Here is a 57,671-nt window from a genome sequence, read left to right as displayed (position 1 = left end):
TGGGCAAGGATTGTCTCTGTAATAACCTCATCGCCTTTAATGTTCCCATTAAAAATGGCATTTTTAATCTCGTCGTAAACAATTTCTTTTGTTGTCTTGGATTTTACAGGGTTCATATTTAGATTACTCAATGTAGTCTCACTCCTATGTATAATGTATACATTACACATAACACAGAATACACAAAAATTTTTAAATTGTCAAACTATTATTTCATTACCTTTTAATTGAGCTTTAGCTAGATCTTCGAATATCTTTTGCGTTAAATCAATTTCCAGTTCTTCATTTATCACATAAAAGCCCGGCTTCCCGTAAAACTGCTCTTGAATTTTGAACCCTCTTCATCTGAAAAATAGCAGCCTCACGGCTTTTCCGGTTGTATCCTGTTTCCTTCCGTGTTCCACTACCTTCAAAGAATAATATAAGTTTAGACTGGCCCTTTTACAGTATCGGTTCCGACAATTGTTTCTCACTTTGATACTCCACTTTCCCAGCAGCCTCCAAAAACCGAGCCATTTTTCTCGTATAAAATTTTTAGCAAAATTCATCTACCAATGCTTTGCACAAATTCAATCAAACGTTTGATTGAATACTAAAAAGACTAGCCCCAGATTCGGAGCTAGTCTTCATACGATGGTTTATGCAGTTTATTTGTTAATTTTTATATTTGTTTGCTAAATTCAGCGGTTTATTTGCTAGTTTCACAAATTTGTGAGTTCAATTGGGCCGAACTGGCGGCGGCACCATTAAGTATCCAAAAATGTCTTCCCTTTCAGCTGATCCAATGTAACAACAAAGTCGTGCAGCAGCTTGTAGGAGTTCTCCATGTCGTCAAGATCAACTACTTCGATAGGTGTATGTGTGTAGCGGGATGGGATGGAGATAACGCCGTTGTGACGCCTTTATTTGTCATGTGGATAGCGCCGGCATCTGTCCCAATCCCCATGAAGACTTCTTGCTGATACGGGATATTTCCTTCTACAGCCACTTTTTCCAGATGCTGAGTAACAAGCGGATGGGCAATCAAGGATTTATCGGCAATTTTGATGCAAGGTCCATTTCCAAGGGTTCTTGTGCCTGTCATAAGGACATCAAAGGTGTCACTGGTTGGCGTTGTATCAAGCGCCAAAGCAAATTCAGGCACCACGGCATTGGATACAACAGATGCTCCTCTCAAGCCAACTTCTTCTTGAACGGTAAACGCACCATAGATGTCACCATGCTGTGCCCCGCTGACACCGATGTTCTGAAGCAAACGGATCAAGAGAGCACACCCAGCCCGGTCGTCCAAAGCCTTTCCGATGACGCGGTTATTTCCGAGTTTTTCGAGTGGTACCTGGTACCCTAATGTTTCTCCGCCAGCACCTCAATACAAGTCAAAATTCCTTTTTTGAGGTCTTCGTGGGACCAGCTTGGAATTTTGCCGTGCTGGATGGCGAGTTCGTGGGAGGCTGGGATATGGATAAATCCAGACGGCGTAATTTTATTATGTGTTTTTGCATAATGCAGGCCCTGGTACATGACATGGTTACATAGGTAGGTTCCTGCTGTGTTAGATACTTCTGCAGGCAGGCCTGCTTCTTTTAAGCGATTGACCATGGCTCGTACAGGCAGCGTAGACATGTAGCCGTCTGCTCCGTCTTCCTGGATCATTTCATCAACCGGAACATTGCCGCTGTTGTCAGAATCTCCATCATTCGTGTTAATCGCGATCCGTTCAGGCGTGATTTTATAGCGGCCGCCCGCAAGTCCCAAAGAAATAACCGCGTCCGGCTGGATCTTTTCAATCTGTTCTAAGAGCAGCTTCCCCGACTTTCTGAAATCGACCGGTAAAATTTCGCCATGAATCTTATATTCTCCGACTTCTTGTCCATTTAGTTCGTCCACAATTCGCTTTGTCGGGTTGATCGTAAAATCAAGAAATGGTTCAAAACCAGTTAGCAATAGAGTTTTCATTATTAAAACCTCTTTCATGAAAGATTAATAGGCCGCACCCTTTCATACGATAGCCCATTTCGTTTTACTTCTATGCCTGCCTTTTGAAGAACCTCCAAAATGGCTAAATTAAAAACAATATGTGCTTCTATGCAGCTTTCGAGCACCTCATCATATACCACTTCATCTGCAGCTTCTGAAATCACTTCCGCTGCAATCCAGTCTGGATATCTCGAAATGCCGATTGTTGAATAAGATGGTGCTACATCCGCCTGCCGGTAAAAATGGATGCCTGGCGCTTCCTCAATTGGAAAAACTGCGGGTAGCCACTGGTTGCCATACTTCCTAAACCGCTCCTGCCAGTATTTATTTTCTTTTTCTATGCCGGTGCCGCTGATATATTGGCTAATCCGTTCAACAACAGCCTCCAGATTTCCCACATGCAAATCACGATAGTTTCCGCTCGATAATCTCCCAATCCCGTAGATTTTGGCACTTGGAAGAAAATATGAAACAGGAAAGCGCGGCGGACTATTATAGCCTGCAAATGGCTGGACCCACTCATGCGCTGGGATGCCGTGGTCATCAACAATTACGTCCGGTGCCCAGCGGCGCAGAATTTCCGGATAAATGTTCGCCTCGCCAAATACCGTTTTTTGGAAACGAACAAGTGAGTACTCCAGCCCAACGGCATTATACCTGGCAGCATGATGTTTCCATTCCGGATGCTCTTCAATAAGCTTGGTAACAAGCTCATATCCATCCGGATTTGCCAGAGGCAGGATCACGAGATTTACATCTTTCAGCCAATCTCCAAACTTGTTATCGGCACGTTCCAATAACTGAAGGACAGCAGGCGTACTCGATACCTCATTGGAATGATGCCCCGCTTCTATAAAAATCGTTTTCTTGAACAATGACATTTTCAAAGGAGAATAAAACTCCTCCCCAGCATCCATAAAACATTCAATAATAGGAATAGCATGCCCCCGGTAGGAGTGGTCCGGGTATAAAATGCGATAGGAATCCTGCTCGGACAGCCAGTGCTGTACATCCGGATGGATATGCCCTTCAGGTTTTTCAAAGGCTTCTACTGACAGGGTGACTTCTTCCTTCCCATTGGTCATGACAGCTTCGGCCAGAGCACCCTTTTCATCAAATCGGATGGAGGTTGTCACCCAATCTTCAAGCGGCTTGTCTACCCAGCTATACACCCGAATATAGGCTTCAGGTTTTTCCCCTTCTCTGACATGCATAAAAGGATGGACACCCCCGGGTGCATTGAATGACTTTCCTTCGAGCTCTTCACCCATATGGGCGAAATAATCCAGTGTATTGAAATAAAGATCCTCATGCAAGGCTTCAAGTGAAGAAATTCGCTCTTCATCAACCGGAAGCTTCCGTTCTTCCTCACTCATCCACACATCGATTTCAATCCGGTCAAACAGCGGCCGTGTGTGGCCCTGGCCTTCTCTATAATCGGCAACTTCTCTGCGAAGCCTTGGCAGCACTTCCTCTGTATAAAAGCGGTAAAAACGTTCCCTGTCAGTTTGGATGATCTGTTCTCTGACAGCACCCTCGCCCGTACGAACGCGAACTGCACTCGAAACAGGATATACATAATGCTTTCCATCCACATATGGCAGCTCAGAAACAGGAACATCCAATGAGCTTACAAAATGCCTCATGCCCCGTTCATCCACACGAAAAACAACATATGTATGTTCCGATTTATCCTCTAACTGATAATTAACGAGTTCCGCCTTCAGACCGAACTCTTCCTCTATAAGCCTGTCTGCAGGGTACATCTCCTGGATCCAGCGAATCGGAAGCTCAAGCCCATTTTCGCTGGATTCCTTCTTCACTTTTATCTCCAGCCCTTGAACAGCTTCGCCAGAGTCCCCCAATTCAGGCAGAACCTCTTCAACAAGCCAATGCAGCGCTGTTTTAAAAGCAGACCGAACTTTTAACGACTTAACTTCAGGAAACAGATCCTTCCACTTTTTCTTTAGCTCCCGGCGGACTTCACCCGGCTCTGATAAAAAAATCTCAATATCAGCACCTGAAAGGTCCTCTGAATCTTTTAAAATTCTATAAGCCATTTCTGTTTCCTGTACATCCTCCCATTCCGCTTCAAACAGCAGCGGAGCCTCCGTCTTTTGCTTTAAACTATATCCCTGTTCCCAGTAGCCAAATGCACCGCCCTCGCTCCAATGCTTCTCCCTTGCAAGATGGTGGGCAGCCGAGCCTACTAATTCCTTTGGTCCTTTTAGCTGCAGCACATTCGGTTCTGTCAGCTCTAAACTGGCACTGGAATCTTCTAAAACCTCCAGCCGAAGCCCTCCCGATGAACGCTCACCTGTTACAGGAAAAACAATGTCAGTAGAATACATCGCACTTCTTGCAGCAAAGTCACATAATCCTTTTAAAAGCTCGGCTGTTTTAACCGTTTCTTCAATACTCACATTCAAATGCAACAGTTTGGATGGGGACGCTTCATTATTTTTACCAACACCAGAAAAGCTCCACAAATCACTCAAACTATTAATTTCAGGATGTGCCTCTTCACCCCTGCCCTCAATCGTCTTGATAAAAACTTGTCCCGCAGCCAGCTTGCCATCTTTAAATTCAATCGTGTCACTTGTCCCAGCGGACTCCTCAGGATCCATCGCAGCTATAAGTTTCAGCAAATCGGATAATTCCGCTTCGCTCTTATAACGAACAATAAGCTCCCAATTTTCAAGTCTTATCTCCGTTTTCACATCCGAATAGATAAAACTCATTTTCACAGCACTGTTACCATGTTCAAAAAAACGAAGGGATAAAGAGGTAGTCTCATATCCCAGCCGGGCACAGAAATCAATTAATCCCTCCGGAGCGAGATGATCCGGCAGGTCTATAAATACAGCGGTTCCATCAATGACTCCATCGTCATTGTTATCACGAAGCAAACCTTCCTTCGTCCATATTGCGAGAATATTATCCACCCTTATTCACCTACAGTTTCATATTAGGGTCAAAACGGTCACGTAGCCAATCTCCAAGCAGGTTAAATCCCAATACAGTCAGCATAATCGCAACACCAGGGAAAGTGGCTGTCCACCATGCCGATGTTACGTAGTTGCGGCTATCTGCCAGCATTCCTCCCCATGATGGAATCGTCGGATCGACACCCAATCCAAGGAAGGTCAGAGAAGCTTCCAACAGAATAAACTCAGCAATATACATCGTTCCAAGTACAAGAATGGAGGACATAACATTCGGTAAAATGTGCTTTCTGATAATTGTAAAATTAGTGCCGCCAATCGCTTTCGCAGCCTGAACATATTCCTGCTCTTTTAGAGAAATAACCTCTCCTCTAATCAGACGCGCAAACCCAACCCAGTAGGTCAGACCCAGAATAATAATGATTTTCCAAATACCCGTTCCAAGTACACTCATAATAACAATCGCAAAAAGCATAAAAGGAAAGGCTAATTGAATATCGGCTATACGCATAATAAAATCATCCAGCCATTTACCAAAATAGCCTGAAATGAGGCCAAGCACTGTTCCGATAACCATGGAGATGATAACGCCGAAAAACCCTACCATTAGTGAGATCTTCGCACCATGGATAATTCTGCTCAATAAATCCCGGCCTACCTGGTCAGCCCCGAGGAAGAAAACAGATTCTCCCGTTTCATCCGCCCAGGAAGGTGGCGCAAGGCGTGAAGTCAGATTGGCTTTGGAAGGATCAAACGGGGCAATCCATTGTGCAAATAGTGCCGCTGAAACACTTAAAACGACAAGGACGATCCCGATCACACCGGCTGGATTCTTTTTGATGAAGTTCCAGATTTTTTTCATAAAAGGCTTTTTGGCCGTAACTGGCTGCTGTTGCGGTGTTTTTTCCAGTTCTAAAGTTGTCATGCTCTTCCGCTCCCCCCAATTTTAATTCTTGGATCAATAAGGGTGTAGCTTAAATCAATGATTAAGTTCACTACGACCATGATGACGGCAAGGAAAATAACGCCGCCCTGAATCACTGGATAATCACGCTGATTGATGGCGTCTATAATTAAACGTCCAATTCCCGGCCACGAAAAGATTTGTTCCACAATAACGGTACCGCCCAGCAGCGATCCAAACTGAAGGCCAAGAAAAGTAACCGTTGGCAATAAAGCATTCCGGAAAGCATGCTTAATAATTACTGCCCAATCACTGATCCCTTTCGATTTTGCGGTTGATACATATTGCTGGTTCATCACTTCAAGCATGGAAGAACGAACAAGCCTTGCCAATATACCTGATAAAATCATGCCAAGCGTAATGGATGGCAAAATAAGATGCTCGAAGCTTTCAAAGCCTGATGAAGGCAGCCATTTTAAATTAACGGCAAAAATCAAAATCAGCATGATGCCAAGCCAAAAGTTAGGGAATGAAATACCGATTAATGAAAAAATACGTCCGAAGAAATCGACGCCTGTCCCTCTTTTCACGGCCGATAAAATTCCAACTGGAAAGGCGATTAGCATCGCTACAGTAATGCCGCCAAACGCAAGTGCCAATGTGGCGCCAAGCCGTTCCATAATCAAGTCCATGACCGGCATGCCGCTTCTAAACGACTCTCCCAAGTCAAACGTAACGAGACCTTTTAGAAAAATTCCATATTGAACATAAATTGGTTTATCCAGTCCGAGATTGCGCCTCACTTCTTCAATTGCTTCTTTTGTCGGCTCACCCGCTGAAAACATGACTGAAACCGGATCGCCAGTCAGGCGAATGGAAAAGAAGATAATCAAAGAAATAGCAAATACAACTAAGATGGTATGGAGCAATCTGCGAATAATATAAGCTGCCATTTTTGTTCCCCCTAAGAAAAGCGCAAGCGCCTTCGGAACAAGCAAAAACCGCTTGTTCCTGCGATGTTCATCCAAGGAAGCTTTCCTTGGTGCCCACCGACAAGCACAAGACGAGCCTCCCGTTCTTTGCCTTTTTGGGAGGATTCGCTTGTGACCTCGAGCGGGTAGGCTGCTTGCGCTAGACAGTTTTCAACGTTCAAAATCTTAAAATTTCTTATTTTATAAATAAACGCAAAAGCCCTGATCCCGGTATTGGATGATTTGCATTCCGCGGACCAGGCACAGCCAGATGCACTCCGGCTCGTAAAATTCTTAAAAGAAAGAGATAGCATGAAGACCATACTATCTCTTTTTAAAGGTCATTTACTTAACTGTTACTTCTTCCAAACGCATACGGTCCTCATGAGGCGGCTGGAAGTTTTGAACACGCTTGTTCACTGCATATAAATCAACCGCAGAATAAAGGTTCAATTCTGGAGCTTGATCGTAAAGAACTTCTGTAAGCTCCTTGAAGATTTTTTCGCGTTCTTCCTGATCAACAGTCGCACGCTGTGCAGCAAGAAGCTCTTCTACTTTTTCATCCTTAAAGGAAGGATTCCATTGCTCGCCTTCGTGATACATTAAGTAAGCTGTATTATCAAAGTCAAGCGTCCATCCGCCCCAGCCCTGGCGATACATATGTCCTGCATTGCCGTTCGGGATTAGGTCAGAAATAAGAGTCGTGTTATCAACACTGTTGATGTTTACTTTTAAGCCAACTTCTTCAAGATAGAAAGAAACAATCTGTGCAATCTCTTTGAAATTTCCGTCGTTACCCGGAATAAATAGGTCAAGCTCTGTTCCTTCGCTCACACCTGCTTCTTTTAATAGTTCCTTCGCTTTTTCAGGATCATATGGGTATGGTTCTAAATCAGGGTTGTTTCCGAAAGAAAGCTCACTTTGGAATGTGCTGATTGGCTTGCCATAGCCGCCAAGGATTTCGTTTATGATTGCTTCTTTATCAACTGCATAGTTAATCGCTTGTCTTACTTCTTTCTGATCAAGCGGCATCTTCGCCGTATCAAAACGCAAAGAGAATGCTGTTGGTGTACCAACTTCCTGCAGTTCAAGGAAGCCTGATTCCTTCACTGTATCTGCCTGGGCAACCTCAACGCGTTTCATAACATCGATTTTTCCTGTTTGAAGCTCAGCAAGTCTTGTTGAAGCTTCAGGGATCACTTTGAAAACAACCTTATCCAGCTTTGGAAGTCCTTCTTTCCAGTATTCAGGGTTCTTTTCCAATACGACTTCCTGGTCACGCTTATAGCCTGTCATTTTGAAAGGGCCAGTACCAACAGGGTTATTATTGAAATGCTCGTCCCCTTTTTCAGCAATATACTTTGGAGGTACAATAACAGCTCCATAACCGGCAAGCTTTGTTAAAAGAACCGGATCCTGTGATTTTAACTTCATGTTAACAGTAAACTCATCAACAACCTCTACACTGTCAATGGATGTATAGTTGGAGTATTGAGGTCCTTTTTGTCCTTCTTCACCCAACAGACGGTCAAATGTGAATTTAACAGCCTCGGCGTTGAATGGCTCTCCATTATGGAAAGTAACTCCCTGGCGAAGCTTGAATTGCAATGTTTTATCATCAAGATATTCCCAGCTTTCAGCCAAACCAGGCTGAATCTCCAAATCTAGATTACGGTCTACCAGTCCTTCAAATACAGAAGTACCGATCGTACTCCAATCCAATAGGAAGGTATCAATCGGATCCCAGTTTTGCGGATCCCCTGAAACGCCAATGACAAGCTCATTATCGCGGCCTTCCACCGGATTTTTTTCGCTGTTCTTGCTTTCACTTGAACTTGATTTCTCTCCTCCGCCTGAACATGCAGACAAAATGAGTGTAAAGGTCATAAATACGGCAAACAATGATAGTAATCTCTTCTTCATTCTCTTTCCCCCTGTAATAATTTAGTTTATTTTTCCCCCATATGGATATGGAAGGTTATAACCAATCTCCTTGGAAATGCCGGCTGCCGCTTCCCAAAGAGGGCCTAAGAAATGATGGACCTTATCTCTTGGAAATGACATTGAAAATCCAGCAATGCTTAATGAGTATGAAACGGTTCCGTACCGATCAAAAATCGGAACGGCTATAGAAACGGTGCCTTCCTCCAGTTCGGAATCACTGTAAGCAAAACCCGTCTCTCTCGTTTCTTTTACCAAATGAAGAACTTCTTCTTTTGATTTAGGTGTTTGGCTTGCATATGGGATAATGGGTTTTTCCAGCACATCTGAAATTTGTTCGTCCGGCAAAAAGGATAGAAGTGTGCGCGTGCAGGCTCCAGCATATAGCGGCGCTTGCCTGCCAACTCGTGTATAAAGCCGGACAGGGCGAGTGCTTTCAATTTTCTCCAAATATATCCCTGCATTTTGTTCCCGAATGACTAGCTGGACTGCTTCATTGAACATCCCCTGAAGATTCTTCATATAAGGAAGAGCAATCCTGCGAATCTCAAATCGTGCGGCAACCCGCTCCCCCATCTCCAGAAATTTAATGCCTAACCCATACCTTTCACCATCAACAACCATGCCATCCTGATGAATGGTCACTCGCTGCAAATACCCGAATTCAGTAAAGGACCTTAAAAGGCGAAAAGCGGTTGCCTTAGGGATTCCTAAGGTCTTTGAGATTTCATCCAGTCTCCAGTAAGGCTTTTCTTCTGTAAAAATTTCTAAGAGATGGAGACCTTTTTCGATTGTTTTGCTCATACTGGTTCTCCTGCTGCAACAGATTTTTTCCCAGCTTCGGTATATAAATGGCAGGACACTGCATGCTGGTCTTCCACCGCCTGAAGGGTTGGCTGATCCGTTGTACAGACATCCATGCAGGAAGCACATCGCGGATGGAATGTACATCCGCTTGGAGGATTCGAAGGGCTTGGTACATCTCCTTTTAAAATAATCCTCTTTTTCTTTTTAAGCGGATGAGGGCTTGGCAGAGCTGAAAGCAGAGCTTCAGCATATGGATGCATAGGCTTATCATATAATCGATTTTTCTCTGCAATTTCGACCATCTTGCCAAGATACATGACGCCAATGCGATCGCAGAAATGTTTGACAACGCTCAAATCGTGGGAAATAAAGATATATGTAAGTCCCAGCTCTTTCTGTAAATCCCTCATTAAATTAAGGACTTGTGACTGAATCGATACATCCAGCGCTGATACCGGTTCATCCGCAATGATCAATTTAGGCTTAGAAATTAAGGCTCTTGCGATTCCAATACGCTGGCGCTGCCCTCCGGAAAACTCGTGCGGAAAGCGTGTAAGCTGTGCGGGTGTTAATCCAACCTGGTCCGCGACTTCCAATAGCCTTCTTTCTCTTTCCTTGCGATCGGCCACCCCGAAATTAATAAGGGGCTCTTCAATAATGTCCCGAACTCTCATTCTCGGATTCAATGAAGCAAAAGGATCCTGGAAAACAATTTGAATATCCTTTCGCAATGTTCTCATTTCACTGTTATTAAGCTCGGCAAGGTTTCGGCCTTGAAAATAGATGTTTCCTTCAGTCGGTTCAAGCAGACGTAAGATTGTTCTGCCTGTTGTACTCTTTCCGCAGCCTGACTCTCCAACAATCCCGAAAGTTTCACCTTCCATAACTTCAAAGGAAACTCCGTCAACTGCTTTTACATGCTGGAGCGTTTTGTTTCCAAAAATGCCCCCTTTAACCGGAAAGTGCTTTTTCAGGTTTTCTACTTTTAATAAAACGTTTTGTTCTTCTGTCATGTTGCAACCACCTCCGACTTTTTCTCCTCAAAAAGCCAGCATTTAACCTGTGAACCCGACTCTGTTTCAAAAAGCGGCGGGGTTTCGTTACAGCGTTCGTGCGCTAAAGTACAACGCGGTGCAAATCGGCAGCCGGCTGGCATATTGCCCGGTGCCGGTACGACTCCCGGTATGGAAGATAAATATTCCTTTTGTTCATCCACATCTGGTAAAGAAGCAATTAACCCTCTTGTATAAGGATGCTTTGGATTGTCAAACAGCTCTACAACCAAAGATTCTTCAACAATTTCTCCTGCATACATCACGATTACGCGGTCACACATTTCTGCTACAACACCCAGATCATGTGTAATCAGGACGATCGACATATCCAGCTGATTCTGGATATCTTTCATCAGCTCCAGAATCTGTGCTTGGATCGTTACATCCAGAGCAGTTGTTGGTTCATCCGCAATCAGCACTTCAGGATTGCAGGAAAGAGCAATGGCGATCATAACTCTTTGGCGCATACCGCCTGAAAGCTGATAAGGATACTCATCCAGAACATGTTCCGGCCTTGGAATCCCGACAAGCTTCAGCATTTCCAACGCACGGGCCCTGGCAGCTTTCTTGGAGACCTTCTCATGGCTTAAAACCATCTCCATAATCTGTTCCCCAATGGTATACACAGGATTTAAAGAACTCATCGGTTCCTGAAAAATCATCGATATTTTTTTACCCCGGATTTTTCGCCAATCCTTCTTGGAAAAATCCTTAAAGTGAAGGTCCCCTAACCGGACATCACCATCATGCCTCTCCACTCCAGGTGGCAAAAGGCCCATCAAGGAAAGTGAAGTCATACTTTTCCCGCAGCCCGATTCCCCTACAATTCCGAGAGTCTCTCCTTTATGAAGATAAAAACTAATTCCGTTAACAATGGCTATTTTCTCGCCATCATCCTTGATCCCAACCTTTAACTTATCAACCTCTAAAACTCTTTGAACCATTATGACACTCCTAACGGTTTCATTTTGTGAAATGCAATTTCATTTTTTGTATAATTTAAATCATATTTAATAATCCGAATATTTTCAATAGTATTTGGCGAAAAAGTTAGATAATTTCGTAAAAAAATTAAGAAATAAGAACTAAAAAGGAAATAACTTCTTGTTATTTCTAATAAGCGGGAACGGTACCAGGTACCTATACCAGTTAGGACAACTGGTATAGGTACCTGGTACTTGTCTCTGAGGTTTTGGTACTAAAATGTTAGAATTTAAAAAATTTGTTATTATATAATTATTCCTAAGAACATTCGGCTTTGCTTTTATGTTCGTAAAGGATATGCACTACAATCACCGGGAGATATCATGGCTAAAATTAAATATCTTGAAATATACAATGATTTAAAAAACAAAATAGACAGCAAGGTATACACGTTCCAGCAGCTGCTTCCTTCTGAAAATACTCTAGTAAAACATTATGATTGCTCCAGAAATACCGTTCGGCGGGCAATTGCCAATCTGGTTTCAGACGGGTATGTCCAAACCATTCATGGGCAGGGCGTCCGTGTGATTTATCAGGAGTTAAAGCAAAAAGAGTATCTGTTTGGAGGCATTGAGACATTTAAAGAGTCTTCGATCCGAAACAAAAATAAATACCGGACAGAAGTCGTCTTTTTTACTGAATTAACAGTGGACGAAGAAATAGAACAGCTAACTTCATTCCCCATAAGTACCGAAATCTATTATCTGCAGAGAGTGCGTTATCTGGATGAAAAGCCTTTGATTATTGACTACAATTATTTTCGAAAAGATATTGTAAAAGATTTAACGAAGGAAATTGCCGAAGATTCCATCTACGAATACATGGAGAATGAGTTAAAGGAAAACATTATTACCACAAAAAGAATGATGACGGTTGAAAAAATAAATGAGCTGGATCAAACCTATCTGAACCTGCAGGACTACAATTGTGTAGCGATTGTAACCAATTTTACCTTTAACGCGGATGGCGTGATGTTTGAATTCACCCAATCCAGGCATACGCCTGACTCCTTCGTGTTTTTCGAGCAGGCACAGAGGATAAAATAAAAAGATCCCCGGCACATGATGGGTGCCGGGGACTTTTTTATGCAGTTGCTTGCTGTATTTTAGCAGCCAGATAAATGAATGTGCTTGCCGTCCAAGTAAAGGATGGATCTCTTAACCCCTCACCTGTAAGGGCATTGAAGTTTTCTGCAAAGCCATTCTGATGAACAAGCTCGCAATATTTTTCACTAACGGACAGCGCTGCCTCTGTTTCGCCGCATCTTTCCAGAGCATCGATGAGAATAAGCGTAGTCGGTGCCCAGATGGCGCCGCGCCAATAGGCATCATCCTGGTAAAGGCTGCTGTCAACCGCTTCTGAGGCAATGCCCCATTCTGTTGTATATTTGTCGCTCTTAATGGTTTCAACCATTTTCTTTCTGGCAGATGCCGGCAGTTTATCTGCGATCAGAAGAGACATAAGCGGCAGGTAACTCTCGCTTTCGATCACTTCACCTGTAGACATGACACGCGCAGCAGGTAAATCATCCACAAGGAAGTAAGAACAAAACAGGTCTGTCAGCCGTTTTGATTCCTGTTCCCAATAGCTCTTCTCTTCTGATTTCCCCAGCTTTTCAGCGGCCATTGCCAGCATATCCATATCCTTGATTAGAAAAGCAGTCAGGTCTGGAGAATCAATAATATTGGCATTTCTGAACACTGTACTATTATCCTGGCCCGAATCATTGCCGTGATGATATTCCGGAATACCATCTTCATTAGAATCCTTATAAGTCAGATAAAACTGGACCTGTTTCTCAATTTGACGGTAAATGGCCTCAAGCTGCTCCGTTGAGAAATCCATTTTTTCCATCATTTTTGTATAAGCCCAGCCGTGAACAGGCGGTTTGGCAAAGTTCCAGCGCATGGTGGAGTCACTGAGAGAACCAGGTATTTGCCCAAGCTCATCCTGATAATCAAACAGGACAGCCATTTGATCCCAGGCCAATTGATTATCCACTCCAGCTAATGCGATCGCATTGAAGCAATGATCCCAGCTCCACGTTCCAAGGAAATAGTTATTGGAAACAAACATCGTATCGCGCTTCAAGTAGCCTTCCGGTTTAACAAAAGAAGACCAATTAATGTAGGCAGCATTGATTTGTGTATCCTTATATTTTTCTGCTGCCTCTGGCAATTTGCTGCAATAGTCATCAAACGCTTTCCTGCTTTTTTCAAGTGATTGCTCAAAGCTGTATTCATGTTCAGCAGGCTTCCCGCCATGTGTAGGAAGGTCCTCGATCACACATAAAAATCCGCTTCCATCGATAGATGAGATATCAATGGCGGACTGATTTTCCGCTTCATTCGTGCTCCCTTTGCTATCCATGTAAACATCCTGATTTAAAGCAACTGAACCGTTAGGGCAGAAAATCATGAATTTGGTTAAGTTTTTATAGCTGTTTACAATGCAGTATTCGCTGCCTTTTTTACCCAATAAATAATTATATTCAAAATTGTAGACAGGCTGTGTGTCCAGACGCAGTCCAGTATTTTCCCCTGTCCCTTTAATCATAATTTCCGCATCACTGTCAAAGCAGATAGAGATTTCCCCGCCTGAGAAACGCAATGAAATCTGATTATAGTCTGCTATGTATTCGTAATCAATGGGTGCTCCGCTGACAGTTGGAATCAGCTTTAACACATTCATATGGCTTCTTGACTTACCTCTTAATGAGTTTAAATAAAGGCCTGTTTTCAATGCCTCCTCATGCTCCTGAAAGGCAAGAGCCATATAAGAGCCATAATAGCTTAACGGTGTTTTGGTTATATCCATGATAGCCGGACACTCCTTAAAATTTTTTCAAAATTCATTTGTATATACAAGTAAAGTATATTATACTGAACTTGTTTAAACAAGTTGGCCTTAAATGAAAGCCATTACATAGCGAGGTGTTTACCATATGTCAAAATTAAATGAAAACGTTTCCTCCATTATCGAAAACGTCGGAGGGGCAGAAAACGTTGTAACCGCAACACACTGTGTCACCCGACTTCGATTAGTGCTCGATAACGAAGAGCTAGTCGATGTGAAGAAATTGGAAGAAAATGAACTTGTAAAGGGAACCTTCTCAGCAAGCGGCCAGTTTCAGGTTATTATCGGACCTGGACTGGTTGAAAAAGTATACGCCGAGTTTGTGAAACAAACAGGCACAGAAGAAGTATCTTCAGAGGAATTAAGAGAAATTACGTCTAAAAAGAAAAACGTCATTCAAAGAGGCGTTCGAGTTCTGGCGGACATTTTTATCCCGATCCTGCCGGCCATCGTTGCAGCCGGTTTACTAATGGGATTAAACAATGTCCTGGCCAATCCTGGCATTTTTTATGAAGGAAAATCCGTACTCGATGTCCATGCAGAATGGTCCGGCTTTGCAGGAATTATTAATCTGATCTCCAATACCGCCTTTACTTTCCTGCCCGCACTCATTGCTTTCTCTGCAGCAAAGAAATTCGGCGGAAACCCTGTACTGGGAATTGTACTTGGCCTTATCATGGTTCATCCTGAACTGATGAATGCATATGCATTTGCATCTGACCCGGGCTCAGTAGAAAAATGGAATCTGTTTGGATTTGAAATTGCAAAAGTAGGCTACCAGGGGCAAGTTATCCCGGTTCTGTTTGCAGCGTATCTGCTTGCAACACTTGAGAAGAGTTTAAGACGAATCATTCCGGAAAGCCTGCAGCTATTAGCTGTTGCGCCGATTGCCCTGATCATTACGGGGATTGCGACATTTACAGTCATTGGACCTGTTACCATGACGGGAGCCAACTGGATTACAGATGGTATTTTATACTTATTCGATGTTTCACCAGTATTGGCAGGCGCTGTCTATGGATTAATTTCACCGCCGCTTGTTATTACCGGAATGCATCACTTATTCCTGGGTGTAAACCTGCAAATGGCAGGCTCACTAGGCTATGTAACGCTATGGCCGATCGGCGAAACCGTTACTTTAGCACAAGGTATCGCAGCCTTAACCATGTTCTTCTTAATAAAAAATAATAAAAAGCTAAAAAGCGTATCCCTTTCTGCAACCGTTTCCGCTTGGCTGGGCATCACAGAGCCAGCCATCTATGGAGTTAACCTGAGATTCAGATACCCATTTATCGCGGTCATGATTGGAAGCGCCATTGGAAGCGCATACCTTGCCTTTATGGATGTAAAAGCCACCTCTGTAGGTGTCGGCGGAATGCTGTCATTCCTATCTGTATTCCCGGAACACTGGGGTTCTTATTTTACTGGAATGGCCATTACCGCCGTTATCACAGTTGGATTAACATTGCTGTTTAGTAAAGGAAAGATGTTTAAATCGAAGGAAGTTGAAACAGAAGTGAAGGAAGCAGCTTAAGAGTTTGAGAGAGCCCGGGAGACTGGGCTTTTTTTATGGGATTGGCGGTGGAGGACCAAAATTTGATTCAATGGGACTAATTGGACCGGTTCCCCACCATATATTTGTATATTTTTAATGAACTGTTTGATAAAACACTAAAAAACTAACCTGCAATTCCGGGCTAGCCTTTCTTAAAAATAATTTATTCGCTAAATTCTTCTGTTTATTTGTAAGTTTGAGCGATTTGTTCGCTAATTTACTAAATTGTTCGCGAGTTCCTGCTGTTTATTTGTAAATTTCAAATATTTATTCGTAAAGTTCACAATTTGGCCTGGAATACGCCCGGCAACGAATTAAGAACATCTTCCCATTAAACCAGCTTATGTAGCAAGAACTCATGCTGGTTGCACTATTCAATCAAACGTTTGATTGAACTCTATCTAGTAAAAAAACTAGCTCAGCAAAACCGAGCTAGTCTTTCATTCTTCTATTTATTAAAATCAACCTTCTCTTCTAACTCCCCAAATTTAACGGATGTCTCACGCGGCTTTGTTTCGGCAATCACTTTCCCATTCCTTACTGAATACCTAACAGCCGCCTGCTTCCGAATCGCTTCATATTCGTTTTCAGCATCCAGTACGATTAAGTTGGCTGTTTTTCCTACTTCAATTCCGTAATTTTCTTCGATATTCAACGTCTTGGCACTGTTGTTAGTAATCAAGTCAAATGAATTTACGATTTGCTCATAGCCCATTAACTGTGTCACGTGGATTCCCATATGCAGGACCTGCAGCATATTCCCTGTGCCCAGCGGATACCACGGGTCGAAGATATCATCATGGCCAAAGCTGACGTTTAGCCCAGCTTCGAGCAGTTCTTTTACCCGTGTAATCCCTCTGCGCTTCGGGTACGTATCAAAGCGTCCCTGCAGGTGGATGTTCACGAGCGGGTTAGCCACAAAGTTAATGTTTGAAAGCTTTAACAGTCTGAATAATTTGTAGGTATACGCGTTATTATAAGAGCCCATTGCCGTTGTATGGCTGGCAGTTACCCGGCTGCCCAATCCGCGCTCATAGGCTTCCGCTGCAACTACCTCCACAAAGCGAGATTGCTCATCATCAATTTCATCACAATGGATATCGACAAGGCGGTCATATTTTTCAGCCAGGTCGAAAGCTGTTTTCATGGAAGAGACACCGTACTCTCTTGTGAACTCAAAGTGCGGGATGCCGCCAACAACATCCGCGCCCATTTTTAATGCTTCCTCCATCAGTTCGGCACCGCTCGGATAGGAGTTGATTCCCTCCTGCGGAAAGGCCACAAGCTGCAGATCCACATAGGAGGACATTTCTTCTTTTACTTCCAAAAGGGCCTTTAATGCGGTTAAACTCGGATCCGTTACATCCACATGTGTACGGACATGCTGGATTCCCTGTGCAATTTGCCACTTTAAAGCGGTTATCGCTCTCGTTTTTACATCTTCATGCGTCAGTGTTTCTTTTCTCTGTGCCCATCTTTGGATGCCTTCGAATAAAGTCCCGCTCTGATTCCACTCCGGCTCCCCAGCCGTCAGGGTTGTATCCAGATGAATATGCGGCTCGATAAAAGGCGCTGAGACAAGGGATCCTTCTGCATCAAGTGTTTCCTGTCCCGCTGCCTCCACTTCCCCTTGTGAAATGTCATGGATTTTTCCATCCTGTATCGCTATATTCCATAGGCCATCTTTTCCTCTAAGCTTCGCATTTTTAATAATCACTTCTTAACTCACCTTCTCTGACTGTACTCTTAGCTTGTAATTGAGCAACCACTTTTGAAACCAGGACAAACGTTACAGCTGAACCTAATAGCGCGTTAACCGGCGGAATCCCCGGCACGAGATTCGCAATGGCTACACCAGCTACCCATGCAAGAATGGCTACCCAATTGACTGCCTTAAACTTCATGTCTGCAAACTTCTTATATTTTCCGCGATTTACGATGAAATAATCTGCTAAAATGATTGCCCCGATTGACGGTAATGTGGACCCTAAGATTGTCAGGAAGCCAACGAAGTTGTTATACAGCCACATTGCTGCAAGTGTTCCGACGATTCCGTTGAAGATGACAACCTTGCTCTTTGAGATTTTCAAAATGCTGGCAAAACCTAATCCAGATGCGTATAGCGCGTTATCGTTCGTTGTCCAGATGTTTAAGCCAAGAACCAGAATCGCTGGAAGAATCAATTTTTGGATGAACATCACTTCTGAAATATCAGATTGTCCTGTTGCGATCGCACCGATTGCTCCGAAGATGAACATGACTGAGTTTCCGATAAAGAAGGCAATGACTGTTGAAACCACTGCTGTACGTTTCGTATTAGAAAAGCGTGCAAAATCCGGTGTTAATGTACCTGCGCTGATAAAAGAACCGACACAGATTGTTAATGCTGCTGCCAGCCCAATTGCTTCAGCCGGCTGATATTGCATTAAGCCTTCCAACCCGCCTGCTGTTTCTGTTGCTTTAAAGACTGAGAAGCTTCCCAGGATCGTGATTAACGGTACCGCGATAAAGCTTAGGATTGCCAGTGCCTTCATTCCGAAGAAGGCTGTTGCTGTCATTAACAGTCCTGCGACTAAAATCAGCATATTCGCATCAAGTCCTGTTACTTTTTGAACCGGTAGAGCAAACATCGCTACCCCTACTCCAAACCAGCCAACCTGTGTGGCAGCCAGCAAGAAGGAAGAAAGATACGACCCTTTTTCACCAAAAGCGTAACGCGTTAAGAGGTGTGTTGATAAACCTGTCTTTGCAGCAATATAAGCAAGTGCTCCTGTATAAGCCCCCAAGATTAAGTTGCCTGCCAGGACGATTCCGATAAATTGCATAAACGTTAACCCTGTTCCAAGTGTTCCGCCTGACCACATGCTTGCCGAGAAGAAAGTCAGACCGAGCATCACCACAAGCATTTTCCAAAAACCGCTGCGATGCCCCTGTGGTACCGCCTCTAACGAAAAATCCAAATCTACTTTTTTCATACCAATTCCTCCAATCAATTTTTGAAACTGGTACCGAAGGATTTCTTCGATATTAATAGACGGTGGAAAAGAAAAAGGCTTCTCGCCGTTTTCCGACAAGAAGCCTTTTTCCTCATGAAGAACCCCTGGGCAGGATACACCTAGCCCATTGGTTATCATAAATTCCGCTGTCCTTGTCAGCCTCACGGGACTGAATTAAAGGTACCAGTATTTAATTGTTTACTATTATTTCAGAAAAAGAGGAGAGTGTCAATTGTAAATGATTGGATCGAGATCAGAAATAAAGGTGCCGACCCTATCAGCACCCCATGTCTTACTTTTCTACAAATTGATACATATACTCCATCGCTTCAGGCAAGGATTCTCTCCATACTTTCCATTCATGGTCGCCATCCACCACTCTGAATTCAACCAGATCCGGCTGGTGTTCTCTTAGGTTCTGGTAAAATACTGCAGCATGGTAGGCGATGTCGAAAGTATCATGATCCCCTGAGTTAATGTATAAAGGAACCTTAATGCCTTTTTGCTTATAGTCATCAATATATTGTGTGTAGTTCAATTCAGTCCACTTTTCAGGATCATATTGGCCATCCTTTTGATAAGTAGCATGCCTTCTGCCTGAAGAATGGCTCGGCGGCTGCGGCACATAAACAGCAGGGCTTAACGCTGCACCTGCAGCAAACATTTCTGGATATTTTAAAATAAAGTTAACGGTTCCATACCCTCCAGCAGACAAACCTGCTACTAAGCGTCCTTCTTTTTCCTCAATCGTTCTCCAGGTTTCATCAATATGGGGGATCAAGTCATTCATGAATGCTGTTTCAGCTGCTTCATTATAACCATTAACCCACCAGCTTTTGCTGGCTGGCATAACAATAATGGATGGAGGGATAACCCCCTGTGCGATCATCTTATCAGCAGTTTCTTTTACATTGCCGCTATCAACCCAATTATGTTCATTCCCGCCAGAACCATGCAAAAGGTAAAGAACAGGATATTCCTCGCCGGAAGTTTTATAATCGGTCGGCAAGTAAATGTTGTAATTATAGTCGCGGCCCAGCGTTTCTGAACTAAAGCTTTGGTGAATGATTTGGCTGTTGCTCGACTTTGGCGGTGTGATATTATCCGCGAGAGAAAGACTGGGGATCAACATGGCCAACAATAAAACAAATATAAACATTGTTTTTCTTCTAAACATGTATAGGCCTCCTAAAACGATTTTTCGCTCCGCATATTTCACTGCAATACTAGTAATAATTGATATTTTTTTAAAAAATCTATCCTGCTCTTATTCCATTCGGGATAAAATTCTCTATTCCATAGGAATTTCCAGCTTGAACAGGTGTTTCCTTTTGATTAGTTCGGGTATATCGGTCACAATCTCAGGTTTATCGGTCAGATTTTCATTTTTTCGGTCACTTTTTCAATATATCGGTCAGTTTTCGATTTTATCGGTCAGATTTCCAATATATCGGTCACTTCGCGTCGCATCAATTTTTCAGCATTCGCACGGTGAATATACGATTCGAACTGCGATTTTATCAACAAAGCCTTTATTAGTAAAAAGCGAATCGAAGCCCATCTAAAAGACTCCCTTTATTCCGCCGTCCCGCCATTATTTTTCTGGACAACCTTCAGGCCTGATTGCATATCGGAAGCGAGAATGTAGTTGCGGTCAATAAATACTCCCCAAATATCTGCATTTTTAGGAACATAAGATCCGATTTCCACCGGTTTTGAAGGATCAGTAATATCCACCATTCGAACACCATCTGAGTAATGGGATAGATAAAGGGTATTGCCTACCACTTTCGGGTCATGAACGGTATAGCGCCCGGCTGCCCTTTCACCTGCTTTTATTTGTGTCGCTGAATTAAAGGATCGGTAGTCCCCAATCAGCACAGGATTGCTCTTGTCCTTAATATCATACATGCGGACATAGCCCCATCCTCTTTCAAACCCTGGGTCACTAGGATCTGGATTGAATACCTCTCTATTCTCTATTAACACTGTGCCGCCCTTGGCAAGTGCAACAGAATGCGCAGCCCCCTGAACATTCCGCTCAAAGCTTGTCCTGCCGATAAGCTCGGCATTTTCAGGCGAGGAAATATCAAAAATCAATGTTCCCATATCCCAAAATGAAACATAGGCATAGTTCCCGGTCACATCTGTCATCACACTGTGTGCGAACGCCCTTCTATTCACACCATCACGGTCTTTAAAGTATGCTCCGCTATAAGTGGATTCAAGTTCAGAAGGATCCCATTCAAATACCGGAGTCGGTTTCGCTGGATCAGTGACATCCAGAATCACAAAATCCTGCACTTCGCCCTGCGAATAGTAATTAGCATTCGAGTTAGCCGTCAGCAGCAGGGTTCTGTTTCCTTGAGTTGTCAAATAAAGCTCATGGGTTCCCGTTACGGATTCCGGCAGCTCCCAGAAGCCCAGCTTCTTTGGAGATAACGGGTCGGAAACATCATATAAAACGGTTCCTCCCCCAACCGTATTCCGGCTCCATTGCTGAACGGACACCGCTGCAAGATCCCCTTTAAAATAAGGTGTACTTACTGATTTGACTACGACCTTTTCCTGCCAGGTTCCAGGTCGATCATCCGCAAATGCAGAGACTTCAACCGGGCTGGACGGATCCTTCATATCAAAAACCCTAACCCCTGTTGAGTTTTGTGCTTTTGTCGCCACATAGGCAAATCCTTTATGAGCGTATACATCGGCTGTCCGGTTATTCACCCCGTCTAGCCCGGCCCATGGAACAGCTGCTACTTCCTTCAGATTCTCAACATTTTTACCGCCTTCAATGACTGTAATGGGATTCACTTGCCCATACCCTTCAACATCCTGCCACTTGCCATCCCCTTCATCAGACAGCTCATCGTGCGCAGACACAAGTGGTGCCCCTGCTAAAAAAAATGCAAGGCTTCCTGCAAGCAATGATTTTTTCTTCATACATTCCCTCCTGACTAATCTGACTATTTAAAATAGATTGAATATTGGATACAATGTGGATTATTCTACCTTTTACACAATACTACCTTTATAAAACGGGAAAATAAGTAAGAAGAATCAGTTGAATTATCGGGGTATAGTCCTTTAGAAGGATGGAATCAGGAACCTTAACGAGGGGGAAATCGACATGTTCTTCTCAAATTTCCCAGGAAAAGATTTTGTTCTACAAAGTTAAACAGCAAATGAGTAAGCGAGAGGTTCTTTCCTAAATCAAAAAAACAGAGTCAGTCGCCCGAAGACAATAACTCTGCTTTTATGCTTATAGCCAAATCACCGATGGCAACTTCTTTAAGATCTGTGAAACAAGAAAATGCGGGTGGTACCTGGTACCTTAATTTATTTTCTCCCCCAATGCTATTTCGGGACGCATCTTTCCATACCCTGTTGCGTGTTCGAATGCACGGCCGATTTTTAGAACTTCGAAGTCTGCCCGATGCGGTCCGACGATTTGGAGGCCAAGCGGGGTTCCGCCTGAAGTAAAGCCGCTTGGAATCGAGAGGGATGGATTGCCAACAGCAGAAATATAGTAGCAGGAGCGCATCCAATCAATGTAGTTCTCCATTTTCACTCCGCTGATCTGCACAGGGTATTCAAGGTTTACATCAAAGGCGGCAACCTGGGTTACCGGGAGAATGAGTGCGTCATATTGGGTAAAGAACGCACGCATGCGATTGTAAAGAAGCGTGCGGAGCCTCTCAGCACGGCCGATATCCGGACCACTCAGGTTTCTGCCCTTTTCGATATTCCAAATGACACTCGGCTTTATTAACTCACGGAATCGGTTAAAGATTTCGGAATAGGAAAGTTCGAACTCCCATGCACGGAGCACCTGGAACACTTCCTCCGCTTCATGCAAATCCGGGCACGCTTCTTCCACCTGACACCCCAAGTCCTGGAAGACCTTCACCTGTTCCTCAAGGTTGCTTCTTACCTCCGGCTCAACCGGAAGGATGCCTCCAAAGTCAGTGGAATATGCGATCCGGAGCCCCTTTAAATCAGGCTGAACCGGCTCAAGAAACTTTTCACCGGGTTCCTCAATCGAAAGCGGTGACCGATTGTCAGGACCGGAAATCACGGACATCATGAAAAAGGCATCATCCACACTCCGTGCAATTGGACCCTGAACCCCAAGAGGAGAATAGAGGGCCGCTTTCGGAAGCGGGATGCGGCCGGGAGACGTTCTCAGCCCAACCACGTTATTAAAGCAGGCAGGATAGCGCAAGGAACCTCCCATATCGCTTCCATCCGCAAAGGGGATCATGCCGCATGTCACGGCTGCAGCTGCTCCCCCGCTGCTTCCGCCCGCTGTTTTGCCTAGGTCGTAAGGATTTCGTGTAGCGCCAAAAACCTCATTAAAGGTATGGGCCCCTGCCGCAAATTCCGGAACGTTTGTTTTACCAATGACAATGGCTCCAGCACTGCGCAGTCTTTCGACGATCAGGTCATCCTCACTCGGATAATGGTCGCGAAGCGCCAGCGAACCGCTTGTGGCAGGAAAGCCGATGGCATTATGAGTATCCTTTATGGCAATCGGAAGACCATGAAAAGGCCCAACCGGTTTGCCAGCTTCCAGCGCCTCATCCGCTTTTGCAGCTTCCTTTAAAGCCACTTCCTCATTAAGGGAAACAATCGCATTTACCTGCGAGTTCACCCGTTTAATTTGTTTGATGTGTGCTTCCATTACCTCACGAACGGATAATTCACGTTCATGGATAGCCTTGGCAAGATTTTGGGCAGAAGAAAAGCAAATGTCTTTATCCATTTCACAACAGCTCCCCAGCAATTTTATTTTCCCACTAAAAAATCCCCCTCCAATCTTTCTCTAAGCTGAAGGGGAATTAGTTTGCGAGTATTTTTCCAGTAGTCTCTTTTATTCAGACACACTGCCTTTCGACTTTTCAAGAAAAAGAACAACGGCAATGGTAATGGCTACACACAACACAATCTTTATTAAGCTAAAAATAGGCGCGAACAATACAGCCATACCAATTACAAAGGCAACTAAACCATACAAAGGCTTTTTAAGGGCAAACTGGCCCAGCACGCCTCCGTAAATGGCAGGAAGAATAAATTGAAGCGCATTTTGCACAGATTGCGGGATAATGGTTAGGATGTAAGAACCGCTAAGTACCACAGCGATAACCACAACAATATTCGTCAAAGAGGCTACAGCAATTCCGAGCGTGCCTGCAATCTCTGCTTTTTTCGTACCCGGGTCAGCTCCTACTGACTCTTGAGCCGCAGCTGAACAAGGCATGCACATATTGGCGATGTTCCCGGTCAGAAACGCAATATAGGTTCCGGACTTCCCCAGGACCGGGTAATAGGTGATTGGCTCAAGGAACCACATAATCCCAATAAAAGCCGCATACCCGATGAGTCCGCCAATAATGGCTCCCCAGCCTGGATGATAGCCTAATATAAATGAAAAATAGATGGGCGGCACAAACGACATAACGATCAGCATCCATAGGGTTGATTGCCCCCAAAAATCGGCTTTGCTATGGAATCCCTGCATGCCCATAGCGGATTGTTTCACCTCGATATTTACTTCCGTCACTCCAGCTTTAGTCGGTACAGTCATGATACATCCCCTTTCTTATATGAGTGTAGTCAAATAGCTAACGGTCAGAGCAATCACGAGAGAGATTCCAAGTGCCCATTCCTGAAGCCACCGGATTTCCCGTTTTCTTGCAAATGATAGAATGAACATCATCGATAATCCTGCAACAATCGCTGCAACGGATTCACTATACCCTTTCACCATTTGCTGGCTGGCAAGATAAGCAAATGCACCCAGCATCGCGGCTGTCGAAACAATCGTCATCATTTTGGCATTTTTACTGACAATTTTCTTTTCCACTTTCCCAAGCGACTTTGTAGCCAGAGCGGTGAAAATCAGCCAGCCTGTCCCGCCAAGACACATGGTCCAAACGACGGTTGTAAATGCCTTTAAGCCAAAATCAGGGGAATTTAAGTCAACCCCGTAGGCATTGGCACCGATCCCTGCTGCGGTCAATTCGGTTGCAGCAGAGCCGATGATCCCGATCCTCATCAAGGTAAACGGACCTCCGAGAACGGCAATAAGAGAAATAATAACGATCGCAATGCCGAATGAGGGCCCTAAACTGCTGATGAATCCTGTTCTCAAAGCTCTTTTGGTTTCATCCTTCGTCATTCCGATATTCGGTGCCGTTTGGGTAGCAATTCTGATAAAAACAACTGCTTGAAAGATGACAATCGCCACAACAATGCTGGCGAAAATCCATACCGGTGCACTATTGGCAAACCTTAAAACCTCATCCATACTTATAAACCTCCTATTGTTTTGGCTATGTTAAAGCTTTTTGTTGACTTAGCACCCTGTTGATTGGAGCAGAAGGTACGAGATCCTCGAAAATGCATTCGCATTTCCTTCGTGCGGTGTTAATACAAGGAAGCTTATTCAAAGTCCTGCGGGAGAAGCGTGTCAACGGGAGACCCCGCAGGTGCGAACGCACCGAGGAGGCTCCCGGACCGCCGCGGGTTCGCTGAGTGCCTGCAGCGGAAATCAACAGGCAAATTTAACAGAGCCATTGTTTTAATTGGACTGAACTTCAGCAGCCATATTTTCCACAGCCGTTTCACTAGAAAGATAATTGAATACAGCTGAAATAAATACCTTGCCAATATCAATCATTGAACGTTCATCTACATCAAAACGGGGATGGTGATGCGGAAATTCCTCTATCTTTTCTGAATTTCCCCCTACAAAGAAGAACGTGCCCGGAACCTCCTGCAGGTAATAAGCAAAATCCTCCATCCCCATTTGTGCGGGCATTTGAATGACATTCTCTTTACCGAAAAGTTCTATGGCCAGCTTTTCAATTCGCTTCGTTTCACCCGGATGATTTTTCACAGCGGGATAACCTCTCACATATTCATACTGGGCTGTTGCTCCAACTGCTTTACAGGTAGAATGGGCAATTTCCCCTATCAAGCTTTCAATCATGCTGCGGACATCTTCATCAAAGGTCCGGACCGTACCAGTGATTCTGGCCTTGTCAGGGATGACGTTAAATCCTGTACCGCTGTTAAAAGCTGCTACAGACACGACCGCTGTTTTTACAGGATCCACTTTTCTTGCCACTACCTGCTGCAGATTTGAAATCAGCTGGCTTCCAGCCGTAATTGGATCTATAGTCAAATGTGGCGTGGCAGCATGTCCACCCTTGCCAAAAATATGAATCTCAAATGTATCGCCTGCTGCCATGGCATCCCCTTCCCGAACACCAACAGTGCCCGCAGGATTCGTTGACCAGACATGGGCGCCATAGATGACATCTGCACCATCAAGACAACCGTCCTCAATCATGGACTTTGCCCCTCCTGGGATTACTTCTTCTGCAAATTGATGAATAAAAAGGACATTTCCTTCTATTTCATCTCTGACCTCGGATAATGTTTTCGCTACTCCAAGAAGGGCGGCTGTATGGATGTCATGTCCGCAGGCATGCATAACCCCCGATATGCGGGATTTATACTCTGCTTCATTTTCCTCCTGGATTGGCAAGGCATCAAAGTCGGCACGCAAAGCAACGGTTTTACCAGGCTTGCCGCCTTTCAATAAACCGGTTACCCCTCGGCCGCCGACATTTCTCCTTACCTCGAGCCCCAAGCCCTCCAGGTAGGCTGCTACTTTTTCTGGTGTATTTACTTCATGGTGGGAAAGCTCCGGATACATGTGGAGATCCCTCCTAAAGCTGACCATTTCCGGATAGATTTCTTGTAATCTTTCAAAAAGCTTTTCGATCATATCAATCTCTCTCCTCTACTCTTACAAAATATTGTTAATAGTCCGTAAATTATAAATGGTAAAAAGATAGAAAAGCAGCTTAACCTAAATCTCCTGCTTTTCCGGTTTTTTACACGCCAGGTTCCGTACGACGTTCAATAATAAATCACAGCCTGCTTTAATTTCTTTTTCACTGGTATATTCTTCGGGACAATGGCTTTTCCCGCCCTTGCTTGGAATGAACAGCATGCCGATATCAGTCAGCCCGCTGAGCATGGCTGTGTCGTGCACGGCGCCGCTGTTTAATTTTAGATAATCAAATTGATGCTCTTTTGCTGTTTCCTCAATTTGGTTAATGATGCGGGATGATAGCTTAACGGTATCGGATTCCCCAACAAGCTCAATCGTACTCTTTAGCGAGTGCTCCTCAGACACCTCTTTCACTCTTTCAGCCAGTGCATTGGAAACCATTTGGACTCCCTCGGCTTCAACATCTCTGATATCCACATAGAATTCAACTTTTTGAGGAATGACGTTTGGTATATTTGGCTTGCACTCTATTTTCCCTACTGTCGCGACTGTCGTAGGCAGGGCTGCCTCCCTGGCTGTTTTTCGAATATGGAAAATGACTTCAGCTGCCCCCGCCATCGGGTCCGACCTTAAATGCATCGGAGTAGTCCCTGCATGATTCGAATCTCCATCAATCGTAATCTTGTAGGTTCTCATTCCTGCAATAGCCTGGACGATTCCAATAGATTTTTGCTGGCTTTCAAGCACCTGCCCCTGTTCAATATGCAGCTCGATCATTGCGTCGACTTCCCCTTTTTGGAGAATGTCTCTTTCAGCATTTTCAATGGCCAGCCCAAAATCCTTTGCTTTCTGGTAAACAGATATCCCCTCAGGGTTCTTGATACTCTCTAATTCTTCCAGATCATACTTTCCTGCACAAACCTTGCTGCCAAGCATGGTAATGCCAAAATTGGAGCCCTCTTCCTCTGCAAAGCTGACTAATTCAATCGGCTGGCTTAATTCAACTTCTTCTTCCTTTAAAACTCTTATAATTTCCAGCGCAGCCAGAACGCCTGTTAATCCGTCAAATTTTCCGCCGTTTTTAACAGTATCATGATGGGAACCGATCATAATGGATGGTTTATTTAGTTCTTTTCCGTATGTAGCCCTGATGTTGCCGATTGCATCTACCTTTACATCCAGCCCGATTTCATCCATTCGGGCAAATAAGTATTCTCTCGCTTTTCGATCCTCCTGACTGTACGAAAATCTCGTGCAGCCATTGCCTGGAGTGCTTGTAAAGCCAATGATGTTTTCCAAGTCATTCATCATTCTGCTGATGTTAATTTCCAACTTTTTATCCCCCTTCCTATTTAAATGACGATACTCCCTAGAATAAGCAGGCTTTCAATGGTATAATTTTTAGAAAATTAAAAATGGTTATTTATTTGTATTTTGCAAGAAGCGTGCCAAACCGATTACATAGGTTTTAACTGTATTTATAGGTCTTTCTTTTTGTTTTGATGAAAAAAATCATCAAATACCGATGAAAATTGTCATCATAAAAATAAGTAGGTGGTTTTAATGGAAAATAATCAGCTGGAATTGTATAAAGATGCCTTTGAAGACCTGAATTCCATCTTGGATACAAGCTTTGGAGCCATTACGATTGCAGATGGCGAAGGAGTATTTACAAGACTCAGTAAATCTTGTGAGAAGATGTTTGGCGCGCCGGAGACAGAGATTATTGGCAAAAGCGCTTTTTTGCTGGAGAAACAGGGATTTTTCAGTACGTCAGTCACCTGTGAAGTGATCAGACGGAACAAAAGGGTAACCATTATACAAAAAACAGCTGCCAATAAAACGGTGTTAGTAACTGGCACTCCGATTTTTAATAAAGAGAAGAAGATCGAAAAGATCATCAACATTTCAAAGGATATTACGGAAACGAAAAAGCTTGCATCCGACCTTAAAAGGCTGCAGACAGAACATGAGTGGCTGAAGCAGGAATTACTGAAACGGACCCGGCTTGAACGGGGCAAGGTAGCCTCTGAAAGTCCGGAAATGAAAAGTATCATTGATCTCATCCATCATATTGCCAATATGGACGCCATTGTCTTATTACTGGGTGAAACTGGTGTCGGAAAAGGATTTATGGCCAATATGATCCATTCGATCAGCGACCGCAAAGACATGCCTTTCATCTCCATTAATTGCGGGGCCATTCCCGAAAGCCTGCTTGAATCAGAGCTTTTTGGATATGAGAAAGGAGCCTTTACCGGTGCGTCAAAGGAAGGGAAAAAAGGGCTTTTCGAAACAGCAGGCAATGGCACCGTATTCCTGGATGAGATTGGGGACATGCCTTTAAGCCTCCAGGTAAAACTTTTGCATGTCCTCGATGACCGAAAAGTAAGGAGAATCGGGGGATCATCATCTTTTAAAGTGAAGTGCAGGATCATTGCAGCAACGAATAAGGAGTTAAAAGAGCTCGTGAAAAACGGGGAATTCCGCGAGGATCTTTTTTACCGGTTAAATGTTGTGCCCATTACCATTCCTGCCCTAAGGGAACGCAAGGAGGACCTGCTTTTCCTGGCCAACATGTTTCTTGATAAACTAAATACAAAATACAAAATGAAAAAAATATTTTCAGAAGAAGCCATTAAAGCTCTATTTGACTACCAATACCCGGGTAATATCAGAGAACTGGAAAACATGATTGAAAGGCTCGTCATCAATACAATGGGCGACACCATTGAAGCCGAAAAAATCTATGAAATCACTGAACCTTTCCAGTCAAACAGCGATCATCAGGAAATCATCCCTCTCAAAGAAGCAGTTGAGCAATTAGAAAGAAAATTGCTATTATCCGCATTCCAAAAATATAAAACCACCAGAAGAGTAGCCAAAGCATTAAAAATTGACCAATCCACCGTTGTGAAAAAGGCAAAGAAACTTAAACTGGAAGTGCACGACCGTTAGAGTACCAGGTTCCGTTCGTGGACAAAACTCTTATTTGTCTGTCTGGAACGGACAAAGGCCGGTTCATGGTTGAACCGGCCTTTCGAAATAAATTTCACCATTTATAATCATCTTAGCTCCTTATCCAGGTCCAGGCCTCTTCAAGTTGGTGCCCTTCAAAGTATTCGACTTCAATTCCAGGCAGGTAGCTGGTAAGTTTGGATACCGTGCCGATCCAGTCTTTGTCGCTGACAACGGCGAATTTATTGAACTGTTTCCATCTTTTTATGTCAAATGTAACCCCTTCTGTTGCACCTTGAAAGGTTGTTCCATCTACATCAGTCACAATGGCCAGAATATTGAATTTCTGGTCTTCATTGAAATTCTCTCTTACGTATTGATCCAGCTTTTCAGCATCGTCCTTCGTGGCATTGCCATTAAAGGCAAGTGCGATGGTTGAGGGGTCTCTAGATTCTATAAATTGAAGCATATTTTTACCTCCAAACAGTCATTTTTTAATAGAATAGATTCCCCGGATTTGTTTTTATGAAACAAGTAAAAAGAACCAGCAAAGGAATGTCCCCCGCTGGCTCTTCTATTTACTTCTTGCTATAAAACCGATCCCGCACCTTCTTCAAGCGAGCATGATATTTCAAAATATCCAGCCTTGCCTTTTCCGCTTCCGGTGCAATCGGCCTCAATTTTTCAATCTCCCAATATTCAATAATCACATCCAGAACCTGATCAAAATACTCCAGCGGGCCATAGTTCGCTTCTTTAGCAATGATAGACATCCGATCTTCAAAGTCCGGCATCACTGCACCCGGCATCTTGAAGTTCATAATAACATTTCCCAGGTAGTAGCAATAATTAGGCTCCAGCTGCAGGTGATACTTAATCACATCCCGGTAAAAGGCATAATGCAAAGTCTCATCCTTCGCCAAACGCCTTAGCATACTGGCCAAATCCTTATCATGCGGCCCTGCTACCTTCGCCACATTATAATAAAAGACCATGGTGGCAAGCTCCTGCATGGATGTGTAAACCATCGTTTCAAAAGGTGTATGAAAGTCAGGGTTCCAGCCATTTTCCACTGTTTGTTTATGCAGATGGTGAAGTCTCGCCGGATTAACATTCCGTGTGATCAAAAGATACGTTTCAAGTAAATTCGAATGCTGGTCCTCTTCCGCTGTCCACGTATGGACAAATTCCTTGATGACACTTAATGAACCTTTAAAAGTCTGGTCCAGATACGAAGTGAACCATGGCAGATTCACTTCCGTTAAAAGCGCTGTTTCAACGGCCGTAATAACCGAGCCTGGCAGCGTGACCTGGCTTTCATCCCACGGAACACGCCGGAAATCCTGCGCCTTATCCCAAGGCAGGAATTCGTGATAACCCCAATCTATTTTTTCAGCCCGCATTTTATGCTCCTCATATAATTCCCTTACCTTTGGCTCCAGTCTAAAATCCAGATGATTTGTTAACACAGTAAACCCTCCATTTGCCCTAAAAATTTGTCTAAAATTAAAATCCATATCGGAGTAATCTATTAGTTAAAGAGGTAAAATTTTGTAACTAACTATTATGACCTGTTACTAAATATACTATATCACATTTATCCTTTAGTTAACTAACAAGAAACTTAAATTTTCAGCATTTTGGGACTTTTAACATTTTATTTTTCTAAGATCTTCCTTATTCTTCAATAAACTTCTAAGTTTCGACATAAGTCCCTAGACGTAGACAGCAGTCGATTCGACATAGGTCGACAGACTCTATTAAATGTAAAAAAGAAGAAAAACTTTGTATAATACTGTTAAAAAATCATTCTTTTTGAGGATATATGTGGTAAAATTATTTAAATTCTATTAAACAGGAGTGATTTAGGAAAGTGAAAAAACAGATGGTCTCGATAGCCGCTGCTGCGATGCTTTCTTCTGCTTTAGCCTCCCAGGCTTCAGCTGATACATATGTAGTGAAAAAAGGGGATACCTTATATCAATTGGCTGCAAAATATAAAACGACTGTTTTGGAACTTAAGACTTTAAACCATTTGAGTTCAGATTACCTTTCTATTAATCAAACACTCCAGGTGCCCGGGGCGGTAAAAGAGGCGACTGCCAATCAGCCGGCCCCAAAAGTTTCGCCACCTTCAAGTCAAAGCACAAATCATACATATACCATCAAGCCGGGCGATACTCTTTCCAAAATTGCCCTCAATCATAATATGAGTTTAAAAGACTTAATGAGTTTGAATAACCTGAGCACGACTTTGATTTTTCCTGGACAGGCCTTAAAAGTGACCAAAACTGCCGGAAGCACAGTAGGAGAAAATACTAAGGCACCTTCTGCTCCTTCCACGCCACCTGCAGTTCCCGCCGGAACCTCAACATCTTATATAGTTCAAAAAGGTGATACATTAAGCAGTATTGCTCTAAAAAATAATACAACCGTCCAGAAAATGAAAGAATGGAATAAGCTAACTTCGGATTTGATCTTCATTGGCCAAAAGCTGGTGCTGGGCACAGGTCAAAATTCACCGAGCCCTGCTGTTAATGAAAAACCAGCACAGGAAGTTAAAGAAGATAATAGCTCTGCAGCTTCCCTACTGGCTGAAGCCCAGAAGTATCTAGGGGTTCCTTATAAATGGGCAGGCACCACTCCTGATGGTTTTGACTGCAGCGGCTTTATTTATTATGTACTAAATAAATCCGGTTCACAGCTGGGGAGATATTCAACAGAGGGGTACTACAGCCGCTCTTATTATGTCGATAATCCTCTGCCTGGCGATCTGGTATTTTTAGAGAATACATATAAACCTGGCATTTCCCATATGGGCTTTTACGTAGGAAATAACCAGTTTATCCATGCCAGCTCCAGCGGCGTGGTCATTTCAAGCCTGGATAACCCTTACTATAAAGTGCATTTTGATGGGTTTAAGAGATTTTATTAGACACCTGTGTGGAAGGTGTCTTTTTTATGTCTTCTAAAAACAAGTATTTATTGATAGCCGATATTTTACCATTTTGATATCAACGCTAAAAACTCCCCTCGGGTGTTCCGGGGGAGCGTTATTTTATGAGATTAGTATTATTGAAGTGTTACGTCAGCGATGACAGGATAATGATCGCTAGGGAATTGTCCATTCTTTTGGAAATCCACAATTTCAATGGTCTCTGCAGTAACATTTCCTTTAGAAAGAATCCAATCAATACGGTTATTCGGCCCTCCGCCAGTCGGATTATCGAAACCATTAAAAGTACCAAGGTCTTCATTAATTCTAGTTTCTGCTGTATTCCATAAGTCCGCAAACGCTCCTTCAGCTGTAAGGATCTGATGAGGCTTAGTGCCAGGATTTGCATTAAAATCGCCTGTTACCAAAATAGGCAGCTCTGGATTAAATTCTTTTATTTTTTCTACAATTAATGCGGCACTCTTTTCTCTCGCTTCTTGGGATCGGTGGTCAAAGTGAGTATTTACGAAATAAAACGGCTGACCAGATTTTTTGTCATGGAATTTCACCCATGTTACCATACGCGGAATCGTGTTGCCCCATGACGTGGATCCAATTACATCCGGAGTATCAGACAACCAGAAATGGTCGTATTCTATAGGAGAAAACCGGTTTTTGTCATAGAAGACAGCCATAAATTCCCCTTTGCTTCCTCCCTCTCGACCTTCACCGATCCATTCATATTGCGGTAAATCCTCATCGAGACCCTTAATTTGTTCATATATGGCCTCTTGAGTTCCAAAAATATCAGGCTTTTCATTGTTAATTACCTGGCGGATGGTAGGGCGCCTTTCTTCCCAGGTATGCGGGGATGGATCAGAATTATTCTTGTACCTTAAATTGTAGGTCATTACCCTTAAATCCATAACAGATGCTTGTCCCTCCTGACTGGAAGCAGAAGTCTCTGTAGTACCAGGCAGCAGATTTCCAAGGAGCAGTAAAACAAATGACAACAGCAAAACAGGTTTGAATACTTTTTTCAATCTAATTCCCTCCTATATTTGAATTCAAGAAAATAGTAGCAGGGTAAAATAAAGGATCAATTACAAAAATGTAAAAATATCCTAATTAATTATGAAGGTTATATAAATTAAACTACGAAGGAAATATACGTTAGCGATAATGGGGATTGAATAAATACAGTTACTTATCCTATACCCTGGCCTCAAGAGTGAAAAGTTCCAAACTAGAAACTGACTTTATTCACCTAACGTTGAAATTTAGGATTTCTCCAAAGGTTTGAGAAGCCCTGTCTAAATTCCCTCTTAATCTAAATTTGAAATACTTTCATTCGGGTTCGTTTAACTATGAAACTATAACACTGTGGTCTTTTCTTTTGTTTTTTTCAGCACCAAACATATGCATAACTACCGTTAAGCCAACGCATTTGAGATCAGATTCAGTTTTAAATGTTCACAATTCCGTCACATCTCCCCCAAAATCACCCTGACCATTTCCACCCTAAATTTGTATATAGAAAGTGAAAGGGTGGTGCAGCAATATGAATCTTAAATCAGGCAGTGTTGACCAGTTTGAAACGTTTTCCCAGTTTAAAAACCTTCAGGAGTTTAACTCTCATTTGGAAATGTGGCTTGCTGTGAATAAAGACAAGTTCTCTAAGGGTGAGCTTGTTGGCTTAAAAAGGCTTGCACGCTTTGCAGCAAAAATCCCTGGATTATCCAATGCAAAAATCGGTACCGTTTTAAAAGCCATTCATGAGGAGTACAACGGAAATGGCATTTCCCGTTCCACTTTTAAAAGAATGATCATCAAAGCATCTGAAATAGGCATTTTCACAGTCCATGAAACAGAAAGAAAAAACGGCTCTCAGTCCAGTAATCTGTACATATTTAATCGTTTTCCCTCCAGTGAACCACCTAATGAGGAAAAGCTGGACCACCCTAATAAAACGATCAATCTTTCTAAAACTAATAAAAATCAAAGGAATAATAAACGTAGCAAAACCAATATTGACCACACTTTTACTAGTGATCGTGTTCCAAATGCATTCGTTGACGTTGTGAAGTACTTCTTCCCTGATGCTAAGAGCATTGAAGAGTTCTGGAAAATGACAACGATTGCTGCTTACAAAAACAACCGTGAACAAGATAAGACCCAGATGCTGGACACAGCCATACATTCCTTTAAGCAGCTAATCCGGAAAATGAAATCAAGCCCAGTATCCAAACCGATCGCCTACTTCTACGGCATTCTAAATAAAAAACTTGAAGAACTTTACTTTAAAGACCTGTTTGAAATGGGCTTTTCAGCGGAGAACGATCAATCGTACATGGGCTTTTTCTATAAACCTTAAAAGTTTTTAAAAAAAGTGAATTTTTCTGGAAAATCAGCGAGTTTGCCCCTTCTTCAGGGGAGTTTGGTATGCAAACTCGCGAGTTTAGGGGGTAAACTCCCCGAAACTCGACTTTTTTTCGATTCGCACAAAAGTCATTTTCCCTCTATGTTATAGCTACCCGGGAATACTTAGAGAGCGCGCTTTCCTGAAGGGATTTTAACGTGGAGAGCTTTAAGCAAATCGCAGCACAATATGAACCTATGATCCATAAAATCATGAACAACCTGAACATTTATAAAAACAAAGATGAATTCTTTCAGCTAGGGCTTATTAGTCTATGGGAAGCGTGGAAGAAATTTGATTCGGAAAAAGGCAAATTTGTGACCTATGCATTCAGTTATGTAAAAGGCAAAATGCTGAAAGAATTAACCATACAAACATCCTACGATCAACAATGCGTCTATCCCGAGGAAGAATTTTGGGGATTAATAGAGGCACCGCATGGCAGCGAGCCTATTCCTATTAATAATCTGTTTTCCATTTGCAGCACCCTAACAGCCAACCAAAAAAAGTGGGTAATCTATACCTTCCAATTTGAGATTTCGGTCCAAGAGATTGCCGCTAAAGAAAAGGTTTCCCTATCAGCCGTAAAAGCATGGCGGCATGGTGCCAGAGAGAAATTGAAGGCATACAACTTTAAAGATGGCAGATTGGAAGACTTTCTTATTTAAAACTTTTTAAAATCACCATGTCCATTTTTGCCAAAAAAACGTATATAGAAAGTGAAAGGAGGTGAACAACATGGCACAAGCAAACATCATCGATACAAAGCTTCGCCTGGTTTTTGAAACCGGTTTGGATCAGAAGGGCAAACCGATTCACAAGTCAAAAACCTACAGCAGCGTAAAGCAATCCGCTACAGCAGACCAGCTTTTCACAGTTGGACAAGCCGTTGCATCGCTATCAAACTATCCGTTAGTTGCGCTTAATCGCAACGACAGCTTCGACATCGTAGGCTAACCTTCTATTAAAAACTAAACTCGCAAGGAGGTGAAAAACATGGCGAAAACATTGGAAATGACTTTCCTATCTGATATGGGAAAGCCATCAAAACTAACGATTGATAATCCAAAGGAACCGATTGATCCAGCAGCTGTCAAAGCAGCGATGGACCAAATCATTGCAGCTAACGCATTTGACGGTAATGGCGGTGACTTTGTTCAACCGCAAGGAGCTAGATTGCTAGAGCGAAACGTAACGGAATATGAATTAGTGTAATGAGAAGAGGCCGGTTTCTTTCTGAACCGGCCTTTTTTTATAGAAATCGAATTAAATGAGAGGAGCAAACATAATGGAACAGATGGTCACATTGATCAGCGAGCTGGGCTTCCCGATTGTTGTCACGCTATTTCTGCTGAACAGGATTGAAGCTAAGCTCGACGTAGTGGTGTCATCGATCCAGGGGTTGCCGGATCGGTTGAAAGAATAGTATCTATTATATTATCTTCCCTTTTTTGACCATATGATTCCCAGAGGGATACTAGGTAACTTTCCTCCAATCAAAATAACTAGCTAAGCAACGCAGAACTAGTCTTTAACACTTCACAGTGGGGTCAGCACACTGCCCAGTTAATTTAACTTACCATCATAATTAAACTGCGTATATAACGATATGCTTCTAGAATGCTTTCAGAAGTAAAATCAACTGAAGTTGGACCCGATCTTGTAACAGCTGGCAGAATTTCTGCAATGTCTGCCAGCCCTGAATGAAGAAAAGATACTTTTACTTCTAGTAAAGAATCAATGACAAAAGGTTGAATGTTTTCTCGGTCTTGTATAGCTTGGATTGTCTTCTCTCTTAAGACTTGATGCGCTTTCTTAATACTTAGGTTCCGTGCAGTTGTTCGATTTATCGTTTCTTTTACAATAGCCGTTTTAATTAAAGGAATAAACTCCCGAGCTTCTTCAGCCACCAAACTACAGCCACTAACCATTATCACAGGAACACGAAACCGGCCAGCAATAGCTGCATTTAATCCGAATTCTCCGTAATCTGTTCCATTTATCGTTATATTTTTAACCGCTCCCCCATGGAAGGTATGATTTAATACTCCGTATGTTCCCATTCGGGTATGGTACCCTAGAAATATCGCAACGTCAAAATGTTCGTCTATACCTTCCATCATTGCAAACTTTTTTGGGGAGCCTGAAATAAGTTGTGCTTCTGAATGGAGTCTTTCAAGGAGAACATTTCTCATCGTTCCATGGGAATCGTTCACCAAGATTTCTTTTACTCCAGCTTCAAGCGCCCCTTCTATGCACGCATTAATTTCATCGGTCATATATTTTCTTGCCCGGTCATGTTCTCGTCCGTCCCTTGCGGTGTGTTCTTGATGAACAACACCTGATATACCTTCGATGTCAGCTGATATGTATAATCTCAACGTACTCCCCCCTTCACTTCAAGTGCTCTAAGAATTCCTCTCCTCGCCGCGAAATTGTTGAACCAGCTCTTCCTTGCCTAACAATCAGTAAATCTAATTCTTGAAGAACTTCCAGTCTCATTCTCAATTGCTGCTCTGATAGGTTCATTCCATTTTCTTCAAGACGCTTTTTTAAAGCTAATCGCCCATATGAGGTATGATTTTTTTTTCCTTCACAGAATATCCTCAAGATTTTCAAACTCTCGTCTAAAAAGCCATGTTCTTCAATTTTTGAGATAATTTCATTGGGATTCATTTCATTTTGAATCATTTTTACAAATCCCTTTGATCTCTCATCCGGTCGAAGATATATAGGCAGGGATTCCAAATCAATAATTGGTTCATCTAGGATAGACAAATACGAAATCACATTATAAAGCTCCTTAACATTCCCTCCCCACTCATAGTTCATAAATTGGTTCATCACATCATTCGTAAATTTCATATCGTTTCTTTTAATTCGAAATTTAATATTTTCAATTAATGAAATAAAATCTTCTTTTCTTTCAAGTAATGACGGAACTTTTAAGGTAAAGGGTGACAAAAGATAATATAATTCTGGGTATAAAGCGTCTTCATTTACTAATTCTTTTAAAGCTTTTGTATTACTAGTTATCACTCTAGCCTGTAATGGAATGGATTGACTTCCTCCAATTCTGGAGAATTCTTTTTCTCTTAATACCCTGCAAATTTTTCTTTGCAAAAAAAGGGGTAATTCTCCAATCTCTTTAATATATATAGATCCATGTCCGGCAATTTCAAATAACCCTAAGGAAATAGATTCATCACTCTCACTTCCAAAAAGTTCTCTTTCTATTATGTGATAATCCCTTGATGAACAGTAAATTGAAACAAAAGGACCCTGAGAGAAACGTGATTCATTATGAATTGCTTGAGCTAACATACTTTTCCCTGTCCCAGCATCACCTTGAACGTGAATGACATTTTCAGTTTTAGCAAAACCTTTTGCAAGTGTAACAGTTTCCCGCATTGATTTGCTAACAGCTACGATATCTTCAAAACGATACATGGCTGTATTCCAAATTTCTTTTGTCCTGTTTGTCCCGGCTAATTCGTTTTTTGCATCTGACAATGATATAAGTGATTTAATATACCGTTTCACCAATTGAGAATAACAGGTATCGATTTCAAGAATTGAATTGAGCTTTTGGAATGTATCAATGTTTAGAAGCCGCGGTCCGATATCGATTACTTTTAATAAACCTCTAGGTAAAAGGTGCCTTTCACCGGGTGTGATAATATAATCAATCGAATCAGGAATAGTCTCTTCAGGAGAATATGGGATATAGGTATGCTCAAAGAACGTCTCCTGAAGAGATTGGATCGTTTCTGATGTATTTGTTTTCGTGTCATTTACCACTAAAATGGTTTGCCCAGATGGCAAAGACAATAACTCCTTTGTATTCGCCACATTAATATCCCTTTTTGCAATAATGCATGGGCAATCTTTAGGAATAATTTGAGTAACTATCCCTTGTATTCTTTTATTTGAAAGTAACACTAGATCCCCGCTTGCAACTGTATCATTATGCAAATCCTTGATTGTAGTAGGCTGAATAATTACTTTATCTCCCAGCACTTCTTTAACTTGCTTTGAAATGGCATCCAAGTACATCTCTTGAATGGCAATAATATGAACCTTTCTGACTGACATTTTTGAACATCCCCTATAAATAATTACAAGCTATTACTAGCATACTCAAAATAAGTGACAAGAAACATAATGTCCCGGGTTAATTTCTTTCACTTGCGGTATTTTATTTCTGCATTCTTCTGTTGCTAATGGGCAACGCGTATGAAATGTACATCCACTTGGAGGGTTAGAAGGACTAGGGATATCTCCTTTTAATATGATTCTTTCTCGTTTCAAACGCGGATTCGGAATGGGAACAGCTGAGAGCAATGCCTTGGTATAAGGATGCTTAGGATTTTGATATAACGATTGTTTATCTGCCAATTCAACAATTTTCCCTAAATACATTACACCTACACGGTCACTGATGTGCTCGACAACACTTAAATCATGTGCAATAAAAAGGTATGTTAACTCAAACTCTTCCTGCAGGTCCTTTAACAGATTTAGAATTTGGGATTGAATGGAAACATCTAAGGCTGAGACTGGTTCGTCTGCAATAATTAATTTGGGATTTACAGCTAATGCCCTCGCGATACCGATCCGCTGGCGCTGGCCGCCACTGAACTCATGGGGATAGCGGTCAGCATGATAGGCGCTTAGCCCCACAACTGTTAAAAGCTTCTCCACCCGCTCCATTCGTTCTTCCTTTGGTATACCATGAATGACCATTGGTTCAGAAACGATTTCTCTAACCTTCATTCGAGGGTTTAAAGAGGCATAGGGATCTTGAAATACCATTTGAAAATCTTTTCGCAACGAACGAATTTGATTATCATTTAAATTACTAATCTCTTTTCCTTCAAAATAAATTTGACCTTCCGTTGGATCAAGCAATCTCATGAGCATACGTCCAGTTGTAGATTTTCCGCAGCCGCTTTCACCTACTAACCCTAAAGTTTCACCTTTTTTGATGGTAAAAGAAACATCATCTACCGCTTTCACAAATTTTTTCTTTCTGCCTAATAAACCTTTATTAATAGAAAAATATTTTTTTAAATTCTTTACCTCAAGTAATGGCGCTTCCATTTTTACACCCCCACAGTCTCCGTGTTCTGATATAGCCAGCATCTGCATGTATGATTTGCCTCAACCTTTTCTAATACTGGCTCCTTCTCCAAACATACCTTCAATACATTTGAACATCGAGGGGCAAATTTACAACCCTTAGGCATGTTACTGGGTGTTGGAACATTACCCGGTATAGAGTCTAAGCGGTTTGCATTTTTTCCTAATTTGGGAACGGACCCTATTAAACCTCTAGTATATGGATGTTTTGGATCTTCAAATAGCGTGTAAACATCTGTTTCCTCTACTACCTTTCCTGCATACATAACCACAACACGATCACACATTTCAGCAACAACTCCTAAATCATGTGTAATTAACATAATTGATGTTTCACTCTCCTCCCTTAGAGTTCGCATCAAATCTAATATTTGCGCTTGGATAGTGACATCTAATGCTGTAGTCGGTTCATCAGCAATTAGTAGTTTTGGTCTGCACGCCATCGCCATCGCAATCATGACACGTTGCCTCATCCCTCCTGATAGCTGATAAGGAAATTCATTTACAATCTCATCTGAACGGGGAATACCAACTAACTTTAACATTTGAATCGCATGTTCTCTCGCTTTTTGTTTATCATATTTCAAATGCAACTGAATGGCTTCTTCAAGCTGTTTTCCAATTTTATAGACTGGATTCAGAGACGTCATTGGCTCCTGGAAAATCATCGCAACTTCATTTCCTCGAATTTGTCTCATTTCCTTTTCCGAAAAAGACAATAAGTTTTTCCCTTGGAACTCAATCGAACCATCCACAATTTCACCCGGAGTATCATGGAGAAGCCGCATTACGGATAAGGAAGTAACACTTTTTCCACATCCTGATTCACCAACTACTCCGACCGTTTCCCCTTTATTAATCGTAATTGTGACCCCATCAACCGCTTTTACTACTCCATCGTCTCCATAGAAATAGGTTTTCAAATCTTCTATTTTAAGCATCGTCTCTGCCATACTTGCTCTCCTCTCATAAAACAATTAATCCTTTATTTTCGGGTCAAGTGCATCACGTAAACCATCACCAAGAAGGTTAAATGCCAATACTGTTAGAAAGATGGCTATTCCAGGAAAAAACGTGACATGTGGAGCTGTATTCAAATAATCTCGGCCACTGCTTAACATCGCTCCCCACTCTGGTGTTGGCGGTTGTGCTCCTAATCCCAAGAAACTTAGACTTGCTGCAGTTAAAATGGCTGATCCAATACGCATTGTAAAATATACGATAATACTTGAAGCCGTACCTGGGAATATATGCTTCCATATCATTCGCCGATCCTTGGCTCCCATGGATCTTGTTGCTTCAACATATACCGTTGATTTCAGCGCAAGTGTATTGCTTCGAACAATTCGCGCAAATATAGGGACACTAAAAATAGCAATGGCAATAACAACGTTTCCTAGACCTGGTCCTAATATTGCGATAATTCCGATTGCGAGTAAAATTCCTGGAAAAGCAAATAATACATCGCAGATTCGCATTATAATACTATCCAACCATTTACCATAGTAACCGCTAATTAATCCAAGAACTGTACCACCCGCTGCACCTAACAAAACGGAAAGAAGACCTACAAATAAAGAAATCCTTGTCCCTTCTATAATTCGACTGAAAATATCTCTACCATACGCATCCGTACCTGCCCAATGTGTTAGTGAAGGGCCTTCTAAGACATGTTCATAATCAAACTCTTCTGAGGAGTATGGAGCAACCGCTGGACCAAATAGTGCAAGGACAATTAATAGAATTACAAATACACCAGCCGCCAACGCCAATCGCTGCTTTTTAAATTTTCGCCAAAACTCCGAAAAGGGAGTTTTATTAGACAATTTATCTAATTTGATCGTCGTTTGAGTCGATACTTCTTCTCTCAATTCAACGTTTGCCATTGTTTTAACCTCCAATTCTTATTCGTATCGAATCTGTGGATTTAACACCCCGTACAGTAAATCAACAATCAAATTTATGAGAATAAACTCTAATGCAAATAAAAGCATCTCTGCTTGAATGACTGGATAATCCCTAAACGAAACCGAATCGATTAACAATCTGCCTAAACCCGGCCAGCTAAAAACAGTTTCGATGACAATAGATCCCCCAAGGAGAAAGCCAAATTGCAAGCCAGTCATTGTAACAACTGGAATCATTGCATTTTTCAGCCCATGGCCCCAGACTACTTTGTTTTCATGTAATCCTTTAGCTCTCCCTGTCCGAATATAATCCTCCTTTAAAATATCCATAAGTGAGGAACGAGAGAACCTTGCTATAACGGCTGCGACACCAGCCCCTAACGTTATTGATGGTAAAATATAACTTTTCCATGAATCCATTCCGCCTGTAGGCAGCCATCCTAGCTGGACAGAGAATAATTGGATGAGCATAAGTCCTAACCAAAATGATGGCAGTGAGATGCCAGATACCGCACCAAACATCCCTAAATAATCCTGCCATTTGTTTCGTTTTGTTGCAGAGATAACACCAATTAACAATCCAAAGATTACTGCCCATGCCATACTCCAAACAGTTAACCAAAAAGTAGGCATAAAACGCTGAGAGATTTCTTCCAAAACTGGACGCTTCGTTTTTAATGATGTGCCTAAATCACCTTGAAGGATGTTTGTAACAAAGGAAAAGTATTGAACATGAATTGGTCTATCCAACCCAAGTTCCTCACGTACCATTTCTACATCTTGTAAACTGGCATCCTGCCCCGCCACTAACCTCGCAGGGTCTCCTGGAATCATATGTACAAACAAAAAGATAAATATTGACACAAAAAATAAAATTGGGATAATACCAATCAAACGTTTGATAAGATACTTCAACATCCTTTTCACCCCTTGCTTAAATAGTCGATGAGCGCTATATCACTATAGCGCTCATCAGATTATAAGTTCTAATCTTCTTTAAAAATAATTAAGATTAGAATATTTTCTTTCCATTAGTATGGAGTCGTTATGATGGAAAATCGTTATTATTGTTTAATTTCTAAATTTTCGATACTCAAGGAACCGTCTGGCAGCAGATAGATTCCTTCTAAATAATTCTTTTTACCTGCCATAGTGTCATCGACTGATAAGAATGTCCATGGAGCTTCATCCCATAAAAGCTTTTGAACTTTCTCATATGATGCCTTACGTTTATCAGGATCTGCTGTTGAAAGTGCTTCAGCTATTAGGTTATTTGCCTCTTCACTATTATAATAAGCCGTATTGTACGATTTTGGAGGAAATGCATCCTTACCGCCTAATAACGGACGAATACCCCAGTCAGCATCACCAGTTGAAGGTGACCAGCCACCATAATACAATTCAAGCTCTGCATCCTCAGGATTTTCAACTGACCAGATTTTTTCAGACATAGTACCCGCTTCCATCGGAACAACTTCAAGCTTTATTCCAATTTGAGCAAGTTGTTGTTGCATGAACTCCATCCCTTTTATTGATGATGAGTTGTTAGATCCCCATACTGTCGCTTCAAATCCATTTTCATAGCCAGCTTCTTTTAATAACTCTTTTGCTTTTTCAAGATTGAACTCATAAGGCGTTTGTTTAGAATAAAACTGTGTATTAGGTGCAATGATGGAGTCTAATACCGATGAGTATCCATTCATAACAACCTTAACAAATGCTTCTTTATTCACTGCGTAGTTTATAGCTTGACGAACACGTTTATCATCAAATGGTTTTTTAAGGGTGTTCATCGCCATATAACGAACAATGATAGAAGGAGAATTTTCAACCATTACCCCATCTTTTCCATTAATGCTACTAGCTTGCTCTGATGGAACAGGATAAATAAAGTCAGCTTCACCTGTTTGGAGCATAGCTACACGAGCTCCGTTTTCTGGTGTTGGTTTAAAAGTGATTGAATCGGCGTTTGGTGCACCATTCCAATAGCTTTCATTTTTCTTGACTTTTAAGTGGTCACCTGGCTTCCAATCCTCAAATACATATTGTCCTGTACCAACAGGATGTTGAGAAACATCTTTTCCATATGTTTCAAGAGCCTTTGGGCTTAGCATCATTGCTGCCGGGTGAGCAAAGTTATTGATCATTGCACCAAACGGCTCTGAAAGTACAACTTTTACTGTATAATCATCAACAACTTGTGTTTCTTTTACAATCGCAAATAAGCTATGACGCTTTAAATTATTTGCCGGATCAGCCAGCCGGTCTACATTCGCCTTTACTGCTTCTGCATTAAAGGGCTCCCCATCATGGAATACAATGCCTTCTCGAAGTTTGAACGTAAACTCAGTCGCGTCCTCATTAGCTGTATATTCTTCAGCTAAGACTGGGATGACATTCATCTCCTTATCAAAACCAACAAGACCTTCCAGCATCGTTTTTTGTGCAGAATAAGACAGCGTATCATTTGTATCGTGTGGATCCATGCTAATAAAGTTATCTGCAACCGCAATAGTAATGTCTTTCCCTTCCTTTTTTACAACTTCTTGTGACGCATCGGACCCTTCTTTTGATTTGTCCGTTTCATTGTTGTTTGTGGAGGTATTGTTTGAACAGCCAATTAATAAGAGACTTAGAGACATAAATAATACTAAGAACGTAAAGAAATTCTTATTCCTCACAATGTTTCCCCCTTATAAAAGAAAAAATAATTTATAGTGCTATGGCACTTTTTAGCTGAAAATTCGGGATTAGCTCCCCAATGACCTCATTTCTTGCATTTCGCAGTTTTGGCCGATGGTATTCTTGTAATTGTTCTCGCTGTTCTTTCACCAAATAATTCAGCTGTACCAACACTTCTACTGCAGCAGGATGCACGGCTCTTCCATTTCCGTCCTCTACTTTAATGGCGATTCCTACTCCAGTTTCTATGTCACCGATACAGTAGACGGCTTCTGCTCCCGCTTTTCCAAAAAAGCGCCCTTTTCCTGCTTTCATAAAATCTGTACAAAAACGATCTGTACCTCCTACCATTTCAGGCGCTGAAATCATTGCGTCTGTGATTCGGCGTACTGTTTTTGCTCTCTCTTCACTAAGCGACTCTGGTTTGGCCATTCTTGCATACCCATATGCCAAACGTTCCAGCGGTAAACCGTGAACAGGTACCCCACAACCATCAATGCCTATTTCAATTTCCTCAATAGGATAGTTACACATATCACTCACAGCTTGAATGATTCTTTGCTGAACAGGGTGATCTAACGCATAGTAATTACTTGTCTCCTCCCCCATTCGTTTCGCCGTAGCGAGCATACCTGTATGCTTTCCTGAACAGTTATTATAAAGAGGAGTTACTTCTTTTCCTTCAAGAATGAGTTTTTTATAGGTATCCTGCCACCGTGGAATATGTGTTCCACATTGCAATGCCTCTTCGTTAAGGCCAACCCGTTTTAAAATAGATAATACTCGGTCAGTATGCATGCTTTCTCCGCTATGAGAGGCACAACAGAGTGATAAATCAGCTTCACTTAAATCAAAATAATCTGCTGCCCCTGTTTCAACTACAGGTATAGCTTGAATTGGCTTCATTGATGAACGAGCAAATATTTTTGCATCCGGGTTTCCTGCAAAATGCAGCAGATTCCCATTCGAGTCGACAACAGCAATATGTACCTTATGTGAGCTTTCAATATGGTTTCCCCGATGTACATTGACAAGATTATTAGGATTCATATTTTTCCACCTCCATTTTCAGATAATTTATAATTATCTTAAAACATATTACAACCAATTACAACCTATTTTAAAAATAAATCAACGATTGTTTAAGACAAGTTAAAGAATTTCAATCCATTTTACAGCCAATTAAAAACAATCCGCAGAAAAAGCATTGGAATCAAGCTTTCAATCCACATTAATACTTCTTCAAGTATCTATTGTAATCATTATAAAACTGGATTTTTTTAAACAAATCGAGTTACTGCCTTTACTTCTAAATTCCTTATTATGAAATGTTTTTTAAATAGGTTGAAATAGGGTTACTTCTATAGCAACTAATGTCAGATACCACCCGTGGACAATCAGTGAAGTATTGTCCGCAGGGGATAAACAAGGGCCGGTTCGAAACGAACCGGCCCTTGTTTATAAATAGATATTTTCTTTAGGAAGGGTAAACGCTATGGAACAGATGGTCACTTTAATCAGTGAGCATGGCTTCCTGATTGTTGTCACGCTTTTTCTGCTGAACAGAATTTAAGCTAAGCTTGATGTGGTGGTCGTCGATCCAGGGATTGCCGGATCGGCTGAAGGAATAAGAAAATCGGAAAATAGACTCTTCTCTCTTATCAGAGATAAATCGCTGAAAAAAACCTATTACTAATCATAAGAGGGGGAAAATTCATCAAATAATAAACCTAGCCGTTCGGCTGGGTTTTAGTTGCTAGAAAGATATTAACCTGCTTTCCACAAAATGCATGTGGAAACGCCGCCTACAACAGCAATTCATAAACCTTCCGTTTCCTGCCCCGCTGGCCCAGGCTATTGTTCTCCGGTCACTTTTGCAAGTCCGAGCCGCTCAAGTTACATGCTTCGATAGTTTCTATTATTTTTCGGGAAATAATAGGCTTTTTATGTCGTTAATTACCGCACCTTTAATGACCTATAATGGGAGTCCTCCTTTATGGGGATCTAAATATCATTTCTTTACTTCTTAAGGAATTTACTAAATTCTGCAAAAATCCGGCCCCAAAACACCCAGCCACCAATGCTTTAAAGCAATTCAATCAAACGTTTGATTGAAAAAAGTCTATCCAAAAATAAAAAACCACCGATGCATTCAATCGGTGGTTAACCATCGTGGAACATAATTGTGAAACAAGAAAATTCGGGTGGTACCTGGTACCATTTAGTTATTGTTTATAATAACCAACTTCATCTCCGTCATTTCATCAATAGCGTATTTGATGCCTTCCCGGCCGACGCCGCTTTCTTTGACGCCGCCGTATGGCATGTGGTCGACGCGGAAGGTTGGGATGTCGTTTACCAATACGCCGCCGACGTGCAGATTTTTCGTGGCGTCCATGGCGGTGCGGATATTTTCAGTGAAGATCCCAGCCTGGAGGCCATAGCGGGAGTCGTTTACCATTTCAATCGCCTCTCCAACAGATTCAACTTTGTTAATTAAGACGATCGGGGCGAACACTTCCTGGCAGGAAACCTTCGCAGATGGCTCAACATCAAGCAATACAGTTGGCTTCAGCACATTCCCTTCACTTACTCCGCCCAACACTACCTTTGCTCCGTTCTGCTTAGCTTCCTCAATCCACCCAAGCGTCCTCTCCACTTCCTTAGGAGCGATTAAAGCCGACACATCTGTCTCCGGATCTAAAGGATCCCCCACCTTCAGCTTCGCAGCAGCTTCAACAAACTTCTCAACAAAGCTATCATAACTATCTTTATGAACATAAACTCTCTGCAGAGAAATACAAACCTGCCCCTGGAAAGCAAATGCTCCGGTAACACAGCGAGGGATGATCTTCTCCACATCCACATCCTTATCGACAATCAGAGCCGCATTAGAGCCCAGTTCAAGAGTAACATGCTTTAATCCAGCCTTATTGCGGATGCCAATGCCCACTTCAGGGCTTCCTGTAAAAGAAATCTTCTTCACGCGACCATCCTTTACCAGCTTTTCCCCTACTACAGAGCCGCTTCCCGTTACAACATTAAAAGCACCTGCCTGCAGTCCGGCCTCCTCCAAAAGCTCTGCAAGAAAATAAGCGGAAAGAGGCGTCTGGCCTGCTGGCTTCAGCACGACTGTGTTTCCAGCTGCAATTGCCGGTCCCACCTTATGGGCAACAAGGTTCATCGGAAAGTTAAACGGAGTAATAGCCCCAATCACACCAAGCGGCTCTCTCACCGTATAAGCTACCCGGCCTTCCCCGCCAGGAGCAGCATCCATCGGAATGGTTTCTCCATTGATTCTCTTCGCTTCCTCGGCAGCAAACTTGAAGGTCTGAACCGTTCTTGCAACCTCACCCTTAGCCGTGGTAATCGGCTTGGCTGCTTCCATAGCGATGATTCCAGCAGCTTCGTCCGAACGCTGCTCCAATAAACCTGCTAGCTTCTCAAGAATACCGGCACGCTGATAGCTTGGCATTTCCGCCATTTTGCTTCTGGCCTGATAGGCAGCTTCTATGGCCAGATCGACCTCCTCAACTGTTGCCTGCGGAATCTCGGCAATCAGCTCGCGGCTATAAGGAGAAAACAAGGATCTATACTCCTTCGCCTCCACCCACTCGCCATTGATATATAACTTCTTTTTCTCTTTATTTTTGACCGTCATTTCCCTAGCCTCCCATTTGCAATAATAAGAAGAGTGTCTTAAACACTCTTCTCTACTAACACCTTTATATCCTTTGTTCCACTGCAAAAATGGAATCATGAAGAATCTCTACCAGACTATTAATCTCCTGCTTGTTAATCGTCAGCGGAGGAGCAAAGACGAGAATATCCATACCATCAAAGATCACCGATCTGCAGATGAGCCCCCGTTTTGCCGCTTCAGCTACAACGGCTGGCGCAAACTGTCCCTTGTCACTTTTAAGCTCGACAGCACCGATTAGCCCCAGTGCTCTCACTTCACTAACAAGCTCCCTCTCACCCTGAATCCACTTAAACCCCTTCAGCATTTCCTCGCCCATTTTCCCGGAGTTCTCTATCAAGTTCTCATTCTCGATAATTTCAATATTCTTTAATCCGACTGCACAGGCCATTGGATGCCCGCTGTAGGTATAGCCATGCAAAAGGGTTCCGGCTGACAATTCCTTAAAGTCTTCAAACATAGCCTTCGAAAATACCACTCCTCCAAGCTGAGCGTAGCCGCTTGTAACCCCCTTGGCAAAGCACATCATATCCGGAGCAACGCCGTAGTGCTCCATTCCAAACATTTTCCCTGTACGCCCAAAACCGGTAATAACTTCATCGGTAATGAACAAAATATCAAACTCACTGCAAATCTTCCGCACTTCCTGAAAATAACCCTCAGGAGCAATATGGACACCGCCTGCCCCCTGAATCGGCTCCGCCACAAAGGCCGCAATCGTCTCCGGTCCTTCCGCTTCAATCGTTTCCCTTAATGCTTCAGCAGAAAGGTTTTCCGTATAATAAAAGTCCGGTGCCAAGGAATTCGTGAAATCCCGGAATGGTTTAAGTCCTGTAGCACTTGTCGCTCCCATCGCCACCCCATGGTAGGATTTTTTACGGGATATAATTTTCTTTTTGGATGGCTGGCCCTTTAAAATCCAGTAATGCCGTGCCAGCTTATAAGCGGTATCATTCGCTTCCGATCCGCCGGAGGTGAAAAAGGTTGCACTTAAATCGCCTGGTGCAATGTCTGCAATCTTTGCTGCTAACCGGATTGCCGGTTCATTACTGAAGGTTGCAAAACAGGAGCTGAAAGCGAGCTGACTCATCTGCTCCATCGCTGCCTGCCCCAGCTCTGTCCTGCCGTGCCCGACGTTCACATTCCAAAGGGAGGACATCCCGTCAATCACCCGGTTCCCTTTTATATCTTCCAGGTAGACTCCTTCCCCTTTTTTAAAAATAAAGGCCGGCCCCTGCTCCTGCTGCTGCTGGATCGGAGATGTCGGATGCAGAAAATGGTTTTTATCCAACTCTGCCAATTCCTGATATAAAGCTGCTGTCTTGCTCATGTAAATTCTCCCCTTACTATTATAAAGTCAATATAATGTAGATTTATATTCCTAGCTTGACGATAAAATAACCCCAAAGGACAACGGAGATCACAACAAAGGAAACGGCAACTGTTAATGTCTGCTTGTATTCTCTTTTTAACTCGGCTGCTCCGTTGTGCTTGGCCAAAATTCTTTTGATCGTCACAGTAGATAACCGTGTTTCTTTAATCTTCTGGTAATAGCCCAGCTCATAATCGGTCGGCTTAGCAATAAATCCGACGATGAGTAAGGTAAGCACAGAAACAATAATGGCCAGGTAGAAATTATCAAAGCCAACCGGGAAGGTAATGATTTCATACCGTTTCAATTCACCGAACACGATAAAGGTGATAATCCCCGCAAGCATGCTTGCTGTCGCCGCCTTGCTGCTCATCCGCTTCCATTCCAGGCTGCCAATGATGGTCGGCATCCAGGCAACCGCAAAAATGGAGCCGGCGTAAATGGAAATCCAGAAGATCGATGAAGGCTGAAGGATCGCGATAATACAAACAATGACTGCCACAAGGGCCTGGGCACCACGTCCAATGAACATGCTTTTCTTCTCATCAAAATCTTTATGCAAGACGTTTTCAAATAAGTCCTTCGCGAGCGCAAATCCTGTTAGAACAAAAAGGGTGGAGGCAGTCGACATAATCGATGCCATCAATCCCGCCAAACCGATTCCGGCCAAAGCAGGCGGTGTATAATCCATCATTCCAACGATAAATACACGGTCAGCCGGATCAATTCCAGGCTTCAGCACCATCATGGCTGCGGCAGCAATGAACACAAGCAGCTGCATAAATGGAGCGAAAAACACGCCAATGACAGCGGTCTTCAGGATGACAAAATCATTTTTTGCTGGGAATACACGTGATACAAGAGATGGTGTACACCCAAAGAACAGAATCCACATGAGGAATTGAGAGAATACCCAGCCAAACGGACGGTCAGCACCGCCATTGACACCATAATAACCTGGGATGACTTCGCCCAAGTTCTTGATCTGGTCAAGGCCTGCCTGTCCAATAATGATCGGAGAAATCACAATCGCAATCGTCAGCATCGTAAAGAACATCAGCGTGTCTGTAATAACAACGCCGTACATGCCGCCCATAGCACTGAAGATTAATAGAGCTAAAGTAAATAGTAATATTAAGACAGGGAATGGAATGTTTAAAATTTCGGATAGAATAACACCTGCCCCAATTAATTGCACGACTCCATATCCCAATAAACCGATAATCATAATGGACGTTGCAATTACCGTCACCCATTTGTTTTGGAACCGTTTTTCAAAAAAGTCTGGAAGCGTCTGGCAATCCAAAGCCTTTAATTTTCTTCCTACATAAATAACAGCAAATAATGTTCCTAACCAGGCTCCATATGAACCGAACCCGGCATGCGCAACAGGCCCTTCGTTATAGATCATGCCTGCAAGTCCAAGCAGTGTGACCGCACTTAAATACGTAGCTGCCAGTGTACCAACGATTAAGACCGTAGAACCCTTTTCCCCCATGACATAGAAATCATCTTTGCTTTTTACAAATCTCGTTACGATGATTCCAGCAATAACATAAACGGCGACGACAACAAAAAATATGATTTTCTCCATCCTAAACCTCCTTTGTTATGCCATCATGAATGGGATTTGCCGGACTGTCTTTCTCTTCTTCCAGCTTTTTAATGGTTGGCAAGTACTCTTTCTTTAAAATCCACATGACAATTCCCGCTGATATGATCGTTGTGGCAATGGCGTTTCCGAATAATAGCCATAATCCTGGATTCATCATTTCAACCCCCATTTTGGTAGCAGAAAAGGGCAGATGCCCCTTCCGCTCTATTTTTTACTCGTTGAATCTTTTCTCATAGATTGTTGTTCTTGCTTATGAATTCAACCCGTTGATTTCCACTGCGGGCACTCAGCGAACCCGCGGGGAGGAACGGGAGCCTCCTCGGCTTCGCCTGTGGGGTCTCCCGCTCCTTTCCTCCCGCAGGACATTGAATAAACTTCCCCGAGTAAACACCGCACGAAGGAAATGCGTGAGCATTTTCGAGGATCAAGCGCCCTCCGCTCCAATCAACTCAGTAAATTAAACTAAGTTAATAAAAAACAACAAACTTTACGAAAACAACCTACTCGTTATACTGACACCACTTCAACAGAAATGCCGCATACGTTTTCGTGACTCGTTTAACACTATCCAAATCCACCCATTCATCAGGGGCATGCAGGTTGGCACCTGTTGGCCCGTAGCATGTGGAAGGAATATTGTAATAGAGGTTATAAAATCTAGCGTCTGTCGTACCTGTAAAAGCGCCATACCCTAAATCACTGTTCTCAATAATCCGATGCGCTTCCTCCAATGTATGGATAAACTCCTGATCCGGATCAAGGGTAAAGCCTTCCGCATGGAAGCCGTAAAAGCTGATTTCCGGCGGATTCACCTTGAGCCACTCGTCCTTCCTGGCCGCCTCCAGCAAAAATGCCTGTAACTCCTTCTTCACATCTGCCGGATCCACTCCCGGGTTAAAACCAACCCTCGCTTCAACCGTACATTCGGATGGAACTGTGGAAGGCCAATCGCCTGAATGGATTTTCCCGATATTAATATTTTGCGGATGCGGATGGTCACCGAACACTTTATGCTTAGACCGGCTATTAATCTCTTTCTCGTATTCTTGAAGGGCTTCTACCATTTTATAAGCTTTTACAATGGCATTGACCGCTTTGTCCGCTCTTTCTGTATGCGCCCCTAGGCCTGCCACCTTTATGCGGATCCAAATGACACCAACCTGTCCCACTAAGGCCTGCTGTCCAAGCGGCTCCGGAATGAGGGCTGCATCTGCCCGGTATCCAGCTTCGATGGCAGCCAGTGCCCCGTTGCCTGTGCACTCTTCTTCCGTGACCGTCTTGATCGTCACATCATTGGCAAGCTCCACTCCTGCCTGTTGAACAGCCTTTAATGCATAAATCATCGCCGTAACCCCGGACTTCATATCGGCAATGCCGCGGCCATACATTTTATTGCCGACAATCTCAGAGCCCCATGGATCAAAGCTCCATTTGGATACCGGCTCCGGGCTGACCACATCGATATGCCCTTGAAAAATAATGCTCTTCCCCTTTTTATCTCCCTTTGCCTCATATTTTCCAACCACAACAGGACGGTTGTCATAAGACCACTCCGCCTTGGAATATCCGGGATGAGCACCCAGCTTCTCCGGATCGGGGATTATTTTTTCCACCTTCAAGTTCAAATCCTTTTCAAGGGAGCCGGCCAAAAACTCCTGAATGGCCGCTTCATTCCCCAGTGTGGACGGATACCGCCCAAGCTTTTGAAGGTAGGAAATTTCCTCTTCCCATAAAGCATCCACCTGTTCAAAGACTTTCTCGATGACGTCCTTTTGCACTTTTTCCATTTATAACACTCCTTAAAGGGTTTCTTTATTTGCCAAAGTCAAAACTGTATCAAATAAAACCTGTACTCCCTTTTCAATATCCTCTGGTGTACTAAACTCTTCTTCACAATGGCTGAGCCCGTTTATGCTTGGTATAAACAGCATAGCTGTCGGGGTTATCCGATTTAAATACTTGGCATCATGGCCTGCCCCGCTCAGCATTCTCATATAGGAGAAGCTATGTTTTTCGGCTGCGTCTTCCATTACCTCAATAATCTCTTTTGAAAAAGAGTCTGTATCGATTTTGTCGAGATCTTTAATCTGCAGCTCCATTCCCTCCACCAATGTCATCGTGCTTAATGATTCCTTTACCTGCTGCTCAAAGCGTTCACGAACATGATCATCTGGATGGCGAATATCAATCGAGAAGACCACCTGATCTGCCACTGTATTGATCACATTCGGAAATGCCTGGATTCGGCCAACCGCAACGAGCAGGTCTGGAATCTCCTCTGCCAGCGCATAGATTTTCGCAATAAGCTTGGAGGCAAGCAGAACAGCATCCTTTCTGCGGTTCATCGGAGTTGTCCCCGTATGCGACGTCCTCCCCGTGATGGCTGCCTCCAGCCAGCTCATCCCCTGAATCCCCGTGACAACTCCAATCGATTTTTCCCGATCCTCCAAGACAGGGCCCTGTTCAATATGCAGTTCAACGAAACAGAAAGGGTCCTGTTGGCGGTTTTCCTTTAAGCCTTTGTAGCCGATCCGCTCCAGCTCTTCTCCAAATATGAAGCCCTTTTGATCTTTCATATTCAGGATCGTTTGTTTGTTAAAAATCTCTGCCATGGCGCCTGACCCCAGCATAGCCGGCTGAAATCTGGCCCCTTCTTCATTTGTAAAATTAACAATTTCAATCGGTCTCTCCGTTTCAATACCAAGATCATTTAAGGTCCGGATCACCTCCAGCGCCCCAAGCACACCGAGCACCCCATCATACTTTCCGCCTTTTGGCTGTGTATCCAGGTGGGAGCCCGCTAAAACGGGAGCCCGCTCATTGTTTCTGCCTTTCCGCCTTCCATACATATTGCCAAAGTCATCAACCCTCGTTTCCAATCCGCAATCTTTCATCCACTGCAGGAAAAGGCTTCTCATTTTCTGGTCCTCATCGGTCAGGGAAAGCCGGCAAATGCCGCCATTTGGCAGCGTGCCAATTTCCGCACTTTGCTGGATCGTCTTCATTAAGCGATCCAGCTTGATATTCGTTACCTGATGTTTCACCATATCCGCTCCCTTCTTGCCTATTCTTTTTGCAAATAGCGTGCCAAGTTAATAGAGTCATTTAGGCGAAATTCGCTAGATTCTGTTGTGAATTTTTAGAATATTTACTATAATTGTTTTTAAAAGCGACTCAATGAGTTGATTTCGATTCGCCTTTATCAAACGTTTCGGATGAAAATGAATCGAAATCAATTCAGAAAGGAGGATTATATGGAGCAGCTTCTAAAACTGGCCAATCAGCGCCCAAATTTTTTTACAGATATTCTGAATTCTATTAATGATGCCATCTATATTACGGATAAAAACGGAGTCACCCTATGGGTCAATCACATTAGTGAAGTCATAACCCAGGTGCCGCGGGAGAAACTGATCGGAAGAAATGTAAGAGATTTGGAGAAAGAGAGGGTATTTTCTCCTTCGGTTACGAGGCTTGCGGCTGAAGCCAACAGCAATGTCAGCACGGTCCAGGAGGTGAAAGATGGAAGGAAATTTATCGCCACCGGCCATTTAGTGAAGGATGAAAAGGGTGAAGTCATCGCCATCGTCGCACATTGCCGGGATATTACGGAAGTTGTCAAAACCTCTTCCAAGCTTAGGGATACAGAGGAATTGCTGGAGAAATACAGCCAGGAGCTTAGAAAATTAAAGATTCCCTTACATACAACCGATCTTCCGCCAAAGAAAGAATTGATCCTGCACCCATCAACCGAAGACCTGATCGGGAAGATCGCCAAGGTCGATACGACTGCTTTAATCACCGGTGAAACTGGTACAGGAAAAAGCGCGACAGCGGAAAGAATCCATTTATTAAGCAAACGGTACAATGCACCATTTATCCAAATAAACTGCGCATCCATGCCGGAGCAGCTGCTGGAATCCGAGCTCTTCGGCTACAAAAAAGGAGCTTTTACAGGCGCGCACACATCCGGCAAGCAAGGATTAATCCAGGCTGCGGAAGGCGGAACGTTATTTCTGGATGAAATCGGCGAGCTGCCTACCCATCTACAGGCGAAGCTATTGCATTTCCTGCAAACCAAAACCTACCTCCCGATCGGTGCAAGGGAGTATGTCCAGGCAAACGTCCGAATCATCGCCGCCACCAATCGAAACCTGGAAAAAATGACAGAAGAAACCTCCTTCCGTTCAGACCTGTATTACCGGCTGCATATCCTTGCGATCAACCTTCCACCGCTTAGGGAACGAAAGGAAGTCATTGAGGACCTTGCCTTCTACTTTCTGGACACCTACAACCAGAAATACAACGTCAATAAACGCATGACTTCCAGAGCATTAGATATCTTTCAATCCTACCACTGGCCCGGGAACATCCGAGAACTCGAAAACCTGATGGAAAGGCTGGTCATCCTATGTGACCAAACCATTAACGAAAAAGACCTGCCGCAAAAAATGATGGAAAACCAGTACATGCCTGATTATATGAAACAGGCAGATCAGCATAACAGCATGCCGGAATTACTGGAGAGCATTGAAAGGAATATGATTCTTGAGGCTTTGAAAAAGGAGAAATCGACGCGGAAGGCTGCTCAGCAATTAGGAGTTACTCAGTCTCTTTTGATGAGGCGGGTTCGGAAGTATGCGATCGATATTTAATGGCAAAACTTCCTCTTTTTTAACACAAAGAAACCTTGTCATGCTTCACAGAATGACAAGGTTTCTTATTCCCCTATAATCTTAAATGTTTCTCTTATTCTTTAGTCAACTGTAAAACTTACTAGTATAAGCCTCGCCTTCGCTAATATACCATGATGGCCACACATGCCATCCACCTGTTTTTATTATAAATGAAAACGCTTACATATTCCGCATTAACTATTATTCAATTTTCGACAAACACCAGTAAAAGTATTTTCAAATCCTCCCATATCACATAATATCCTAAATTCCAACCACCAACTGCTATATGCTAAAACCCATTGGATAGTGGCCTTGTTGCCACTTTCATATGAGTTAATTGACAGCATAAAAATTTTACCCTATCTAAAATATAATTTTCTTTATTTAAGAGCACTTTCAGGGAAATCCCTTTAAGTGGCAGTATTCGGTTATCCGCCTTAATCTTTGTATATAGCTGTTAGTTAACGGCCTTTGTATGAGGATTTGAAATAGAGAAATCCGCTCTTTGCCCGAGCGGATTATTTAAGGATTATTTAAGGATTATCTAAGGATTTCACCTAAAAAGCTTGTGCCTTCCTCTGTGGCAGGCAGACCAAAAAATTCACTAAATGTTGCTCCAACGTCTGCCATGCTATTTCGCTTTCCTATATTTACAGCTTTTACACGTTTCCCTGCGGCCAAAATAGGTACGTACTCGCGTGTGTGATTGGAATGCCCGATTGTTGGGTCGTTCCCGTGGTCAGCCATAATAACGATCAAATCTTCCTCAGCCATTTTAGGAAGAAATTCAGATAGCCATTTATCTGTTATATTGAGGAGACTGGCATACCATTCCACGTCCTCTGCATGGCCTGCCAGGTCCGTTTCCTGGACGTTTACAAGGAACGCCGTATCTTCTATTTCATTGAGATAAGAACTCTCTAAAACTCTTAAAACTATTTCGGTATCAACAATGGGGTCTGCAGGGCCTTCGCCATGCAATACATCTGCTGTTTTTCCGATACGATGCACTTTAAGGTCATTCCGGGCCGCAATCATCGGAAATTGCCCATCAATGTTCACCCCGTAGCCCATATGATAGACTTCGTAGCCCTTCCCATAAACCTTTGCCTTCGGAGCATCGACACCCCATTGGCCGGGATTTCTTTCATGAACAACCGACAGGATATGTTCAATGGTTGTATAGGGTCCCCCAAAAGCGATAACCCTGCTTGTATCCACGTTTTGGCGGACAATCTGTCCGACTTCCTTTAATTCATGAAAAGGCATCCTATTAAAATCAGCTGTTAAATTGATGATGTTTCCTAATGAAGATTCAAGATTGTCACCGATGACACAGGCGCCGTTTACCAGCAGCACAGGTCGGTCTTCCCAAGGATATTCAACTTGATAGCCAGCTTCCGCCAATACTTTTGCAAGGTTCCTATGGATGTCCTTCATCAGCCTTTTATTCGAGCGCTTCGG

The 57,671-nt window shown here is 42.8% G+C and carries 47 protein-coding genes and 1 pseudogene (2 of these 48 cut by a window edge); 10 read left to right on the top strand and 38 right to left on the bottom strand.

Features of this window, described 5'->3' with window-relative positions; all coding sequences use genetic code 11:
- The 10 genes and pseudogenes from IQ19_RS04445 to IQ19_RS04400 all read right to left on the bottom strand — a co-directional run.
- On the bottom strand, nt 1-131 hold the beginning of the coding sequence (locus tag IQ19_RS04445; RefSeq protein ID WP_144540290.1) for a GntR family transcriptional regulator. It extends 535 nt beyond the left edge of the window; the window shows 131 of its 666 coding nt (coding positions 1-131); it begins with the start codon at nt 129-131; the stop codon falls past the left edge of the window.
- A gap of 615 nt (nt 132-746) precedes the next feature.
- A pseudogene (locus tag IQ19_RS04440) lies at nt 747-1,291 on the bottom strand (M20/M25/M40 family metallo-hydrolase).
- Nucleotides 1,292-1,344: 53 nt separating this feature from the next.
- A complete protein-coding gene (pcp, locus tag IQ19_RS04435) occupies nt 1,345-1,956 on the bottom strand; it encodes a pyroglutamyl-peptidase I (protein ID WP_144540288.1) in 612 nt (203 codons plus the stop codon).
- Nucleotides 1,957-1,970: 14 nt separating this feature from the next.
- Nucleotides 1,971-4,922 (bottom strand): M14 family metallopeptidase, encoded by a 2,952-nt coding sequence (locus IQ19_RS04430; RefSeq protein WP_144540286.1) that lies wholly within the window; start codon nt 4,920-4,922, stop codon nt 1,971-1,973.
- A 10-nt stretch (nt 4,923-4,932) separates the two neighbouring features.
- A complete protein-coding gene (locus IQ19_RS04425; protein WP_144540284.1) occupies nt 4,933-5,847 on the bottom strand; it encodes an ABC transporter permease in 915 nt (304 codons plus the stop codon).
- Nucleotides 5,844-6,779: a nickel ABC transporter permease gene (gene nikB / locus IQ19_RS04420; protein WP_110063946.1), complete on the bottom strand. Its 936-nt coding sequence runs from the start codon at nt 6,777-6,779 to the stop codon at nt 5,844-5,846. Before nikB ends, IQ19_RS04425 begins: the two co-directional genes overlap by 4 nt.
- Nucleotides 6,780-7,142: 363 nt before the next feature.
- Nucleotides 7,143-8,720, bottom strand: a complete 1,578-nt coding sequence (locus IQ19_RS04415) for an ABC transporter substrate-binding protein (RefSeq protein WP_144540282.1) — start codon at nt 8,718-8,720, stop codon at nt 7,143-7,145.
- 21 nt (nt 8,721-8,741) lie between these two features.
- Nucleotides 8,742-9,542 (bottom strand): IclR family transcriptional regulator, encoded by an 801-nt coding sequence (locus IQ19_RS04410; protein ID WP_144540280.1) that lies wholly within the window; start codon nt 9,540-9,542, stop codon nt 8,742-8,744.
- Nucleotides 9,539-10,558, bottom strand: a complete 1,020-nt coding sequence (locus IQ19_RS04405) for an ABC transporter ATP-binding protein (RefSeq protein WP_144540278.1) — start codon at nt 10,556-10,558, stop codon at nt 9,539-9,541. Before IQ19_RS04405 ends, IQ19_RS04410 begins: the two co-directional genes overlap by 4 nt.
- Complete coding sequence (locus IQ19_RS04400; RefSeq protein ID WP_144540276.1) at nt 10,555-11,544, bottom strand: ABC transporter ATP-binding protein; 990 nt, start codon at nt 11,542-11,544, stop codon at nt 10,555-10,557. The genes IQ19_RS04405 and IQ19_RS04400 overlap by 4 nt, the downstream gene beginning before the upstream one ends.
- Nucleotides 11,545-11,907: 363 nt before the next feature.
- Between IQ19_RS04400 and treR the strand changes: the two genes are divergently transcribed.
- A complete protein-coding gene (treR, locus tag IQ19_RS04395; RefSeq protein WP_144540274.1) occupies nt 11,908-12,630 on the top strand; it encodes a trehalose operon repressor in 723 nt (240 codons plus the stop codon).
- A gap of 37 nt (nt 12,631-12,667) precedes the next feature.
- On the opposite strand, the gene IQ19_RS04390 is transcribed toward treR, so the two are convergent.
- Nucleotides 12,668-14,401 carry an amylo-alpha-1,6-glucosidase gene (locus tag IQ19_RS04390; protein WP_144540272.1) on the bottom strand — a complete coding sequence of 578 codons (1,734 nt, stop codon included), beginning with the start codon at nt 14,399-14,401 and terminating at the stop codon, nt 12,668-12,670.
- 127 nt (nt 14,402-14,528) lie between these two features.
- Here IQ19_RS04390 and IQ19_RS04385 point away from each other — a divergent pair, with 127 nt between their 5' ends.
- The gene (locus tag IQ19_RS04385; protein WP_144540270.1) at nt 14,529-15,974 is read left to right on the top strand and encodes a PTS transporter subunit EIIC; all 1,446 of its coding nucleotides are present in this window, start codon (nt 14,529-14,531) and stop codon (nt 15,972-15,974) included.
- A 469-nt stretch (nt 15,975-16,443) separates the two neighbouring features.
- Here the strand turns inward: IQ19_RS04385 and IQ19_RS04380 are convergent, their stop codons facing one another.
- From IQ19_RS04380 to IQ19_RS04340, 9 genes are all read right to left on the bottom strand, one after another.
- Nucleotides 16,444-17,712: a cytosine deaminase gene (locus IQ19_RS04380; protein ID WP_144540268.1), complete on the bottom strand. Its 1,269-nt coding sequence runs from the start codon at nt 17,710-17,712 to the stop codon at nt 16,444-16,446.
- Nucleotides 17,702-18,970: a cytosine permease gene (codB, locus tag IQ19_RS04375; protein WP_144541131.1), complete on the bottom strand. Its 1,269-nt coding sequence runs from the start codon at nt 18,968-18,970 to the stop codon at nt 17,702-17,704. The genes IQ19_RS04380 and codB overlap by 11 nt, the downstream gene beginning before the upstream one ends.
- Before the next feature lie 313 nt (nt 18,971-19,283).
- Entirely contained in the window at nt 19,284-20,168 is an 885-nt protein-coding gene (locus tag IQ19_RS04370; protein WP_144540266.1) for an alpha/beta hydrolase, read from the bottom strand.
- Nucleotides 20,169-20,566: 398 nt separating this feature from the next.
- The gene (locus IQ19_RS04365) at nt 20,567-21,934 is read right to left on the bottom strand and encodes an LVIVD repeat-containing protein (protein ID WP_144540264.1); all 1,368 of its coding nucleotides are present in this window, start codon (nt 21,932-21,934) and stop codon (nt 20,567-20,569) included.
- A 391-nt stretch (nt 21,935-22,325) separates the two neighbouring features.
- A complete protein-coding gene (locus tag IQ19_RS04360) occupies nt 22,326-23,756 on the bottom strand; it encodes an amidase (protein WP_144540262.1) in 1,431 nt (476 codons plus the stop codon).
- 108 nt (nt 23,757-23,864) lie between these two features.
- Nucleotides 23,865-24,578 carry a small-conductance mechanosensitive channel gene (locus tag IQ19_RS04355; RefSeq protein WP_144540260.1) on the bottom strand — a complete coding sequence of 238 codons (714 nt, stop codon included), beginning with the start codon at nt 24,576-24,578 and terminating at the stop codon, nt 23,865-23,867.
- A 15-nt stretch (nt 24,579-24,593) separates the two neighbouring features.
- On the bottom strand, nt 24,594-25,301 hold the full coding sequence (locus IQ19_RS04350) for a DUF5058 family protein (protein ID WP_144540258.1): 708 nt from the start codon (nt 25,299-25,301) through the stop codon (nt 24,594-24,596).
- Nucleotides 25,302-25,574: 273 nt separating this feature from the next.
- Nucleotides 25,575-26,789, bottom strand: a complete 1,215-nt coding sequence (locus tag IQ19_RS04345; RefSeq protein WP_144540256.1) for an amidohydrolase — start codon at nt 26,787-26,789, stop codon at nt 25,575-25,577.
- A gap of 84 nt (nt 26,790-26,873) precedes the next feature.
- The gene (locus tag IQ19_RS04340) at nt 26,874-28,130 is read right to left on the bottom strand and encodes a Zn-dependent hydrolase (RefSeq protein ID WP_144540254.1); all 1,257 of its coding nucleotides are present in this window, start codon (nt 28,128-28,130) and stop codon (nt 26,874-26,876) included.
- Between the two features lie 231 nt (nt 28,131-28,361).
- On the opposite strand from IQ19_RS04340, the gene IQ19_RS04335 reads away from it, so the two are divergent.
- Nucleotides 28,362-29,756, top strand: coding sequence for a sigma-54 interaction domain-containing protein (locus IQ19_RS04335; protein ID WP_144540252.1), 1,395 nt, complete (start codon nt 28,362-28,364; stop codon nt 29,754-29,756).
- A gap of 112 nt (nt 29,757-29,868) precedes the next feature.
- Here the strand turns inward: IQ19_RS04335 and IQ19_RS04330 are convergent, their stop codons facing one another.
- Both IQ19_RS04330 and IQ19_RS04325 read right to left on the bottom strand, forming a co-directional pair.
- On the bottom strand, nt 29,869-30,225 hold the full coding sequence (locus tag IQ19_RS04330; protein WP_144540250.1) for a SpoIIAA family protein: 357 nt from the start codon (nt 30,223-30,225) through the stop codon (nt 29,869-29,871).
- Nucleotides 30,226-30,334: 109 nt separating this feature from the next.
- Nucleotides 30,335-31,225, bottom strand: a complete 891-nt coding sequence (locus tag IQ19_RS04325; RefSeq protein ID WP_144540248.1) for an acyl-ACP desaturase — start codon at nt 31,223-31,225, stop codon at nt 30,335-30,337.
- A 404-nt stretch (nt 31,226-31,629) separates the two neighbouring features.
- Here IQ19_RS04325 and IQ19_RS04320 point away from each other — a divergent pair, with 404 nt between their 5' ends.
- The gene (locus IQ19_RS04320) at nt 31,630-32,691 is read left to right on the top strand and encodes a C40 family peptidase (RefSeq protein WP_144540246.1); all 1,062 of its coding nucleotides are present in this window, start codon (nt 31,630-31,632) and stop codon (nt 32,689-32,691) included.
- A 137-nt stretch (nt 32,692-32,828) separates the two neighbouring features.
- On the opposite strand, the gene IQ19_RS04315 is transcribed toward IQ19_RS04320, so the two are convergent.
- Nucleotides 32,829-33,734: an endonuclease/exonuclease/phosphatase family protein gene (locus IQ19_RS04315; RefSeq protein WP_199749377.1), complete on the bottom strand. Its 906-nt coding sequence runs from the start codon at nt 33,732-33,734 to the stop codon at nt 32,829-32,831.
- Between the two features lie 518 nt (nt 33,735-34,252).
- Between IQ19_RS04315 and IQ19_RS04310 the strand changes: the two genes are divergently transcribed.
- From IQ19_RS04310 to IQ19_RS04290, 5 genes are all read left to right on the top strand, one after another.
- A complete protein-coding gene (locus IQ19_RS04310; RefSeq protein WP_144540244.1) occupies nt 34,253-35,065 on the top strand; it encodes a hypothetical protein in 813 nt (270 codons plus the stop codon).
- A 203-nt stretch (nt 35,066-35,268) separates the two neighbouring features.
- Nucleotides 35,269-35,778, top strand: a complete 510-nt coding sequence (locus tag IQ19_RS04305; protein WP_144540242.1) for a sigma-70 family RNA polymerase sigma factor — start codon at nt 35,269-35,271, stop codon at nt 35,776-35,778.
- A 70-nt stretch (nt 35,779-35,848) separates the two neighbouring features.
- A complete protein-coding gene (locus tag IQ19_RS04300) occupies nt 35,849-36,067 on the top strand; it encodes a DUF1659 domain-containing protein (RefSeq protein ID WP_144540240.1) in 219 nt (72 codons plus the stop codon).
- 39 nt (nt 36,068-36,106) lie between these two features.
- On the top strand, nt 36,107-36,325 hold the full coding sequence (locus IQ19_RS04295) for a DUF2922 domain-containing protein (RefSeq protein WP_144540238.1): 219 nt from the start codon (nt 36,107-36,109) through the stop codon (nt 36,323-36,325).
- A 73-nt stretch (nt 36,326-36,398) separates the two neighbouring features.
- On the top strand, nt 36,399-36,536 hold the full coding sequence (locus tag IQ19_RS04290; RefSeq protein ID WP_019380521.1) for a YvrJ family protein: 138 nt from the start codon (nt 36,399-36,401) through the stop codon (nt 36,534-36,536).
- 145 nt (nt 36,537-36,681) lie between these two features.
- On the opposite strand, the gene IQ19_RS04285 is transcribed toward IQ19_RS04290, so the two are convergent.
- The 14 genes from IQ19_RS04285 to IQ19_RS04225 form a co-directional block, all read right to left on the bottom strand.
- Nucleotides 36,682-37,491, bottom strand: a complete 810-nt coding sequence (locus IQ19_RS04285; protein WP_144540236.1) for a M55 family metallopeptidase — start codon at nt 37,489-37,491, stop codon at nt 36,682-36,684.
- A gap of 13 nt (nt 37,492-37,504) precedes the next feature.
- Entirely contained in the window at nt 37,505-39,205 is a 1,701-nt protein-coding gene (locus tag IQ19_RS04280) for a sigma 54-interacting transcriptional regulator (RefSeq protein WP_144540234.1), read from the bottom strand.
- Between the two features lie 45 nt (nt 39,206-39,250).
- A complete protein-coding gene (locus IQ19_RS04275; RefSeq protein WP_144540232.1) occupies nt 39,251-40,213 on the bottom strand; it encodes an ABC transporter ATP-binding protein in 963 nt (320 codons plus the stop codon).
- 2 nt (nt 40,214-40,215) lie between these two features.
- Complete coding sequence (locus IQ19_RS04270) at nt 40,216-41,205, bottom strand: ABC transporter ATP-binding protein (protein ID WP_144540230.1); 990 nt, start codon at nt 41,203-41,205, stop codon at nt 40,216-40,218.
- 24 nt (nt 41,206-41,229) lie between these two features.
- On the bottom strand, nt 41,230-42,138 hold the full coding sequence (locus IQ19_RS04265; RefSeq protein WP_144540228.1) for an ABC transporter permease subunit: 909 nt from the start codon (nt 42,136-42,138) through the stop codon (nt 41,230-41,232).
- A gap of 18 nt (nt 42,139-42,156) precedes the next feature.
- Entirely contained in the window at nt 42,157-43,077 is a 921-nt protein-coding gene (gene gsiC, locus IQ19_RS04260; RefSeq protein ID WP_144540226.1) for a glutathione ABC transporter permease GsiC, read from the bottom strand.
- Between the two features lie 146 nt (nt 43,078-43,223).
- The gene (locus IQ19_RS04255; protein ID WP_338422632.1) at nt 43,224-44,840 is read right to left on the bottom strand and encodes a glutathione ABC transporter substrate-binding protein; all 1,617 of its coding nucleotides are present in this window, start codon (nt 44,838-44,840) and stop codon (nt 43,224-43,226) included.
- Nucleotides 44,841-44,871: 31 nt separating this feature from the next.
- Nucleotides 44,872-45,891, bottom strand: a complete 1,020-nt coding sequence (locus IQ19_RS04250) for an asparaginase (RefSeq protein ID WP_144540224.1) — start codon at nt 45,889-45,891, stop codon at nt 44,872-44,874.
- A 1,171-nt stretch (nt 45,892-47,062) separates the two neighbouring features.
- Nucleotides 47,063-48,502, bottom strand: coding sequence for an aldehyde dehydrogenase family protein (locus IQ19_RS04245; protein WP_144540222.1), 1,440 nt, complete (start codon nt 48,500-48,502; stop codon nt 47,063-47,065).
- A gap of 64 nt (nt 48,503-48,566) precedes the next feature.
- Nucleotides 48,567-49,871: an aminotransferase family protein gene (locus IQ19_RS04240; RefSeq protein WP_144540220.1), complete on the bottom strand. Its 1,305-nt coding sequence runs from the start codon at nt 49,869-49,871 to the stop codon at nt 48,567-48,569.
- Nucleotides 49,872-49,914: 43 nt separating this feature from the next.
- Nucleotides 49,915-51,507, bottom strand: coding sequence for a sodium:solute symporter family protein (locus tag IQ19_RS04235; RefSeq protein ID WP_144540218.1), 1,593 nt, complete (start codon nt 51,505-51,507; stop codon nt 49,915-49,917).
- A 1-nt stretch (nt 51,508) separates the two neighbouring features.
- Nucleotides 51,509-51,685: a hypothetical protein gene (locus IQ19_RS28010; RefSeq protein ID WP_199749376.1), complete on the bottom strand. Its 177-nt coding sequence runs from the start codon at nt 51,683-51,685 to the stop codon at nt 51,509-51,511.
- A gap of 343 nt (nt 51,686-52,028) precedes the next feature.
- On the bottom strand, nt 52,029-53,315 hold the full coding sequence (locus tag IQ19_RS04230) for an ArgE/DapE family deacylase (RefSeq protein WP_144540216.1): 1,287 nt from the start codon (nt 53,313-53,315) through the stop codon (nt 52,029-52,031).
- A gap of 12 nt (nt 53,316-53,327) precedes the next feature.
- Entirely contained in the window at nt 53,328-54,575 is a 1,248-nt protein-coding gene (locus IQ19_RS04225) for a M20 family metallo-hydrolase (RefSeq protein WP_144540214.1), read from the bottom strand.
- Between the two features lie 207 nt (nt 54,576-54,782).
- Here IQ19_RS04225 and IQ19_RS04220 point away from each other — a divergent pair, with 207 nt between their 5' ends.
- Entirely contained in the window at nt 54,783-56,183 is a 1,401-nt protein-coding gene (locus tag IQ19_RS04220; RefSeq protein WP_144540212.1) for a sigma-54 interaction domain-containing protein, read from the top strand.
- A gap of 564 nt (nt 56,184-56,747) precedes the next feature.
- Here the strand turns inward: IQ19_RS04220 and IQ19_RS04215 are convergent.
- On the bottom strand, nt 56,748-57,671 hold the 3' portion of the coding sequence (locus IQ19_RS04215; protein WP_144540211.1) for a phosphopentomutase. It continues 270 nt past the right edge of the window; only the last 924 of its 1,194 coding nucleotides appear in the window; its start codon lies beyond the right edge, outside the window — the gene reads right to left on this strand; it ends in the stop codon at nt 56,748-56,750.

Origin of the sequence: Cytobacillus oceanisediminis (genome assembly GCF_007830235.1) — a bacterium.
Taxonomy (GTDB): domain Bacteria; phylum Bacillota; class Bacilli; order Bacillales; family Cytobacillaceae; genus Cytobacillus; species Cytobacillus oceanisediminis.
This window is presented reverse-complemented; position numbering and strand designations above follow the sequence as displayed.

Excerpts from the sequence above, each read along its gene's own strand:
- pcp (WP_144540288.1), bottom strand. The coding sequence starts at position 1,956 with ATGAAAACTCTATTGCTAACTGGTTTTGAACCATTTCTTGATTTTACG.
- IQ19_RS04425 (WP_144540284.1), bottom strand. The coding sequence starts at position 5,847 with ATGACAACTTTAGAACTGGAAAAAACACCGCAACAGCAGCCAGTTACG.
- nikB (WP_110063946.1), bottom strand. The coding sequence starts at position 6,779 with ATGGCAGCTTATATTATTCGCAGATTGCTCCATACCATCTTAGTTGTA.
- IQ19_RS04415 (WP_144540282.1), bottom strand. The coding sequence starts at position 8,720 with ATGAAGAAGAGATTACTATCATTGTTTGCCGTATTTATGACCTTTACA.
- IQ19_RS04410 (WP_144540280.1), bottom strand. The coding sequence starts at position 9,542 with ATGAGCAAAACAATCGAAAAAGGTCTCCATCTCTTAGAAATTTTTACA.
- IQ19_RS04405 (WP_144540278.1), bottom strand. The coding sequence starts at position 10,558 with ATGACAGAAGAACAAAACGTTTTATTAAAAGTAGAAAACCTGAAAAAG.
- IQ19_RS04400 (WP_144540276.1), bottom strand. The coding sequence starts at position 11,544 with ATGGTTCAAAGAGTTTTAGAGGTTGATAAGTTAAAGGTTGGGATCAAG.
- treR (WP_144540274.1), top strand. The coding sequence starts at position 11,908 with ATGGCTAAAATTAAATATCTTGAAATATACAATGATTTAAAAAACAAA.
- IQ19_RS04390 (WP_144540272.1), bottom strand. The coding sequence starts at position 14,401 with ATGGATATAACCAAAACACCGTTAAGCTATTATGGCTCTTATATGGCT.
- IQ19_RS04385 (WP_144540270.1), top strand. The coding sequence starts at position 14,529 with ATGTCAAAATTAAATGAAAACGTTTCCTCCATTATCGAAAACGTCGGA.
- codB (WP_144541131.1), bottom strand. The coding sequence starts at position 18,970 with ATGAAAAAAGTAGATTTGGATTTTTCGTTAGAGGCGGTACCACAGGGG.
- IQ19_RS04370 (WP_144540266.1), bottom strand. The coding sequence starts at position 20,168 with ATGTTTAGAAGAAAAACAATGTTTATATTTGTTTTATTGTTGGCCATG.
- IQ19_RS04365 (WP_144540264.1), bottom strand. The coding sequence starts at position 21,934 with ATGAAGAAAAAATCATTGCTTGCAGGAAGCCTTGCATTTTTTTTAGCA.
- IQ19_RS04360 (WP_144540262.1), bottom strand. The coding sequence starts at position 23,756 with ATGGATAAAGACATTTGCTTTTCTTCTGCCCAAAATCTTGCCAAGGCT.
- IQ19_RS04355 (WP_144540260.1), bottom strand. The coding sequence starts at position 24,578 with ATGACTGTACCGACTAAAGCTGGAGTGACGGAAGTAAATATCGAGGTG.
- IQ19_RS04350 (WP_144540258.1), bottom strand. The coding sequence starts at position 25,301 with ATGGATGAGGTTTTAAGGTTTGCCAATAGTGCACCGGTATGGATTTTC.
- IQ19_RS04345 (WP_144540256.1), bottom strand. The coding sequence starts at position 26,789 with ATGATCGAAAAGCTTTTTGAAAGATTACAAGAAATCTATCCGGAAATG.
- IQ19_RS04335 (WP_144540252.1), top strand. The coding sequence starts at position 28,362 with ATGGAAAATAATCAGCTGGAATTGTATAAAGATGCCTTTGAAGACCTG.
- IQ19_RS04330 (WP_144540250.1), bottom strand. The coding sequence starts at position 30,225 with ATGCTTCAATTTATAGAATCTAGAGACCCCTCAACCATCGCACTTGCC.
- IQ19_RS04310 (WP_144540244.1), top strand. The coding sequence starts at position 34,253 with ATGAATCTTAAATCAGGCAGTGTTGACCAGTTTGAAACGTTTTCCCAG.
- IQ19_RS04300 (WP_144540240.1), top strand. The coding sequence starts at position 35,849 with ATGGCACAAGCAAACATCATCGATACAAAGCTTCGCCTGGTTTTTGAA.
- IQ19_RS04295 (WP_144540238.1), top strand. The coding sequence starts at position 36,107 with ATGGCGAAAACATTGGAAATGACTTTCCTATCTGATATGGGAAAGCCA.
- IQ19_RS04290 (WP_019380521.1), top strand. The coding sequence starts at position 36,399 with ATGGAACAGATGGTCACATTGATCAGCGAGCTGGGCTTCCCGATTGTT.
- IQ19_RS04280 (WP_144540234.1), bottom strand. The coding sequence starts at position 39,205 with ATGTCAGTCAGAAAGGTTCATATTATTGCCATTCAAGAGATGTACTTG.
- IQ19_RS04275 (WP_144540232.1), bottom strand. The coding sequence starts at position 40,213 with ATGGAAGCGCCATTACTTGAGGTAAAGAATTTAAAAAAATATTTTTCT.
- IQ19_RS04270 (WP_144540230.1), bottom strand. The coding sequence starts at position 41,205 with ATGGCAGAGACGATGCTTAAAATAGAAGATTTGAAAACCTATTTCTAT.
- IQ19_RS04265 (WP_144540228.1), bottom strand. The coding sequence starts at position 42,138 with ATGGCAAACGTTGAATTGAGAGAAGAAGTATCGACTCAAACGACGATC.
- gsiC (WP_144540226.1), bottom strand. The coding sequence starts at position 43,077 with ATGTTGAAGTATCTTATCAAACGTTTGATTGGTATTATCCCAATTTTA.
- IQ19_RS04250 (WP_144540224.1), bottom strand. The coding sequence starts at position 45,891 with ATGAATCCTAATAATCTTGTCAATGTACATCGGGGAAACCATATTGAA.
- IQ19_RS04245 (WP_144540222.1), bottom strand. The coding sequence starts at position 48,502 with ATGACGGTCAAAAATAAAGAGAAAAAGAAGTTATATATCAATGGCGAG.
- IQ19_RS04240 (WP_144540220.1), bottom strand. The coding sequence starts at position 49,871 with ATGAGCAAGACAGCAGCTTTATATCAGGAATTGGCAGAGTTGGATAAA.
- IQ19_RS04235 (WP_144540218.1), bottom strand. The coding sequence starts at position 51,507 with ATGGAGAAAATCATATTTTTTGTTGTCGTCGCCGTTTATGTTATTGCT.
- IQ19_RS28010 (WP_199749376.1), bottom strand. The coding sequence starts at position 51,685 with ATGATGAATCCAGGATTATGGCTATTATTCGGAAACGCCATTGCCACA.
- IQ19_RS04230 (WP_144540216.1), bottom strand. The coding sequence starts at position 53,315 with ATGGAAAAAGTGCAAAAGGACGTCATCGAGAAAGTCTTTGAACAGGTG.
- IQ19_RS04225 (WP_144540214.1), bottom strand. The coding sequence starts at position 54,575 with ATGGTGAAACATCAGGTAACGAATATCAAGCTGGATCGCTTAATGAAG.
- IQ19_RS04220 (WP_144540212.1), top strand. The coding sequence starts at position 54,783 with ATGGAGCAGCTTCTAAAACTGGCCAATCAGCGCCCAAATTTTTTTACA.